We start from the raw sequence: 57,671 nt of genomic DNA on the forward strand, positions 1-57,671 counted from the left end.
AGTGCTCCAGGTAGGCGTCCCCCGGCACGAACAGTTCGAGGTCGTCCCGGGCGAAGGCCGCCGCCGTCATCCAGTTGTAGTAGGGCTGCTCCAGCGGGGTCGGGTTGTACCACAGAACGCGCGTCTCGAAGGCGGCCCGGTCCGGCGGAAGGCGGATCTCGACCCGCCACGGCGTCCGCGCCGGGAGGTCCGTGGCGCCGACGATCGTGCTTACGCTCCCGTCCGCGTTCTCCCGCATGAGATAGTCGACGGGCGTGGCCGTGGCCGGCGTGTGCCCGATGACGCCGAAGTTGAACTCGAGGCCGCCCGAGGTCCACGGCCCGCGCAGCGCGATGTCCCGGAACTTCATCACTTCGTTCCGATAGATGAACTCGTGGCCCGTCTCCTTCACCACGGCCCCCCACACCTTGCCACCCACCTCGGGAAGGACGAAGACCTCGACGAGGTCGTTCTCCATCCTCACGACCTTCCATTCCCGGGGCTCCGACGTCGCCGCGTACCCCTCGAACGTGTGGTAGGGGTAGAGCCGGCGGTCGGTGGCGAGCACCGGCACGGGGTTCGGATCCGAAAACGGGTACGTATCGAGGACGCGCACCTCCTCGGAGATCCGCGCACGCGGTCCGGCGGTATCGCACGAAGCGGCGGCCAGCGCGGCACACGCGGCAGCCGAGGTCAGCGCGGCGACCCGCGAACTCCGCGAAGTCAATCGCGACAAGTGACACCTCCTCCGCTCGTTACGGTAGCGCCGTCGGCGGCGTCGGCGACGAACAGTGCCCGGCGGTCGACCCCTCCGCGGGGGGCGTAGAAACGATCGATCAGTGCTTCGATCACGCTCTTCGCCCGGTTCGCGCGGCAGAGCGCGACCGCGCAGCCGCCGAATCCCGCTCCCGTGAGCCGCGCGCCGGCCGCGCCCGCGTCGAGAGCCACGCCCACGATCTTGTCGAGTGCCTGCGTGCTCACGCTGAAGTCATCGCGCAGGCTTGCGTGCGATGCGTTCATCAACCGGCCGAAGGCGGCCAGGTTCTCGCTGCGAAGCGCGCGCTCGGCCTCGATCACCCGGCGACCCTCCGTGGCCACATGACGAAAGCGCCTCGACAACGTGAGGGGCAAGGATTTCCCGGCCCGGGCCAGGATGGATGCGAACTCGTCCTCGTCGGCTTCCACCACCTCCGGCCAGGATGTCCGGCCAACCCGTTCGAGGGCCTCCGCGCACTGGGCCCGCCGCTCGTTGTACAACCCGCGTACCGCGCCCGCCTTCTCCGCGCGCGTCAACGACGAGGCGACCACCCACCGCCATCCTTCCGGTACCGGCAGCGGCGTCACGCGCAGCGGCCCGAAGTCGATCCGCAGCGCGTGCCCTTCCTTTCCGCAGAGAGACACCGCCTGATCCATGCCGCCGCCCTGCACCCCGACGTAACGCTCGGCGCGGGCGAGGAGCGCCGCGAGTTCCAGCGCCTCCACCTCCGCTTCGTTGGCGTGCAGCAGGGCCAGCGCGGACGCCACTACGAGTGCGGATGAGGACGACAACCCCTCCGCCTCCGGCAGGGTGCCCGTAACCGTGCCGCGGATGCCTCGTTTCAATCCCACACCGTGGTCCAGCAACCCCCTGGCCGCGGCCCTCACATAGTTCGACCAGTGTCCCCGGGGTGCGGATTCGATCGTGCGGTCCAGCCGGAAGGCGAACGAACCGTGGGCGGAGTCGCCTTCGAGTTCGACCGTCGCCTGCCCGGCCGCCTCGAAGTCGAGGTGGACGTGTCGGTCGAGAGCCATCGGCAGCACGGGCAGGCCGTTGTAGTCGATGTGCTCTCCGATCAGGTTGATGCGCCCCGGAGCAGTCGCGATCCCGCCGGGCGGCGCCTGCGGCGGACCGAAGAGTGACGCCTGCGCCGCGCGGAGCGGCTCCGGGCGCACGTGCGGCGTCCAGAGATCGACGGGATACGCGCCGGCCTCGGTCAGTCTTCGGAGCGAGTCGGCGACGCGCTCGCGGTCTTCGGGGAAGGTGACCCCCATCCACCCCGGCCCCACGGGCACGAGGCCGCAGCGCGTCCGTTCGGCGGCGGCCAGATTGCCGACGGCTTCCGACAGGTAGAATTCGTCCTCGATCCCCGGGGACTCCGCGAGGAAGTCTCGGAAGCGCTCCTCGAGCAGGGGCAGGATCACGGGGAAGAATCCCCACAGGCCCATGCACGCCGGACTGTCCGCGTCCACCCGGACTGCCGCGCCCGAGGCGGTGCGCCCGATGACGCCGGGCGGGGTGGCCGGGGATTCCGCGTCGTCGCCCGCCCGCGCCGCGACGCCGTCGAGGCGCAGATCCAGGCCCTCGGTCATGTGGAGTAGTGTGCCGTCGGGCCCCGGTTCGCACAGGCCGCGCGACACGCCACCGTGGGCCGACAGAGTGTCGGCCAGGGGCGAGGTCGCCGCGAAGGCGCGGATGCCCGCGGGCGGAGCCGCGAGCGCGTGCGCCAGGCGCTCGTAGGCGACCCGCCCGTAGAAGTCGTCCGCGTTGCAGACGGCGAACGGGGTCTGGCGGGGCAGAGCGGCTGCCGCGGCCAGCACGGCAAATCCCGTGCCCCAGGGCCGGACGCGACCGGGCGGCGGGAGGGGGACGAGGTCCGCGTCAACGAGACGCTGGCAGGCGAAGGAGAGCGAGAGCCCTGCAGCCCGCAGCGGAGTCAGGCTCGCCTCGAACTCATCCTGTTGACTCTCGCGAACCACGAGCACGAAACGCCCGAACCCCGCGCGCACGGCGTCGTACACGGCATATTCGATCAGCGACGCGCCGCCCGGCCCCACCGGTTCGAGTTGCTTGGCGCGGCCGAACCGCGTGGATCGCCCGGCGGCGAGGATCACCAGCGTCGGCCGCTCCGGCCGGTCGCCCTGTCTCGCCCCGTCGATCGAAACGGCCCCGCTCATCGGGACAACTCGACCGTTCGCGCCTCGCCCGCGATGCGGAGCCCTTCAACGCGCGCCCGGACGGCGCCGTCGACGGCGGCATCCCCGCGAGCGACGAACGCGGGCAGCCGGGAGCCGGTGCGCAATCCGCGCCATGGACAGGTGTCGACGAACTCCTCGATCGCGCCCAGCGCGAACAGCGGCCCCCAACTCTGGAAGCGCCGGCCCCGCCCCCGGCCGCTGCGTGCGTCGAAGTTCTCGCGGCAGAACCCCGTGCGCCGGCGGTCGGCGAGAAACATGAGCGCCCCTTTCCACGCCAGCTCGCTGGCGAATTCGTCGAATCCGTAGCGCCGCAGTCCCTGCAGCACGAGGTAATTCATGGGCGGCCAGATGGAGCCGCGCCAGTACTGCTGGTCGTCGAACGCGGGGTCGTCGCGCGAAATCGTGGGCAGCACCCACTCTCCCCGGAAGCGCGCGGGATCGCGCAGCACGTCCACCATGCGCCGCGCCTGCCGCGCCGACGGCACGCCGGCGATCAGGGGAAGGAAGTTCGATGCCGCTACGCGCGTCGAGTGGCTGCCAGGCAGTTCGTCGAGGTAGAGCCCGGCGGCGTCGGACCACAGCACGCGGTTCATCGCCGCGACGATGCGGCGGCGCTCATCATCCAGCCGAGCCGCCTCCGCCGGGTCGCCGAAGATGCGCGCGATCCGCGACAGGCACTCGAGATCCAGGGCGCGGTAGCTGCACAGATCGACGGCGGACATGGCGAGGACTTCCCGCCCCGGATCCCATTCCACGTCGTCCCACAGCGGGAGGTCGTCCTGGCCCGATTCCCACGCCGCCCGCTGGTGGCCGCTCGCGCCGACTTCCCATTCCGGGAGCCGCCCGCGCTCCGGGACCAGGGCGGTATCCGAACCCCACGCGAACAGTCCGCGCGTGAGCCCCTCGCGGCGGGGGCGCCCGCCCTTGTCGGCCACCCACCAGTCGTTCCACGCGCGGAGTCCCGGCCATGCGGCGGCCAAAGCGTCCGCATCGGGGCAGGCGAGGTGCAGCTTCAGGGCCGCGAACGACCCGACCGGGGGCTGCGAGCGGTCGGGCGTGCCGCCGAGGCGGCTCCTCCAGTTGGGCACGTTCCCGTTCGGGTAGCGCGATTCGAGCCCCGCGAGGAGAGCGTCCCAGGCCAGACGCCCCGACGCGGTGGCGAGCGCGAGGGCGTTGAAAAAGGAATCCCACCCGAAGACCGTCCAGTCGTCGGGATTCGGCGTACTCTCCGTCGGTGTCTCGTCCCTCGGCTTTGGGAAGATCCAGCGGCGGCCGGCCGGTGCGTACAGGCGTCCGGTTTCCGGCTGGAGGAGGACGGTCCACATCAGGTTGTCCGTGACGGCCTCGACGAGTCCTTCCGCGGCCCCCGACCCACGTGGACGGCGGCGGTCCCAGTCGGTGCGCGCGTCGTCGATCCAGCGGTCCAATTCGGGAAGGAGCTGTTGGGCGCGGTCCAGGCTGGCTCCCGGCCGGGACCGCGGCCCCGGCGCGCTCCTCGGCTCCCAGGCGACGACGGCGGCCACGCGTTCCCTCGCCCGAGGCGCGAAGGCGGCAGCGATCTCCGTGCTTCCAAGCCCCGCCCGCCAGCCGTCGGGCCCTTCCTCCCATCGTGTCTTCCATCCCCATGGATCGTCGGCCACCAACTCCACCCGGCCCGGCACCCCCGCCACCGCCCGCAGGGCCACGGCACCCTCGCGGCGCGACCATTCCAGGATGAGCGTACCCTCCACGGGGCGGGAAGCGGGCGAAGGCTCGGCAGCGAGATCGAACTCCATCCGCGCGTAGCATCCATCAGGTGCGTGGGGACCGACGCGGGAGACCATCCAGTACCAGTCCTCCAGGTCCCGGCGCTCTCCGTCGGGGGTGGTGAAGATGAGGCGGAGTCCAACCCCGTCGCCGGGTCCGGCCGCGAACACGAGCCCGGCCCAGCGGCGCGCGTCGAGCGCCCCGACCCGCATCATGCCGGTCCGATCCGCGTGCTCGGTTGGGCGGAGTTCATGGCCTGCCAGTCTATGGCTGGCCGTCCCGAGGGGCGACGGCCGCAAGGACTCGAGGGTTGGCAGGGCGGCCGTCACGCTCGGCGAGTCTCAGCCCGCGCCGGCCTCCGCAGACTGATCGGATTGGCACGGCACGCCGGCCGGCGCCATTATGCGTATATGCGCCAGACGGTCAGCAGGACCGGACGCCACCGACCAGGACGGCAACTACCCGGACCCCGACAGCGCGGCGTCGGAACAGGCGACAACCGCGCAGAGCCGCGATGATCGACGCGCTGATCGGATATACTCCGACGCTTCGCCTCCGCCGCGTCGTTGAGCCGGGCATGGCGGAGGTCTGGATCAAGCTGGAGGGGATGAATCCGGCCGGCTCGATCAAGGACCGGACCGCGCGCGCCATGGTCGACGACGCCGAGACGCAGGGATTGCTCGAGCCCGGCGGCACTATCGTCGAGCCCACCTCCGGCAACACCGGCATCGGCCTCGCCCAGATCGCCGCCTGGCGCGGGTACAGGCTCATCCTCTGCATGCCGTCGTCGATGAGCGCGGAGCGCAAGCGCACTCTCGGTGCGTACGGCGCCGAATTGGTGCTGACCGACCCGGAACGGCGCATGCTGGCCGCGCGCGAGGAAGCCGAACGCATCTCCCGGGAATCCGGCGCCTACTATCCCGACCAGTTTTCCAATCCCGCAAACCCGCGCGTCCACTACCAGACGACCGGACCGGAACTCTGGACCGACATGAAGGGACGCATCGACGTGTTCGTATATGGCTCCGGGACGGGCGGGACCATCAGCGGCACCGGGCGATTCCTCAAGGAACAGGATCCGAACATCCAGGTCGTAGCCGTCGAACCGGCTCGCTCGCCGGTCATCTCGGGCGGTGAACGCGGCCAGCACCAGTTCCAGGGAATGGGACCGGGCTTCATCCCCGAGAATCTGGAGCGCACGATCCTCGACCGCGTAATCACCGTCTACGAGGAGGACGCGTTCCCGCTGGGCCGGCGCCTGGCCCGGGAAGAGGGGCTTTTTCTCGGAATGAGCAGCGGCGGCATCATCTACGCGGCGCTTCAGATCGCACGCGAGATCGGCCCCGGCCACCGGGTCGCCGCCATCTCGCCCGACGACGGCGCCCGCTACCTGAGTACCGTACTGTATTCGCCCGAGGATCCGCCGGAGACCGTGGCCCGCTAGCGAATCCCTTCCAGTTGGATCCCGCGCACGAAGTACCGCTGGGTGAAGAGGAACAGGAGCGCGATGGGCAGGACGGCGGCGACGCCGGCCGCCATCTGGTAGGGCCAGTTGATCTCGTAGGTCGAATGGAAGGCGGCGATCCCCACCTCGACGACCCGCATCTCCATGGAGCGGGTGACGAGGAGCGGCCACAGCAGGTTCTTCCACGCGTCGACGAACGCGAACAGCGCGAGTGTGGCCACGGCGGGCTTCGCGAGGGGCAGGGCGACGCTCCAGAAGATGCGCACGCGTCCGGCCCCGTCCACGCGCGCCGCGTCCTCCAGTTCCCTGGGCACCGTCCGAAAGTACTGTCGCATGAGGAAGATCCCCCACACCGAGACGAGTTCCGTGGAGACGAGCCCCTGGTAGGTGTCGATCCAGCCGAGGGCCTCGATCATGAGGAAGCGGGGGATGAGAACGACGACTGCGGGCACCATCATCGTCGACAGGAAGAGCATGAAGAGCCCGTCCCGCCCGGGAAATTCGAGGCGCGCGAAGGCGTACCCGGCCATGGCCGAGGTCGCGACCTGGCCCGCCGCCACCGCCGTCGCGAACACGAGCGAGTTCAGGAAGTAGCGGCCGAAGGGCTGGACCGTGAGCGCCTCGGGATAGTTCGACCACCGCGGCGACCGAGGCAGGAGGCCCCCGCCGGCGAAGACATCGAGCTGTCCCATGAGGCTCGTCAGGCCCATCCACGCGAAGGGCGCCGCCATGACGAGGCACGCCGCGGCGAGCAGGAGTCCGCGCGCCGTCCGGGGGAGGGTGCGCTCAGGCATGGGTCCGGCGTGTGTCGAGGAAGCGGAAGTGCAGCCAGGTGGCGACGAACACGACCGCGAACAGCATCCAGCTCATCGCCGCCGCGTTGCCGAACTGCAGGAACTCCCACGCCTCGCGGTAGATGTGGTAGACGGCGACGTCCGTGGCGCCCAGCGGGCCGCCTTCCGTCATCACGTAGACGAGTCCGAACACCTGGAAGGAGCCGATGACGGACGTGACGAGCACGAAGAACAGGGTGTGGCGCAGGCCGGGCAGGGTGACGTGGCGGAAGCGTTGCCACGGCCCCGCGCCGTCGACCCGGGCCGCGTCGTACCAGTCGCGCGGGATGGCGGCGAGGCCTGCTTGAAAAATAACCATCTGATAGCCCACGACCATCCAGATGCCGATCATCATCAGGCTGACGAGCGCGGTGTCGGATGACGTGAGCCAGGGGACGGACTCGAGTCCGGCGCGCTCCAGACCGCGGTTCAGTAGTCCGTACCGGTCGCTCAGCAGCCACTTCCACACCACCGCGATCGCCGCCACGCTCGTGATGCCGGGCAGGAAGAGGGCGAGCCGAGCCCAGCGCATGGCGCGGCGCGATCCGCGGGTGAGGAGCGCCAGGGCGAGGGCGATGGCCATCGCGGCGGGCACGTGCAGGGTGAACAGCGCCGTGTTCCCGATCGCCGACCACCATTCGCCGTCCCCGAGCAGCGTCGCGTAGTTGTCGAGTCCGAGGAAGAGCGGCGCGGGGTCGATGAGGCGCCATTCGTGCAGCGAAATCCACAGGGAGAAGAGGAGCGGCCCGAGGGTGAACGCGAGGATGAGGGCTGCGGCGGGGGCGAGGAGGCCCCACGCCGCCAGCGTTCGGCGCAGGGCGCGGGGGCGGGGCGCGAGCTGCGCGAGGTGGAGCGCCAGCGCCACGAGGAGGGCGGCGAGCGCGGCGGCCGCGGCCAGCGCGAGAGCGGGCGAGGCGGTGCGTTCGTACCCGAGGAAGGCGAGGTGGACATCGGCGGTGCGAGCCGCGTGCCAGGTGGCACCGTCCGCTTCCACGGTGTACGGCGCGCCCGCGGGCGTGTCGGCGGGCAGCGCGGCGCCTCGGTCGGGCCGCGCGGCGATCTCCGCCGCGACGGCGGGCGGCATCGTCCACTGCGCGTCCGCAACCCCCAGCGAGCGGTCCTGGGCCCAGGAGAGGTGGGCGACCCGCGCGGCGTGGACCGGATCCGCGCCGGTCGCCATGGCGAGTTCCACGGCCCGCGCGCCCTGAGCTACGGTGGAGGCGCTCAGCGCGCGGAGTTCGCCGTCCGCCCACCTCCCCCCCGCGACCGCCGTCAGGGCGACGCAGCCGATGGATAGGAGCGCGACGCCGGTCGGGTAGCGCGGGACGGTCGATCTGCGGCGGCGTCTCGCGGCCCAGCCGCCGATGAGCGCCATCCCCGCGAGCGCGATGGCCGTGGCGGCACGAGGGAAGGCCGCCCATGGGCCGCCTGTCCGGCGCGGCGCGACCGCGATCCAGGCGGCGGGGTCGAGCGCGCCGGGCTCATAGGCATAGGCCCCGGCCCGGCCGCCTCCGTCGCCCGAGCCGAGGATCGCCGCCCGCTCGCCGAGCAGTCCGGCAACGGCTCGGCCGCCGCCCCCCTCTTCCCACAGCGCGGCCGCCATGCCCGCCTCGGCTCCCGCCGCGTCGACCCGTGCGCCCTCCACCCGCCCGATGGCGACGGCCAGGACCAACCCGAGGCCGCTCACGAGGATGACGGCGGTGAGGGCCGCGAGAACCGACTGCCGGGTCCCGCTTACCATTCGAACTCCGCGTCGATGCGGCGGGCCACGTCCGAGGCGCTCGACGCGAGAGGCTCTCCGCGCACCAGGCGGCGGTCCATGATCTCCACCGCCAGCGCCTCGATGCGGGAGAAGTCGCGCACCCGCGCGCCCCAGGTCATGCGCGCGCCACCCACGAGCGCAATGAACGCGTCCTCGACTCCGGTGCCGTCCGCCGCGGCGATCTCCGCCGCCACATCGATCCGCGACGGAATGGCGAGTCCCGACCGCGCCCGGATGCGCTGCGCCTCGGGCGAGGCGAGGAAACCCGCGAGGTCGATGGCGCGTCGCAGGTTCGCCGCGTTGGGCGGCACGGCCCACCCCGAGGCGTAGAGCACGCTCGTCGCCGCCGTCCGCGAGGGATGGTGCGGAATGGGGACGATGGCCAGGTCCAGCGCGCCCGCCTCCACCAGGTCGCGGAACACGGGGAGCGTCCAGTGGCCCGAGAGGAGGAACGCCTGTCCCCCCGATGCGAAGCGCGCTTCCCGTGCGGGGTCTCCCTGCTGGACGAACTGCGCGCCCGGAGTGAGGCCGTCCTCCGCCAGCGCCGTCAGGAAGCGGTACGCCTCCAGCGCTTCCGGCCCGTCCAGGTACCCTGCCGCGCGGCCCCCGTCGGGCCCGAGGATGTCGCCGCCCGCCGACCACACGAACGGAACCCACTGGTACAGGTTGCGCGGGAAGTCGAACCCGAACACGTCGTTCCGTCCATCCCCGTCGGTGTCCGCCACGACCGCCTCCGCGACGCGCCGGAAGTCCACCCAGGTCCAACCGGCCGGCGGCAGGAGGTGCTCGACGCCCGCGGCGGCGAGCACGCTCCGGTTCGCGTACAGGACCATCGGCGTGAAATCCTTCGGCAGCGCGAACATGGAAGTGCCCCGGCGAAACGCGTCCGCTACCTGCCCGAACACGCTGTCCGGCCGAAAGCCGAGCGCCTCCTGGTATGGCGCGAGGTCCAGCGCCAGCCCGCGCTCCACGAAGGTGGGGATGTCGGGCGAATCCATGAGGTAGACGTCGGGTGGGCGCCCCGCCGCGATCGAGGTCAGCAGCCGCTCCTCGTACCCGTTGGGTGCGGACTCGAGCACGACCCGCACGCCGGGGTGCAGGGCTTCGTAGCGGTCCGCGACCTGCCGCTCGATCTCGAGTTCATGGCCTCCGGCCCAGAGGGTTACGCGCAGGGCGGTGTCGGACCCGTCGGGGGCGCAGGCGGTCGCCGTGGAGACGACGGCGAAGACGACGGCCGGGGCACCGCCGGTGGGAGCGCGAAGGGGCCGGCGCGTGGGCGGCGGCGAGTCCGTCATCGCGAGGCCGGCAGGTTCATGGGCCGCGGCGCGGCCTCCTCGCGGCGGCCGTCCGGACCGAACAGGTGGCTGCGCTCCCATGCGACCGAGACGCTCACGCGGTCGCCGGGGTCGACGCGCAGGGTGGGGGGCGCGCGCGCCACCCAGGCCGCGTCGCCGGGGCCGTCCAGGTGGACGCGCTGCTCGCTCCCCAGCGCCTCGACACGGAGCACGATGGCCCGGAAGCCGGTCGCCCCGCCCGAATCGCGATTCCCGCCGGGCCCGTCGCCATCGCCCTCCCTCGTCCTCGCGACCGCCAGATCCTCCGGCCGCACGCCGAGCGTAGCCCGGTCGACCCCCGACGGCGCCCGGAGCGTGAACGGGCCGCCCGCGAGGCGCCCCGCATCGTCCCGGGCCAGGGCGATCCGGTTGATGGGCGGCGACCCCACGAACCCGGCGACGAACAGGTTGGCCGGCCGACGATAGACCTCCTCCGGCGTGCCCACCTGGTGGAGCCGGCCCCGATCCATGACCGCGACTCGCTGACCCAGCGACAGGGCTTCCACCTGGTCGTGCGTCACGAAGATCATCGTCGTGCCGAGGCGCCGGTGCAGGGCGGCGATCTCGTCACGGGTCCGCAGCCTCAACTCCGCGTCGAGGTTCGAGAGCGGCTCGTCGAAGAGGAACACGCCCGGATCGCGGACCATCGCCCGTCCCAGGGCCACCCGCTGACGCTGTCCCCCGGACAGCTCGCCGGGCCGCCGCGACAGCAGTTCGGCGAGCCCGAGTGCGGCCGCGGCCTCCGCGACGCGCCGCTCGATCCCGGCTCGCGGAGTCCCGCGCACGCGCAAGCCGAAGCCCAGATTCCCGGCCACCGTCATGTGCGGGTAGAGGGCGTAGCTCTGGAACACCATCGCCACGTCGCGGGCCCCCGGTTCGACGTCGTCCACCCGCCGTCCCCCGATCCACACCTCTCCCGCGGTGGGTTCGACGAGGCCGGCGATGAGTCGCAGCAGCGTGCTCTTGCCGCACCCGGACGGGCCGACAAGAACCATCAGCTCCCCGGGCCGGACCTCGAGATCGAGCGACCGCACGGCCACGACCTCGCCATACCGCTTCTCCACGCCGCGCAGTTCGACGCCCTGCGGGGCGCGACTCACGGAGCCCTGCGATGCACGGCTCACGGAGCCCACGGAACGCGCAGCGCCTCGCCGCGAGGCCCTTCCAGCCGCTCCCCGTCCACCGTGGCCGTCACCTGGCCCGGTTCCACGTCCACGCACACGGTGCGCCCCCTCGCGACGACGGGTCCCAGCGACACGCGGGCGGGACCGTTCGGCAGCGGCCGGACCTCGATGCCCGACGCATCCACGTGGAGTCCCGCGAAGCCACGCGCCAGCAGATCGAGGATCCACGAGTGCTGGTAGTCGTCGATGCCGCGGAAGTGGCACGCACGCCCCGTATGCGGGTGGTAGTGTTCGAAGCAGTTGGGGCGCGAGGGATCGCCGTCGGTGAACATCATGCGCGCGAACCGGTGGAGCATGTCCGCCGCCAGCGCGCCGGCCCGCGCGCTCCCGCCGCGCCAGCAACGCAGCAGCCCCTCGATCACATGGCTCGTCGTCATCGGCCAGACCCGTCCGTTCCACGGGCAGTTGCGGCGCTTCCCCCGCCAGATGCCCTCCGCGGAGAATCGCGGATCGTCCACGCTCGACGAAGGCAGCGGGAAGCGCGTGCCGAACGTCCGGGGATCCTCGAGGTGGTCGAGCAGGGCGTTCAGGCGGGCCTCGCCCACCCGGCTGGTGAGCAGCGGATAGAACCCCACCGCCGCCTTCACGCCCGTGCGCTCGCCGGTGCGCCCGTCCACGTCGGTGAACAGCCCGGCCGTCGTCGACCACATGCGTTCGTCGATCGCCTTCCAGCAGCGGTCCGCAAGCCCATGCCACTCAGCTTCGTCCCCCGGCCGCTCCAGGCGGTGCGCCACGGAGGCGAGGGCGCGAAACAACTGGTGCGCGTATACGGTGACGTCGATCCCCTTGAGGCGAAGCCGGGGACGCCACCCCGCCACGTCGGCCTCCCCGTCCACGGCCATGTAGCGCGACATGTATTCCTGTCCCGTCTCGAAGTGGTTCGTGACGGTGAACATGCCCGACGCCTCGGGGTCGCGCTCCGCCGTCAGCCAGCGCGCGTAGCGCGACAGCCCCTCGTAGCAGCGGGCCCGCGCCGCCGCATCCGGGTGCATGTCGTCGACCGCGAGCAGCGCGTCACCCCAGTTCGCGTGGTAGAAGTCGGTGCCCTCGAGACGCTCGGGATAGAGGCGTCCGTGGAAGGAGCCGTCGGGCTTCCGGTTGTCGACGAAGTTCAGGAGCGAGCCCCACGCCTCGCGCCCGCCCTTCCGCCAGCGCATCTCCATCATGTGGCACTGCGCGCTGTAGGCGATCGGCACGTGGAAGTACTCCGGGCCCTCGGCGATCGCGGGATGCCGCACCGGGCCCCATCGACCCTCGATGCGGTTCAGACCGAGGCCGTAGATGCGATAGTCGAAATAGCGGTCGAGATACGGGTCGCCGCTCTCGAAACGCGGGAAATCGCCGAAGAAGGACTCCCACGCGGAAGCCGTCCCGCACGCCGGAGCGGGGCCCCGGGCTTCGTTGTCCCGGAGCCGGAGGGTCAGACGGAACGTCGGAGGCCCGCCGTCGTCGACTCCTTCGAGCGGAAGCGCGACGGCGATCCAGATCCATCCGGGGCGGTGTTCTCCCGGGTCGGAGTTCGCGCTCCCCGGGGCACCGACACCTTCCGCGAAGGGCGAATGTCCCCATTCGGGCGTCCCGCGACCTTCCGATGGGACGACGCGCCGCCAGGCGGGTGGAGCGGAGCCGGCGAGTTCCATGCGCAGGACCAGTTCCTCCCCGCGCCGGTCCGAAACGGTCCGCGTCCAGCCCACCCCGTCCGTCGTAGGCTCCACCCCGTCCGTCGCGTCCGCCGGCTGCGCGGTGAAGCCGACGACATGGCCCTCGAGTTCGGCCGGGATGTGCCACGACGATTCCAGGACTCCGCCCGGCAGCACCTGGCGGCGCTCCTCGAAGATGAGGCCGCGCCCGTCCGACCACGTGGCGACGAGCCACCCGGGTCGCCACCGGCGTGGCGTCGGCTCGCGGCCGCCCGGGCCGCCGGCGCTTCTTCGGAGCGGGTGTTCGGCTCCGTCGGGGCGCACGAGAGCCACCGAGAACGCCGGGCCGACCTCGTGCTGCAGAAGGTGGACCGGATCCCAGAACCCCGGCCGGTGCAGCCACCGCGGGAACGGCGGCGCCCACACCACGCCGTCCAGGCCGCCCAGGAACCACTTGTCGTCGCGCTCCAGCGCCGCGATGCGAGCCCGAGGGGAAGCGGCGGGACGGGAGGAGGGGGCGTTCATCGGAACAGCATCAAACCGCATGCCGCGCCGGTCAACGGCCCGACGCGTCCGGCACCGCCGCGCGACGCCTCTCGGCAGCGGTCTGACACTTCCCGCCGGCCAGGCGCGTAGACGCGCACAGGCCCCCGAAAAACCATGCGTTCAGCGTCTGGAGGAAAGAGATGTCCTGGAATCGTCGCTCTCTCGGCCGCCCCTCGCGGCGGATCGCCCTCGCGGGCGCCCTCTTCTGCGGCCTCACGTCGACGGGTTGCATCTTCGTGGGCGACAGCGAGTCGCGGGACGAAGCGGAGGAAGTGCGGGAAGACCTTCGCGATGCCGCCGACGACATTGCCGCGAGCGTCACCGACGCGGTGGAGGAGATCGGCGAGCACCTGTCCGACTTCGCCGAGGAACTGGGCGGTGAAACGCTGGTCGATCAGCCGATCCACTTCCGCGAGTTCTACGACTTTCTGCCCGAGCGGGCGGGGGGCCTGAGACGGACCTCGCGCGAGGGGGCGACGGGCGGCGCGATGGGGTTCCACATGTCCGTGGCCGAAGCCGAGTACGAGGGGAGGAACGGGGCCGAGGTCGAGGTCTCCATTGCCGACATCGGTGCGATGCCGGTGATCGGGTCGGAGGGCTTCCTGGATTGGCTCGATCTCTCGGTCGACGAGGAGAGCGACCGGGGGTGGGCGCGCACGATCGAGTACGAGGGCTATCCGGCCATGGAGGAGTTCCGTCGCACGAGCGGCGAACGCGGCCGCGCGGAGTTCACCTGGTTCGTCGAGAGTCGCTTCGTCGTCGTGCTGGACGCACGGGACGTGACGATCGACGAACTCCACGAGCTTCGAGACGCGATCGACACCGACGCCCTGTCCGACCTGCGCGACCGCGAAGGGGGCTAGCGGTCCCGGTCGGCGGGGTCGGGGATCCCGCGGCTGACGAGCACCTCCAGGGCGGGATCCACGGCCAGTAGCTCCTCCACCGCCCCGGCCAGTCCGCCGGGCGACGGATCCCGCAGCATCGCGCGCACCTGCCGGGTCGCAGGGTCGCGCGCGATGGCGGCGGCCGCGACGAGGCCGCTCTCGCTGCTCTCCCCATCGAGCGTGAAGGACCCGGCGGGCCCGGAGAGCGTGAGACTCGCCAACTCGCCCGCCCACGCCGACCGGACGGGAACCGAGAAGGCGAAACCCGAGCCTCCGTTCGCGTCGGCGATCCGCCACATGTCGAAACTCAGCGCGAACAGTTCTTCACCCGACGCGTTCCGGCCGCGGATGCGATAGTCGCCGCCGCCCACCGGCGAGGACGACGGAGCGTCGAGAAGGAATGCGGGCTCCAGGTAGGGAACGCCTTCTTCGCTCACGCCGCCCCAGAGGAGCAGCGAGCGGGCATCGCCGCCGGCTGCCGGGCTCGGCCTGGATTCGAGCGGCTCGGTGCGGGTGCGGAAGCGCATCGCGTTGTAGAAGTGATAGTCCCCGATCCAGTGCGGATCGCAGTATCCCATGATGTCGGCCCTGTCCGGCGGAACGAGTTGCCCGCCGTCGCGAAAATCGTATCCCCAGGCACCGATGTGCCCGGTCCCCCCTGGATACCACGGATCGGGGTTGACCGCGCTGCAGGGGGCGTGGCTGAGGCTCATGTTATGCCCGAATTCGTGTGCGACGATGTCGGCTCGATCATGACTGGAGACGCTGGCGAACCCGCCGACGTAGGCCACGCCTCCGCCATCGCTGTTCGTCATCGTGCCCATGTAATGCCCGGTCCCCTCCTCCGACGCACGTATCGCCGCCGTGTAGCCCAGGAGTGCGTTCTGGTTGTTGGTGGATACCATCACGGGCTCGTGCGCCGTGATCGTCATGTCTCCGATCGGGAGAAGCGTATGCGTGTCCCAGAAGAGTTCGTGGTCCGGAGTCAGACTGTTCACGTAGCTCACGATCGAGGCGTCCGGGTCTGACGTCAGCACGAACGGAATCACCGTGAGATTGAACGTGGGCATCGTCCGGACGTCGACGGCGCGCCGGCCTGTGTCGGGAATGCGCCGCGTGAGTCCCAGCGCGGGATCGAGCGTGCCGCCGGGATCCGTCTCGACGACGACCTCGAGCCCGGGCTGCACGACCCGCCCGGGGATCACGACATTCGCGGAGGCGGCGAGATCGCCTTCCTCGATCGCCGTCGGCACGGGATTCGACTGTGCGGGAAGGTCGGCGACATGGATTTCGGCGCCCTGCAGGTAGAACCGGGCCCGGACCGCCGGGAAATCGACGGATGCGCCCCCGGGGGCCGTCAGAAACACGCGCAGGAGCGCGGAATCGCCGGCGACGAGCGGCACGGGAAACTCCGATGACTGTACGGCCTGCGTGAGGACGATCGACGCATCCTGCCCGCACGTGGCGACCCGGTACCTGTAGAGACGCTCCAGCCAGTCCCGGAAGGCGGGTTCGGCGGGCGCGCAGAGCGCCGAGCCTCCCAGGTGAAGTTGGACCAACCCCCGGATCGACGTCAGCTCGACGGGCAGCGGGCCGGACAGCCCGGCATTGTCGGACAGGTTCAGGAAGCGCAGCGCCGCCAGGCGCCCGAACGTCTCCGGCACCGGTCCCTCAAGGTCATTGCGCATGAACAGCAGGACCTCGAGCGCCGTGAGGCCCCCCAGTTCGGGCGGCATCGGTCCCGTGAGATCGTTTTCGCTCAGATCCAGCAGACGCATATCGCTGAGGTTACCCAGCGCGGCCGGGATCGGCCCCTCGAATCCGTTGCGGCTGAGGTCCAGTTGGTCCAGGTAGCTGAAGTCGCCGAGCCACGGCGGGATCTCGCCATCGAAACGGTTGTCGTGAAGGTGTAGCTCCAGGAGGATCGGCAGTCGCCCGAACTCCGCCGGGATGCCCCCCGCGAGTTCGTTTCGTGACAGCGTGAGGGTATGGAGCCGGTCGAGGTCTCCGAGCTCCGGGGGGAGATGTCCGCGGAGCCCGTTGAATTCGAGGTCGAGATCCGTCACCCGGCCGTCGTCGTCCACGCTCACGCCGTACCAAGTGTCGAGCGGCCGGCCCGTCAGCCAGTTGTCGTCGTGGGTCCAGCCTTCGCCGCCCGTCGCTTCGTAGAACGCCTGGAGCACGACGTGGTCCGCCGTCACGAGCTCGGGCACGAGGACCCCGAACTCAAGCCGGCCCTGCAGCGCCCCGGGATCGCGGGCCCGGATCGTGACCCGCGCCTCTCCCGGCGCGACCCCGACGACGATGACGGTGGCGTCCGACAGCGAGACGGAGGCGACGCCGGCATCGGAGGTCTCGGCCGAGAACGTCAGGGCGTCCCCGTCCGGATCCGTGAAATAGGCCCCCGCGTCCACCGTGAGCGTGTCGCCGGCCGCCAGTTCCTGTGGCGGGATCGTGCTCGTCGGCGTTGGCCGGCGGTTGGGAGTTGCCGTTGGCGGCGCCGTGGCTTCGTCGCCGCACGCGGCGGCCGTGAGGATCACGAACGCCAGCAGGCCCGCCGATACGGCCGGCGAGGCTCTTCGCCGCCGGCTCAGGGGGCTCAGCGGCCGGCCCGCGCGGCGCCGGGGCCGCTCATCGGGCGGCCTGCGACAGCTGCCGCTCCAGGTCCTCGATCGCCGACCGCTCCCGGTCGGAGCTCTCGATGATGTGGTCCGCGAGGTACTCGATGTTGTCCACCGGCGCCTCCCCCGCGAGCGACTTGATCCCCACTGTAGCGACCCCTCCGAGCGCCTCCGCGATGTTTCGGGCCTCGGCCACGAACTGCAGCGCGAGCGCCTGGATCGTGCCCTCGGCCTCGGCGATGACGACATCGGCCTTGCCCGACAGCTCCTCGAGGCGCTGCGATTCCTCGATGTCGCGGTTGCAGCGGTCCATGACCGCCAGCCGGGCGTCGCAATCATTATAGAATTTGCGGAGCGCCGCCGCCCGCCCGTCGAGCTTCCGCAGGGCCTCCCCAAGCTTCGCTTCGAGTCGGTCCGCGACCCGGCCCTGAGTCCGCGCGAGTTCGCTCTCCGGTTCGTCGCGAAGACGTTCGCGCCAGTACGCGGCGGAACGCTGCGCCTCATCCGCCGCCCGGGTGAGTTCCGACCGCGCCTGTCCCCACTCCGAGCCCCTTCCCAGCGTCCGCTCGCGGTGCGCCTGGATTCGCTCCCGGAACTCCGTCACCGCGTAGTCGTGTACACGGAGCACCGCCCAGGGCTCGCGCCGCCGGTAGGCGACGATTCCGTCCTCCGCCTCCTTCCGGATCGCGGACCGTTTCTGCCGAGCGGGATGGGCCTTGCCGAGCCCGTTCAGCGCCCAGAGCACGGCCGCGACGCCCAGAACTCCGAACATCCCCGGCCCTCCGCTGACGACGCCCGCGTAGCACGACCCGACGATGACGAGCGGGACGACCCAGTGCGTGACCGACCGGGGGTCCCTGGTCCGCGAACGCGCCAGCTCCGCATCGAGTTCGCGCTCGGCCGCTTTCGCCTCCCGCTCGAAGCAGCGGCGGGCGAGGGCGGCTATTGAAACGTCGGACGCGCTCAAGAGGCGCCGCTCTCGCCGATCAGCTCGTGGCGCGCGGCGGCGTGCGCACGATCACGCCGGGTACGCCGGCCTCGCGCAGGCGGTTGTTGAACTCGGCCACGTCCGTGTCGATGATCTGCTGGAGCGTGCCCAGCCACCCGCCGAGTTCGGCCTCGAGTTCGTCGGCGCGGACCGCCGCCACCGCGTTCGGGCGGTCGTAGGTCGACGCGATGTAGCCGTACAGGTTGGCGATCTCGTTGTCGAGCATGGGCGGGAAGTTGAGCATGTCCTGCCCTGACCGGTTCCTCGTCTGGAAGAGTTCCTCCTCCACGTCCGTGAGCTTCTCCCCCGCGGCGTCCGCCATCTCGGCGAAGTCATCGCCGTAGCCGGCCTCCTCCACGGACTCCGCGATGTCGCCCATCTGCGACCGGATCGACCGCGCCTCGCGCACGGCGTCGTGCGACTGCTGCAGAAGACCGCGCACCCGGACCATCAGGTCGTGCTGCTGCTGCAGGTCCGCGACGGTGACCTGGTCGGCCACCCGCGGGTCGATGTGGACCGCCAGCGGCTGCGTCTGCGTCGCCTCACCAGCCGTCAGACGCACCTCATAGCGCCCGGGGACGGCGGGCACGCGACCCGTGAAGCCCCAGATCCGGGCGCCCTGGACGAGGTCGGGCCCTTCTTCCTGCAGATTCCACACCATTCGGTTCAGGCCCGCGCTCGTCTGCAGGCGGTCGGGCGACCAGCTCGACGCGCGCCCGATCGCCGCCTTCGCCTCATCGTCCCACGAACCGGGATTCGAGGAGTAGACCCGCACGACCTCGCCCCCCGCATCCACGATCTCGAGGTCGATCGTTTCCTCCATCCCCTCGCCGAGCGCGAAGTAGATCGACGCCCCGTTGGGGAAGACGCCCTGCGCGCGCACCGCCTCGCGCGGCGTGTAGAGGTGGACATCGGATGCCAGCGTGGCCGCCGACATCGTCCGCAGCGGCGTCACGTCGTCGAGGATCCAGAACGAGCGGCCCTGCGTCCCCATGACGAGGTCGCCCTCGTGCACGAGCATGTCCGTGATCGGCGTGATCGGCAGGTTCTGCTGGAAGCGCTGCCAGTTGTCGCCGCCATCGAAGCTCACGTAGAGCCCGAACTCGGTGCCCGCGTAGAGGAGCCCCTCCCGCACCGGGTCCTCCCGCACGACGCGCACGAAGTGGCCGGGTTCGATCCCGTTCGCCGAGAGGCGCGTCCAGCTCTCCCCGTAGTCGTCCGTGCGCCACATGTAGGGTGTGACGTCCTGCATCCGGTAGCGGTAGACGGCGACGTGCGCCCGCCCCGGGCCGTGCGCCGAGAGGTCGATCATGTTGACGGTCGAGAACTCCGGCAGGTCGCCCGGCGTCACGTCCATCCAGCTCGCCCCGTCGTCCCGCGACACGTGGATGAGGCCGTCGTCCGAGCCCGCCCACAGGACCCCTGCCTCGTGCGGCGACTCCTCGAAGGCGAAGACCGTCCCGTACATCTCCACCCCGGTGTTGTCCCACGTGATGCGCCCGCCCGCGTGCTCCATCTTCGTCGTGTCGTTGCGCGTGAGGTCGGGGCTGATCGTCTCCCACGAGTATCCGGCGTCCGATGTCCGGTTCACGAACTGGGACGTGTGATAGATGACGTCGGGGTTGTGCGGGGAAATCCGGATCGGCGCGTTCCACTGGAAGCGGTGCTTCATCGTCTTCGGCGCCTGTCCCAGCTGGAGCTGCGGATAGAGGAGCATCTGCCGCACGTCGCCCGTCTCGCGGTCCACTCGGTTGATGCTGCCGCCGTAGCAGCCCGCGTACGTCACGTTGGGGTTCCGCGGGTCGATCGCGATATGGCCGCTCTCGCAGCCCCCGACCGCGGCCCAGTGCTGCGCCTGCTGGACCGCCGGCATCCCGCGGCTAGGCACCATGATCGTGGAGTTGTCCTGCTGCGAGCCGTACACCCGGTAGGGGAACTGGTTGTCGACGAACACCCGGTACATCTCGGCCGTGACCTGGTTGTAGTAGGTGGACCAGCTCTCCGCACCCGTCGTCGTCACCTGGCCGCCGCCGTCGTTCGCCACGACCTGGAAGTCGGGGTTCTCGTAGTTGATCCAGAGGTCGTGCACGTCCCCGTGCGGGACGCCGTAGCTCTGCCACGTCACGCCCCCGTCGACCGACTTGTTGTAGCCCACGTTGAGGGCGTAGACCGTGTTCTCGTCCACCGGGTCCGCGTAGATGTGCGTGTAGTACCACGCCCGCTGCAGGAGTCCGCGGTCGCTGTTCACCCGCCGCCAGGTGTCGCCGCCGTCCTCGGAGCGGTAGACGCCGCCGCGGTCGTCGGACGCCTCGATGAGCACCCACACGCGGTCGGGGTTCGCCCGGGAGACGGTGACGGCGGACTTGCCGACGAGGCCGGTGGGGAGCCCGCCCTCGAGCCGGTCCCACGTGTCCCCGCCATCGGTCGACCGGAAGACGCCGGACTCCTCCGAACCCGACGTCGCGGTCCAGGGCTTCCGCTCGGCCCGCCACGCCGAGGCGAAGACGATGCGCGGATTCGACGGGTTGATCGCGAGGTCCACGGCGCCCGTGGAGTCGGAGATCGCGAGGACGTGGTCCCACGTGTCGCCGCCGTCCGTCGTGCGGAACACACCGCGCTCCGGGTTGGGGCCGAAGGGATCGCCGAGCGCCGCCACAAAAGCGATGTCGGCATCGTGCGGGTGGACCTGGATGTCGCCGATCTGGCCCGAGTTCGGGAGCCCGATGTGGGTCCACGAGTCGCCGCCGTTGGTGCTGCGGTAGAGGCCGATTCCCTTCGAGATGTTGCCGCGGATGCAGGACGAGCCCGTGCCCACGTAGATGACGTTCGCGTCGCTGTCCGCCACGTCGATCGACCCGATGGCCCCCGTCCCGATGTAGCCGTCGGAGATGTTGCGCCAGTTGAGGCCGGCGTCGTCCGTGCGCCACACGCCGCCGCCGGTCGCGCCCATGAAGTAGGTGAGCGGCTGCTCGGTGATCCCCGCCACGGCGGTGCTGCGGCCTCCCCGGGGCGGCCCGATCGAGCGGAAACCGAGACCCGCCACGTCGGCGGAGTCGAAGACCACCGCCTCCTGGGCTGCGAGCGCCGAGGGCGCGACGGCGAGGTCCGCCGCGACGAAGACGGCTGCGGCGAGGGTGAACGTGGTCGGCGTGAGGATGGCCAGCTTGCGCATGGGGCTCTCGCTCCTGTTACGGCGGCACGTGATCCGGTTGTGGTCGCGCTGACCGACGGCCGGTGCCGGTCGGGACACGCGGGAGCGCCAACCTAGATTATCCAAGGGTGCCGCGACAATCACGGCGGAGGGCAAAACCGGATCACAGCCTCAGGCGCCGCTCCCGGCTTCGGTGAAGAAGTCGCGCAGGCGGCGGGTCACGAGGGCGTCCTCGCCTTCGCGGAGGAGGCGGGTGCGGACCGTCATCAGGTAGGCGAGGCGGGGCTCCCCGGCCATGAGTCCGGCTTTGGCCTCGTCGGTCGTGAGGGGGATGATCTCGGGGTTCCAGGTCAGTTCCACGTCCTCGTAGCCCGCCGTGTTCGTCACGACCTCTGCGGTGAGGCCGGGGACGTCGGCGAGGCCGGCGGCGATGCGACGGGCCGTGCCGGACCAGCCCGCGACCCACGACTCGACATCGCGGGCCACGTAGCGGTCCAGGGCGACCAGGAGACCGACGATCTCCTCCTTCCCGACCTTCATGCCCCGGCCGATGCCATCGTTCGGCGAGGCGTTCAGACGGGCCGCTTCGACGAGGTCCGCCCGCCCGGCGAGGATGCCGGACGACTGCGGGCCGCCGATCCCCTTTCCGCCGCTGATCACGATCAGATCGGCGCCCGCCTCGACGAACTCCACGAGACCCACCCCGGTCGGGAGGTCCGATGCCATGTCCACCAGTACCGGGACGCCCTCCGCGCGCCCGATCTCGATCTGCTCGCGGACGGCCATGACCTCGGGTCCCGGGGCCGGCGCCCAGTCCACGGGGGCCGGCGGTGCGAACATCGTCTGGCGTTCCGCCGTCGCGAGGGCGGCGATCATCGCCGTTCGCTCCGAGAGCGCGGCGCGGAAGTCGTCACGCGTCTCCGCCTCGACGATCGTCATCCCCGCGTCCCGGTACGCCCGGTCGTAGCCGAACCGGTGCGGCGTCTGGATCAGACACTGCCGCCTGGGCCACGTGGGGAGGGGAAGGGCGTGGACCCGCTCCGGATCCGTGCCCGTCAGGCAGCCCGCCGCCCCCAGCACCATGGCCGAGAACCCGCCCGCCGTGACGAGCGCGGCCTCCGTCCCGAGCCGCTCGGCGATCCGCGCCCCCGCCGCCTCGAGCAACTCGTTCATGTCGACGAAGAACTCGTTCGCCTCGGCCATCGCCGCGATGACCTCGGCGTCCATCCGCCCGCCACCCAGCCGGGAGACGTGCTCGTGCGCCGGCAGGTGCGGCCGGACGCCCAGAAGGCGGGTATAGATGTTGTCGCGGTAGCGGGCTTCGAGTGCGTCCGGATCGGTCGGCCACCCCTCCGCGCCCACGCCCTGCCCGCCATCACCCGTCCCCGTCCCGCACCCCGAGAGGCTGATCGTGAGACCCGCCGCCCCCGCTCCCGACCGGATCACGAACCCCCGCCGATCGACCGTCACGATCCCGAGGTGGCGAGCCGCGCCGGTTCGAGCATCAGAGTTGCTTCACTTCTTCGGTGATTCGGGCCAGGGCGTCGGAGGCGTCGCCGAAGAACATGCGGTTGTTCCGCAGGTAAAAGAGCGGGTTGTCGATCCCCGCGTAGCCCACCGAGAGCGAGCGCTTGATAACTATGCACGTCTTCGCGCGGTCCGTCTCGATGATCGGCATGCCCCCGATCGGGCTCGACGGTTCGTCGCGCGCGAGCGGGTTCACGACGTCGTTCGCTCCCACGACCACGGCGACGTCGATGTTCTCCATGTCGGGGTTCACGTCCTCGGGCTCGCAGAGCTGCTCGTACGGCACGTTCGCCTCGGCGAGCAGGACGTTCATGTGGCCGGGCATCCGCCCCGCCACCGGGTGGACGCAATAGCGCACGGAGACGCCGCGCTCCGTCAGCAGGTCCGCCAGTTCGCGCACCCGGTGCTGTGCCTGCGCCACCGCGAGGCCGTAGCCGGGGACGAAGATGACCTGCGACGCGTAGCCGAGAACCATGGCGGAGTCCTCGGCTTCGATCGGCGTCGCCACCCGGTCGCCGTCCGCCGCTCGCCCCGCCGACGCCGCCGTCGTCCCGAAGGCGCTGAACAGGACGTTCGCCAGCGAGCGGTTCATCGCGCGGCACATGATGCCGGTGAGGATGAGTCCGGAGGCGCCCACCAGCGCGCCGGAGATGATGAGTGCGTTGTTCTCGAGCACGAACCCGGCCGACGCCGCCGCGAGCCCGGAGTAGGAGTTGAGCAGCGCCACCACGACCGGCATGTCCGCGCCCCCGATCGGGATCACGAACAGGACGCCGAGGATGAGGGCGGCCGCGATGAGACCCCAGTAGAAGACGAGGTTCGACTCGAAGCCGACGAGGTAGACCGCCAGGACCACGGCGAAGCCCAGGAGGATGCCGGCGGAGAACTTCACGAGCGGGTTCGAGATCGCGTTGCCGGTCACGAACCCCTGCAGCTTCCCGAACGCGATCATGCTGCCGGAGAAGGTGACGGCGCCGATCAGCGTCCCGGCCATGATCGACACCCCGGAGTCGACGGCGAGCATCTCCGCGCCCCCCGCGACGCGCAGGTACTCCCCGACCGCGACGAGACCGGACGCGGCCCCGCCGAAGCCGTTGAAGACCGCGACCATCTCCGGCATGGCGGTCATCTTCACCGTCCGGGCCATGACCGCGCCGATCAGGCCGCCGACGGCGACGCCGACGATGATCCACGTGTAGTCCAGACCGCTCTCGAGCAGCGTCGCGATCACCGCGAGCAGCATGCCGAGCGCGGCGAGCCGGTTGCCGCCCGCCGCCGTATCCGGATGGCTGAGCCGCTTGATCCCGAGGATGAAAAGGACGGCGGACGCCAGGTAGGCGAGCGGGATGACCGTCGAGAATCCTGACATTTCCATCGCTCAGCTCGCGTCCTTGCTCTTGAACATCTGGAGCATGCGGTCGGTGACGAGAAAGCCGCCGACGACGTTGATCGTGGCGAGGATCAGCGCCGCCAGCCCGATCCAACGCATGAGGTGCGCGTCTCCGGCGCGTCCGATCACAAGCAGCGCGCCCACGATCGAGATCCCCGAGATCGCGTTCGATCCCGACATGAGCGGCGTGTGCAGCGTGGGCGGCACTTTCGTGATGAGTTCGAAGCCCACGAACATCGCGAGCACGAACACATACAGTCCGATCAGGAGCGTTCCTTCCATCGGCCAGGCCTCGTCGTTGAGTTTCGCCCGGGGTCGACCGCCCCGGGCTCCGTCGTCAGGTGCGCGTCAGGCGCCGAACCGGACCTCTCCCGCGTGCGTCACGCAGCAGGGTCCGATCACATCGTCCTCCAGGTCCACCGCGACCCCGTCCTCCCCGAACATCGGCTTCACGAGCGCGGAGAGGTTGCGGCCGAGCAACTGGCTCGCGTGGTAGGGAAGCGAGCCCGGCACGTTGAGCGGGGCGTGGATCGTCACGCCGCGCTCAACGACCGTCTCCCCGGGCGCCGACAGCGAGCAGTTGCCGCCGGCCTCGCCCGCGAGATCGACGATCACCGAGCCCTCCTTCATCCGGTCCACCACGTCGTCGGTGATCAGCACGGGCGCGCGGCGTCCCGGCACCAGCGCCGTCGTGATGACGACGTCCGCCCGCGCGACGTGCTGCGCGAGCAGTTCCCGCTGCCGCGCCTGCTCCGCCTCCTCGAGTTCCTTTGCGTAGCCCCCCTCCGTCTCGGCGTCGTCCGCCGCGCCCTCGTCGAGGTCCACGAACTTTGCACCGAGGCTCTCGACCTCTTCGCGCACGGCGGCGCGGATGTCGTAACCCCACGTGTCCGCGCCGAGCCGGCGGGCCGTCGCGATCGCCTGCAGCCCCGCGACCCCCGCCCCCAGCACGAGCACCCGCGCCGGGGAGAGCGTCCCCGCCGCCGTCATGAGGAGGGGAAAGATGCGCCCGAGCGAGTTCGCTCCGAGGAGGACGGCCTTGTACCCCGCCAGATTGCTCTGGGACGAGAGGGCGTCCATCGACTGCGCGCGCGTGATCCTCGGCACCAGTTCCAGCGACAGCGCCGTGACTCCGCCCGCGGCGAGGCGCTCGATCAGCGCCGCGTTCTCGTGCGGGCGCAGGAGGCACGCGAGGACCGTCCCCTCCCGGAGTCCGTCCGCTTCGGCCTCCGACGGCGGGGCGACCTTGAATACGACGTCGGCCTCGCCCAGAAGCCGGCCCGCATCGGGGACGATCTCCACGCCCACGTCCTCGTAGGCCGCATCCGGGAAGCCGGCCGCCCGTCCCGCTCCCGCTTCGACGGCGATCGAAACGTCATCCGAGAGCAGACGCTTCGCCCCGTCCGGCGTGAGGGCGACCCGCGACTCCCCGGCGGCGGTCTCCCGCGGGACACAGATTCGAACGCTCAAGGGCGACTCCCATTATCCACGGTGTTGATCCACGGTCCTGCTGCGTATGCGGCGGCGCCGCGAATCTTGACCGCACGACCGCCGTGCGCAACGCACCGCGCCCCCGAGTGTGGCGCCGCGTACTTCCACGACACCGCACCGGATTGCGCCGCCGCCCCGGCGAGTGCCTATTCCCGGAAAGTCCCAGCCCCAGGAGGACCGCATGTTTCGCCGTTCGTTCGCCGCTCCGGCGGTGCTCATCCCCGCCCTTTCGATCGCCGCCGCCCCCGACGTCGCCGCTCAGGACGCGGTCGCGCTCGCCATCGCGCCCATCCCCACGGAAGCGGAGCAGGCGACCGCGAAGGTCCTCCAGAAGCAGGGAGACGAGTGGGTGACGCTGCGCGAGGGCGCCGGACCGTTCATCTGCATCGCCGACGACCCCGCCGTCGACGGTTTCCACTCCGCCTGCTACCACGAGTCGCTCGAGATGTACATGGCGCGCGGCCGCGAACTCACCGCGCAGGGCGTCACGGGGCGGGAGAACGTCGAGATGCGGATGTCCGAGATCAAGGCGGGCACGCTGCAGATGCCGAGTTACGCCTTCCTGCACGCGATCTACGCCGCCGAGGGGTGGTCCGGGGATCTGGAGGCGGTCCAGCGGCACCAGGCCGTCATCTACACGCCATTCGCGACGGCCGAAGACCTGGGCCTCCCGACGAGGGCGACGCGGGGCGCATGGCTGATGGGGGCCGGCACGGCGAACGCGCACGTCATGATCACGCCCTGACCGGCCTCCACCCACACCGCACGGCGAACCGCAGGCCATGGCCGAGATCACACGACACCAGTTGAGCGCCCTTCTCCTCAGCGCGCTCCGCGACAGGGGACTGGGCGCGCGCGACCTCTTCGAGGGGCGCCAGGAGCCGCTCTCTTGGTTCTTCCGCGTCGTCGCCTACGACCAGTCCGAACTCGACATCCTCGAGTCCGGCGCGCTCGACACCCTCCACGCCCCGTCCGCGATGGTCGAACTCGTGATCGACGAGATGGCGCTCGGACTCGCCAACATCGGGACCGAGGGGCTCGGCACCTACCTCGCTCCGCCGGAAGACCCGATTCCCGGCCGCGACGGGCTCGAACTCGGTCCCGAGGTGATGCTCGGGTACGTCCACATCGACGTGGCCCCTCCCGCCCTCTGGCTGGACGAGCGGGAGTCGAACCCCACGCGTAACGACGCGCTCGCGTCCCGGCTCTCCAAGGTCGCGCAGGAGGTGGGGGCCGTCTCGGACACCGTCGAGGTGCATATCGAGGGCGCCCTCGACCCGGACGGCGGGTGGACCGATCCGAAGGAGAACGTCCGCCCCGCCGGCGTGGCGGTCCACTTCACCTTCGACATCCCGCTCGCCGGCACGGGGAAACGGGAACTCGCGGCCGTCTTCGCGCGCGCCGCCGACGGGGCCCGCGACGCGGTGGAGGGGATGCGGTCCGTCTTCCGCGGAGACCACGAATAGCCGCCCGCGGCAAACCCCGCTTCCGCGTTCTTCCCGCCGCAGCCCTCGCCGCCGGCCTCTTCGCCGCCTGCGACGCCTCCGCCCCGCCCCCCTCGATCGACTGGATCGAGGGGAACGGAACCCGCGTGCGCCTCCTCTCCTTCGAGGGCGAGCCCGAGGGCGGTTTCACCCCGCTGTCGGCGCGGAGGACGGGCATCGAGGCGGTCCCCACCGTCTCCCGCGAGGCCCGGCTCGCGAACCGAACGCTCATCCACGGCGTCGGCATAGCGCTCGGGGACGTGGACGGGGACGGCTGGGTCGACCTCTACCTCTGCATGCTCGACCGGCCGAACGTCCTCTACCGCAACCTCGGAGGCTGGCGCTTCGAGGACGTGACGGAGCGCTCCAGGGCCGGCCTCGGGGACCGGCTGTCGCGGGGCGCCGTGCTCGCGGATGCGGAGGGCGACGGCGACCTGGACCTCTTCGTGGCCGTACACGGGGGGACGAACGCCCTCCTCCTGAACGACGGGAGCGGCGTGTTCGAGGAGGTCGAGGCGGGGTTCGAGGGGGAATGGGGGAGCAGCACGCTCGCGCTCGCCGACATCGACGGGGACGAGGACCTCGACGCGTACTTCGCGAACTACAAGACCGTCCAGGGGGACGACCTTTTCAGCCCCGAGGAGCGAAGGCCGCGCGAGATCGCCGAGCGCGTCGGCGACGAGTTCGTGCTCCGCCCCCCCTTCGACGAGCACTACCGGCTCGAACTCCAGGGCGAGAGCGTGCTGCGCTTCGAACTCGCGGACCCCGACGAGCTCTACCTGAACGATGGATCCGGGGGCTTCGCGCCGGTCGACCTCGCGGGCGGGATCTTCCGGGAGGCGGGTGGCGAGCCGGTCTCCGCCGTCCCCCGGGACTGGGGGCTCGTCGCAAGGTTCTTCGACGCGGATGACGACGGGGACGCGGACCTCTTCGTAGCCAACGATCTGGGCAGCCGGGACGGGTTCTGGCTCAACGAGGGGGGCACGTTCACCGCCGCGTCGGGACTTGCCTTCCGCACCGAGAGCACCTCCTCGATGGGGGTCGACTTCTCGGATATCGATGGAGACGGCGACACGGACTTCGTGACGACGGAGATGCTCTCGCCCGATCCCGTGAGGCGGCGGGAGCAGGTCGCCCTCGCCGTGCCCGGGTGGACGCCCCCCGGCGGGCACGCGACGCGGATCTCCGTCGACCGGAACACCCTCCAGCTCAACCGGGGCGACGGTACGTGGGCCGAGACGGCGCGGGCCGCGGGGCTCGACGCGTCGGAGTGGACCTGGGGCGCGATGTTCCTCGACGTCGATCTCGATGGCTACGAGGACCTGCTCGTCACGAACGGGCACGCGTGGGACCCGCTGGACGGAGACACGCAGGAGGCGCTGCGGACCCGCCGCATCCAGGTGGACTGGCGCGAGGAACTCGGGGTGTTTCCGCCGCTCCGGCTGCGGAACCTCGCCTTCCGCAACCTCGGTGACGGCGCCTTCGCCGACATGACCCGGAGCTGGGGGTACGGGGCGGAGCCGGACGTGAGTCACGGGATCGCGGCGGCGGACTTCGACCGCGACGGCGATCGGGACGTCGTGATCACGCGGCTGGACGAACCGCCCCTCGTCCTGCGCAACGACGCCGGGCGGGCGCGGATCGCCGTGCGCGTAATCGGGGAGGGCGGCAACACGCAGGCGATCGGGGCGCGCGTCGTGCTCGCCGGCGCGTCGCCGGAGCAGACGCGGCAGGTGACCGCGGGCGGCATGTATCTCTCCGGCTCGGATCCCGGGCTCACCTTCGCCATGGGCGACGCCGAGGCCGCCGAAGCGAGGATCGTCTGGCCCTCGGGGCGGAGCCGGAACGTCCGCGTGGTCGCGAACCGCGCCTACGAGGTGTGGCCGCCGCCCGACGGCACGGCGGCGGAGGGCGGCGATGCGGGGGCGGGGAGCGGCGGGCTGCTCTTCGCGGCGGCGGAGACGGTCGGTCGGCACGGCGAGTCCGCCTTCGATGAACTCGCCCGGCAGCCGCTCGTGCCGCTTGAGCTGTCCCGGAGCGGCCCGGGCGTGGCGTGGGTGGATGCGGACGCGGACGGCGATCCGGACCTGCTCGTTGGGGCGGGGGCGGGAGGCCGCGCCCAGCTCGCCGTCAACGAAGCCGGGCGGCTGGCGGACCCCGTGCCCATCGGCGCCCCCGCCGCCGGCGACCACACGTCCATCATCGGGCTTCCCGCGGCCGGCCGCCCGGTCATCGTCGCGGGCGTCAGCTCCTGGGAAGCCCGCTCGCCCGCCGACCTCGACGCGATTCCGCCCCTCGCCCGCCTCGATCCGGGCCCCGCGCCGGCTCTCCCGCCGAGCCGCCACGCGACGGGGCCCCTGGCGGCCGCCGATGTCGACGGAGACGGCGACCTCGACCTCTTCGCCGGCGCCCGCGCGACCCCCGGCGCCTACCCCCTGCCCGCCGACTCGCGGCTGCTCCTCGCCGATGGCGGCGACTGGGTCGTCGACGCGGAGGCCGCCGAGGCACTGCGGCAGATCGGCCTCGTCTCGGGGGCCGTGTTCTCCGACGTGGATGGCGATGGCGATCCCGACCTCCTCCTTGCGCTGGAATGGGGCCCCCTGCGGCTCCTGGAGAACGACGGGGGGCGCTTCACCGACGCGACGGACGCCTGGGGCCTCGGCGCGCACACCGGCCGCTGGAACGGGATCGCGACGGGTGATTTCAATGCGGATGGCCGCCCGGACCTCGCGGTGACGGCGTGGGGAACGAACACCGGGCGCTTCGCGAGCGCAGAGCGGCCGGTCGGCGTCGTCGCCTCGGACTTCGACGGGAACGGGCTCGTCGACCTCATCGAGTTCGAGACCGGGGCGGACGGCGTCCGGCGGCCCGCGCGCGACTTTCTCACGCTCGGCACGACGCTCCCCTTCCTGCGGCGCGCGGCCCCGACGTTCGAGGCTTTCGCCCGAAGTTCCGTTGACGACCTCCTCGGAACGGGACGCACGGGGCTCTACCGGACGAGCGCCGCGACGCTGCTCCACACCGTCTTCCTCAACGCCGGCGGGCGGTTCGAGCCGCGTCCTCTGCCGGCGGCCGCCCAACGCGCCCCCGCCTTCGGCGTCGCGGTGGCGGACTTCGACCGGGACGGCCGCGAGGACCTCTTCCTGGCGCAGAACCATTTCGCGATGCCGGAGGGCCTCGGGCGCCACGACGCGGGACGCGGAGCCGTGCTGCTCGGCGACGGCGCGGGCGGGTTCAGCGCCCTCGACGCGGCGCGGAGCGGGGTCGCGGTGTACGGGGACGCCCGCGCGGCCGCCGTGGCCGACCTCGATGCGGACGGGCGCTGGGACCTGGCCGTCGGGCAGAACGGAGCCGAGACCGTCATCTTCCGGGGACGGGGTGGGGTGCCCGGCCTGCGGGTCCGGCTGTCCGCCGGCGCATGGCTGCGCCCGAGGTACGCCGATGGGAGCGAGGGTCCCGCCCGGGAGATCCAGTTCGGGAGCGGGTATTGGTCCTTCAACGGGCCCGTGCAGGTGCTGGGGCGCGCGGCGGACATCCGCGCCCTGACGGTCCGCTGGTCCGACGGCGCCGAGGAGACGTTCCCGGTGGAGACCGGGGCGAGGGAGGTTACGCTGAGACGAGGCGAAGGCTCGTGAACGCCCGCGACGCAGTCGCCCGCCCGCGTCCGCAGGCTCGGGCGCGGGCGGGGGGCCGACCGCGGGCCCGGCACACGGCGGCGGCGCTGCTCGCCATCGCGGTGACAGCAGGCTGCGGAGAACGCGCCGGCGATGCCGCCGAGTCCCCCGGTTCCGCCAATCCCACAGCCGGGACGCGCGAGATGGCGGCCCGCCTGCTCGCGCTGGCCGATTCGGCGGATCCGCTGCTCGACGAGCAACTTAACACCGCGCGCCTCCGCTACCTCACGAACCTGCCGCCGTCGGCGGATGGCGCGGAGATGCTCGTCCGCGCCGCGAACGCCGCGCGGGAACTCCTGAACGCGGGACACACGCAGCCCGCGCTCGAACAGTTCATCTTCGTCGACCAGACGCTGGAAGGGATTCCCGCCGAGCCCTTCCCCGGCTTCCGCCGCTCCATCGAGGAACTCATCGGGATCGCCTTCCTCCGCCTCGGCGCGGAACTCGCATGCCCCGCCTCGGGACCCGCCGCGGGCACCGTCGAGCCGGCCCTCGAGCGCTCCCCGTGCTGGCCCGCCGTCCCCCCGACCGCCGCCGCTCGCTCGACCGCCCCCGCTCCCGCCTCCGATTCGGCGCGCGCGGCCCTCAACGCGGCGGTCGGCTGGCACCGGTCGCTCCTGCAGCTCCGCCCCGACGACCTGCGCGCGCGCTGGGTGCTGAACCTCGCCGCCATGGCCGCCGGGGCGTGGCCCGACAGCGTCCCGCCCGAGTACAGGATCGAGGGGACCGCCGTGGGCGGGGCCGGAGTGTTCCCCCGCTTCGAGGACGTGGCCGCGCGGGCGGGTCTGGACGCCGTCTCCCTCTCCGGCGGCGCGATCGCCGACGACCTCGGCGGCGACGGCCTGCCGGACGTGATGACCTCCTCCCGCGGCCTCCTGCACCAGCTCCGCTACTTCGAGAGCGACGGCGTGGGCGGCTTCGTCGACCGTACGGCCGAGGCCGGCCTCGAGGGCCTCCTCGGCGGGCTCAACCTCGCCCACGCCGACTACGACAACGACGGCGACGCGGACGTCTTCGTCCTCCGGGGCGGCTGGCTCGTCCAGCCCCTCCCCAACTCCCTCCTGCGCAACGACGGCGGCGTCTTCTCCGACGTGACGCGGGAGGCCGGACTCTATTCCGAGCACCCGACCCAGACCGGCGCGTGGGCCGACTACGACGGCGACGGATGGCTCGACCTCTTCATCGGCAACGAGTCGAGGGACAGCCTGACGCACCGCAGCGAACTCTACCGGAACCGCGGCGACGGCACCTTCGAGGAGGTGGCCGCGGAGGTCGGAATCGAGGTCTCGGACTTCGTGAAGGGCGTGACCTGGGGGGACTACGACAACGACGGCCGCCCGGACCTCTATCTCTCGGTTCTCCACGCCTCCAACCGCCTCTACCGGAACCTGGGCCCGGACCCCTCCGGAGGCTGGGCCTTCGAGGACGTGACCGTGGCGGCCGGCGTCGGCGAACCGCTGGCGAGCTTCCCGACCTGGTTCTGGGATTTCGACAACGACGGGTGGCTCGACATCTACGTCGCGGGCTACGCCGCGCAGACCGCCGATCTCGTGCGCGAGATGACCGGCGAACCGCACTCCGCCGAACTCCCCCGCCTCTACCGCAACCGGGGGGACGGCACCTTCGCCGACGTCACGGCCGCGCAGGGTCTCGACCGGATCATGTACGCGATGGGATCGAACTACGGCGATCTCGACGGCGACGGCCGGCTCGACTTCCTCGTCGGCACGGGCGATCCTGACCTCCGGCAGCTGATGCCGAACCGGATGTTCCGCAACCTCGGCGACCGCTTCGAGGAGATTACCGGCGCGGGCGGGTTCGGGAGCCTGCACAAGGGGCACGGCGTCTCGTTCGTGGACATCGACAACGACGGCGACACCGACGTCCACATCCAGCTCGGGGGCGCGAACGAGGGGGACCTCTCGCCGAACGCCCTGTACGAGAACCCGGGGTTCGACCACCGCTGGATCGCGCTCACGCTGGTCGGCGAGCAGGCGAACCGGCCGGGCATCGGCGCCCGCATCGCGGTGACCGTCGAGGGGCCGGACGGGACGAGACAGATCCACCGGCGTGCCGGCACGGGCGGGAGCTTCGGCTCGAACCCGCTCCGCCAGGAGATCGGGCTGGGCAGGGCGACCCGGATCGAGTCCGTCGAGATCCGCTGGCCGGGTTCGGGCACCGTCGACCGGCTCACCGGCCTCGCCCTCGACCGCGCCTACCGGGTCCGAGAGGGGACCGGGGTCGCCGAACCGCTGGAGAGACCGCGGGTCCGCCTCGGCGGCGGCTGAACTTCAGCGGCGCGTAACCGGTGCCGCAATGGACGAGTCGGCGGAGTGCGAAGGGGTCATCCTCGTGCGGTGCGTGATGGGGACAAGGCTACTGCGGCGGGCTGTCGCCGCCTTTCAGGATGAGGAGCGTGTCGATCGCCGACGAGAAGGTGCCGAAGTCGGCGGCGCCCCGGAGGGCCACGCTGTCGCCGAGGATGAAATAGGGCGTGCTCGAGATCCCGGCCTGTGTGACGCTCGTGTAGTCGCGGAGCACGAGTGGGGCGAGCGTGCTGTTGCGGACGCAGGAGCCGAATGACTCGACGTCGATGTCGAGTTCTCCCGCGTACTCGACGAACAGGGCATAGGGATCGGCCGCGCCGCTCCACTCGTCCTGGCGCTCGAACAGGAGGTCGTGCATGGGCCAGAACTTGCCCACGGCCCCCGCGCAGTACGCCGCCTCGGTGGACACGAAGGCCTCGGGATGGCCGGGATTCGCATAGGCGATCCACAGGTAGCTGACCAAGCCCGCCTGGATGTAGGCGCTGTCGATCTTCGCGAGCGTCTGCACGTGGAACTGCCGGCAGTAGGGGCACTGGAAGTCGGAGATCTCCACCACCCTGACGGGCGCTCCCTCTTCTCCCTTGATGCGGCTGCGGTCGGCGCGCTCGCGGGCCACCTGGGCATTGGGCGGCACGATGGAGCGCTCCTGCATGTCCCCGGCTTCGGCCTCCGCGGCACAGCCTGCGGAGAGGACGATGCCGGAATAGAGGCCGGCAACGGACAGGAAGGGTCCGAAACGGAATCTGGCGTTCAACCCGGTTCTCCCGGTGAAAGGTCGGCGGCGGCCCGATGGAGCGCATCGAGCGCGTCGTCCAGGTGGCGCTCCTCCGTGTGAACGCTCCCGACGGATAACCGTACAGTATAACGTCCGTCCAGTTCCGTGTGCGAGAGAAACGAGCGTCCCCCCGCGTTGACCCGGGACATGATCTCGCGGTTCAGCCGCGCCTCGCCCGCTTGGTCGCCCTCCAGCGGGGCGCGGAAGCAGATGGTGCTGAAGGAGACGGGCGCGGCGAGTTCGAAGGCGCCGCCCTCGACGAGCCGGGCCGCGGCGGCTTCGGCCATCGCGATGTGCCGGCGCATCGTCTCCGCCAGGCCGTCCGTCCCCGCGCACCGGAAGAGCACCCACAGCTTGAGCCCGCGGAAGCGGCGGCCGAGCGCGAGGCCGATGTCCATGAGGTCCGTTTCGTCGTCCTCCGATTCGAGGTAGGTCGGCGTGAGCGCGAGCGAGGCGCGGAAGGGGGCGACGTCGCGGTACAGGAGCACGGAGCAGTCGAGCGAGGTCCCGAGCCACTTGTGGGGATTGAGGACGATGGAGTCCGCCACGTCCCACCCGCGGAAGAGGGGCCGCTGCTCCGGGATCATCGCCGCGGGTCCCGCATAGGCGGCGTCCACGTGCAGCCAGACCCCGTGCCGTTCGGCGATCGCGGCGAGGGCGGGAACGGGGTCGACGCTCGCCGTGGAGGTCGTGCCGATGGTCGCGCACACCATGGCCGGCCGGATTCCGCTTGCGAGGTCGTCGGCGATGGCCGCCTCGAGCGCGTCCGGGCGCATGCGGAAGTCGCCGTCCGTCTCGATGCGGCGGACGGAGCGGCGGCCGAGTCCGGCGGCGATGGCGGATTTCTCCACCGAGGAGTGGGACTGCCTGGAGGTGTAGACGGCGAGTGCGGGGCCTCCCGGGAGCCCCTCGTCCCGCACGCCGTCGCCCGCGCGCTCCCGGGCCGCGAGCAGCGCGGTGAAGGTGGAGGTCGACGCGGTGTCGAAGATGAGGCCGGAGAAGGTGTCGGGGAGTCCGACGGCTTGCCGCAGCCAGTCGACGGCGGTCCGCTCGACCTCGGTCGCGGCGGGAGAGGTCCGCCACAACATTGCGTTCACGCCGACGGCGGCGACGAGGAGTTCCGCCACGATGCTCGGCGCCCGCGTGGAACTCGAGAAATAGGCGAGGAAACCCGGATGATTCCAGTGCGTGAGACCGGAGACGATGTGCTCGTCGAAGTCGGCGAGCACGCGCTCGAAGGGTTCCGGGGTGCGCGGCGGCGACTTCGCGAGGGCGCGGCGGACGTCGCCCGGCTGGACGTCGGGGAGGACGGGCCGCCCCTCGACGCGCTTCCGGTAGTCGACGGTCCACTCCGCCGCGCGCCCGAGCGCCTCGCGCAGGGTGTCCCCGCTCCAGTCCCGGTGCGGTCGATCGATGGGGTCCGGCATGCAAGCTCCTGACTCTCTGGAGTCGTTGTGGCTGCTGTTGGCGGATCTCCGCGTCGCGATCGACGAGGAGATCGAGGCGGTCGCGGCCGACCTCTCACGCCGCCGTCTGGACCGGCCGATCCCGGCGCTCTCCGGACGCCTGCGGGGAGAGGCGGGGACCGGCCACCGCTACACCTTCCAGATCGCGGGGGGAACATACGACATCCGCGCGGACGACCGCGTGCGCATCCACGCCGGCGGGCGGGAGGCGCTCGGGACGGTCCACCGTTTCGACCGCACGCTCGGGCTCCTGCAGGCCGTGAGCCCGGAGTGGCTCGGCGAGCGCCTCGACGGCGGCGAACTCGAGTTCGATCCCACGTGGCTCCTTCGCGAACTCTCGGCGCGGCTGGCCGAGGTCGGCCAAGACCCGGAGGACTTCTTCCCGGACACCGTGCTCGGGGCCTTCGGCCGGCTGCCTCCGCGCCTCGGCCGGGAGTCCGCGCGCCTCGACTCGTCCGCCGACCTCAACGAACCGCAGCGCGAAGCCCTGGAACGGGTGTTGGGAAGCAGCGCCCAACTCGTCTGGGGTCCGCCGGGGACCGGCAAGTCCCGCCTCGTGGCGCGCGCGGCGCTGGAACTCGCGCTCCGCGGACGGGTGCTCGTCGCGGCGACGACGAACGGCGCCGTGGACGAGATCGCGCGCCGCCTCGCTTCGGTGGCCGACCCGGTCATGCTCGACCGCGACCGGATCATCCGCGTGGGGTTCGATCTCGGGGCTGCGCCGGATACGCGCATCGACCTGGGGGCGGTGCTCGCGCGTCGGATCGAGGGGGGTGCCGGCGGGGTGGACCGCACGCTCGCGGAGCACGAGGGGCGGCTGGGGGCCCGCCCGCCGAACGGGGGGCGCGTCGAGGCTCCGGTCCTGAGTCCCTACGCCCGCGCCGGACGCCTGCTCGCGCTCGCGCGCACGCAGAATGATGCGGAGTCCGCCCGCAGCCTGGGCCGCGCCCTGCTCGAGATCGCCCGCCAGGCGGAACGCGCCCTGGAGGAGGCGGATATCGTCCTCACGACCTTCGCCAGGCTCTCGATCCGGGAGGAACTCCGCGAACTGAGGTTCGAATCCCTCCTCATCGACGAGGCGAGCACGGCGCCGCTCCCGTATGTGGCGCTCGCGGCTTCCAGGGTCGCGGGCCCCGTGATCGCCGTCGGCGACTTCCAGCAGCTTCCCCCCGTCGTGTCGAGCACGGCCCCGGCGGCGGCGCGCTGGCTGCGGACGGACCTGTTCAGGGAAGCCGGCGTCGTGGAAGACGCGCAGCCGTCGCTGCCGTCCCCCAACGACGGGCTGTGCGCGATGCTCGATCTCCAGTACCGGATGGCGCCCGACATCCGCGAACTGGTGAGCGAGTTCTTCTACGGCGGACGGCTCAGGGACGCGCCGGAGATCGCCGAGCGCCAAGGGGAGCAGGCCGCCCACGCCTCTTCCGGCACGGCTTCCGCCGCCGGCGCTGCCACCGCTGTGACGGTCCTCGACACGAGCGGGCTCGATCCGAGGGTCGAACGCGTGGACGGCTCGCGGCGGAACCGCACTCACGCCGAGGCTGTGGCGGACTTCGTGGGCGCGGCGGCCCGCGACGGGACCGACGACATCGCCGTAGTCTCGCCCTATCGCGCCCAGACCCGACACCTGAGCGATCTCGTCCGGCGTCGGCTCGGCCGCGCTGCGCCCGCCAATCTCGAGGTGAGCACGATCCACCGCTTCCAGGGGAGGGAGAAGCGCCTCGTGATCATCGACACGGTGGACGCGCCCCCCGGCCGCAGCTGGTTCCTCGACGAGCGCCGGAACCGGGACTTCCCCCGGCTGCTCAACGTCGCCCTTTCGCGGGCGCGCGAGCGTCTGGTCATCGTCGCGACCGTTGCCGGCCTGCGGCGGACGCTCCCTCGTGAAGCCCTCCTGAACCGTCTCCTCGCCCAGGTCGAGCAGTCCGGCACCCGCATCGACGCCGCCCCCGCCGATCTCTGGCACGGCCGCTGACCCGGGGACGCGGGCCAAAATCCGATTTTCACTCGCGAATCGTTACGGGAAATGGCCATCCGGTCAATAGATTTTTGAAAAAAATACGACTCGTGACCATTCGAGGTTGACGACCCAAAAAAATCTTTTTAGAATCAGAGCGTGCTAAGGGAGGCGGCACCGACCGACCGGAGGTCGAGGCCGATGACCGCACCGCGAGTTGCCCGACGCGAGATCGCGAAACCGGGGCGGAAGTCCCGGGCCGGAGGGAGCGGAGTTCCGGCGACGGAACGAAGCGACCGAAGGAAGAGGGGTCGAGCGCAGCTGGTTGGGCAGACGGTACCAGGCTCGCGGCGAGGTTCTGGAAGACCGCGCAAGCTACCAGGACCCGGCGGTAGTTGGCCGTAAACAAGCTTCCTTGCTCAGCCCCTGACACCTTCGGGTGGCCAGGGGCTGAGTACATCTACCCCGGTTCACGTTCTGGCCACCGCCGCTCCTTCCCGAAGTGCCCGCCGTTCACTCCTTTTTCCACGCGGTCGGCTCGTGATTTTTTTCAAAAAAACGATGTTCAAATCATGTCCATATTCTGTCCAAAAACCGTGGATTTTCGGGCGCGAGGGAGAGCGCGCGGCGCCGGGAGTCGCTCGGGAGCCACCGCTGTCGCATCTTCTCGTGGTTCACCGCCTTTAGCGTGCTGTGGAAAACCGGCCTGCCGCGGACGGCCGGGGTTGAGGACGGGACGACGCAATTGCGAGTCGTGATTCAGCGAGTCAGCGAGGCCCGCGTGAGGGTCGGAGGCGAGGTCGTTGGGGCAATCGGCCTCGGACTCGTCGTGCTGGTGGGTTTCGCGGCGGACGACACCGAGGCGCAGATGACGTGGATGGCGGACAAGCTCCGGGGCCTGCGGGTGTTCGCGGACGAAAAGGGCCGCATGAACCGCTCCGCCCATGACGTCGGCGGGGCGCTCCTCATCGTGTCCCAGTTCACGCTGTACGGCGACGCGTCGCGAGGCCGGCGTCCCTCCTTCACCGGCGCGGCGCGACCGGAGGCCGCGAGCGCGCTTTACGACCGCTTCGTCGAGCTGTGCCGGGCGCGCGGCGAGGTTGCGGAGGGGGAATTCGGGGCGATGATGGAAGTGGAGCTGACGAACGACGGTCCGGTGACCCTCCTGCTGGAGCGGTGAGGTTGCGTCCGCTGCGGATCGGGGTCATCGGCTCGGGGGAGGCGGCGCCGGCGGAGGCGGGCCTGGCTCACGCCGTGGGAGCGGCCCTCGCCCGCGCAGGGGCCATCGTCGTCTGCGGCGGGATGGGCGGCGTCATGCGGGCGGCGGCGGACGGCGCTTCGTCGGAAGGCGGGACCGTGGTGGGGATTCTGCCAGGTTCGGACGCGGGCGCCGCGGCCCCCGGCGTCACGATCCCGATCCCGACCGGGCTGGGCGAGGCGCGCAACGTCATCGTCGTACGGGCCTCGGAAGCGGTGGTCGCGATCGCCGGTGAGTGGGGCACCCTCAGCGAGGCGGCCTTCTGCCGGAAGTTCGGCGTGCCGGTGATCGGGCTCGCGACATCGCTGCCGGAGGGTGTCGTCGACGAGACGGCCGGGGATGCGGCGGATGCGGCGGCGCGGGCCCTCGAACTCGCGGAAGCCGAGCGGGAGCGGCGTCAGCGGAGGGAGGTAAACGGGTGACCGGATTCGTCCTCTTCGGCGGCATCCTCGTCGTGCTCCTCGTCACGATCATCTGGGCCGCGATCCGGTCCGGCGAAGACACGGGCGCCTCGCTGGACCCCGCGGAGCGCCGGGACGCTGCCATTGAGGCGCTGCGGGACCTCGAACTGGAGTACCGGACCGGCAAGCTCCGCGAAGACGAGTACCGCTCCACGCGCGCCCGCCTCGAGCGGGCGGCCATCGACGCCCGTGACGCCGCCGCCCAGGGCCCGGTGAGCGATCCGGCCCCAACGCCCGCGAAAGCCCCGGCATCCCCCCGCCCATGCCCCGAATGCGCCGCCCCCCTGACTGGCGACGAAGCCTTCTGCCCCACCTGCGGATTCGACCTCCAAGACTGAGTTTCCAGCGTCTCTCTTCGGCCGGGGTCGCAGGTCTCGGCCGTCAGCCACAGCCTCAAGCGGGCCCGCCGACCGCTAGCTATATTATGTAGTGTCGGCCACTTGGCGATTGTCCGACACCGTCGGTCGCGCAACGCGCAGGGTCTCCGATGAGGGAGTGATGATCCCGTCCCGGATCATCGCGGGTGTACACGTTGGGATGAGCAGGCGGTTCCGAATCAGGAGGTTTGTCGTCGTGATCAGCGTAGACACGGTTGCCGTGATCCTCACCGTCGCCCTCGCGGTCGGCGGAGCCTACGTCGGGCTTTCCCGGAACCTGGCGCAGCTCGGGGAACGGCTGGCGAGGGTCGAAGGGATCATCGAGGGCTGGCTGAACCCGCCGCCGAAAACGACCGGTGACGGCTCCTAGGAACGACGGCGCCCCCGCGCCGCGGCTGCTGCCAGGAAACGTCACAGTAGACCGGCTCATCCTCTGACGCGCAGGCTCGCGCGAGCGGCACCCGATCCGCGCTCTTGAAGCCCCGTTGAGATGTCGTTCCATCCTGGTTTTGGAAGGCCGGATTTCGCGGTTGGAGCAAAACCGAAGAAATTGCGAAAGGTCATCCGGCGTGGTATCGTCAATTTCCGTCGCGGCGGGTGACCGACATCCCCGGCATCGGCCCTGCGGACCCTTCGGAATCGGGAGAGCGTGAAATGGGTGTGGAGATGGATCGGGAACAGAAGAAGGCGTTGTCCGTGGCCCTCAACCAGATCGAACGGGCCCACGGCAAGGGAGCCATCATGCGGCTCGGAACCGAAGGAGCGCGGGTGCGGATCCCGGCGATTTCGACGGGGGCGATCAACCTGGACCACAGTACCGGGATCGGCGGCATCCCGAGGTCTCGCGTCACGGAGATCTTCGGTCCGGAGTCCTCGGGCAAGACCACCCTCACCCTGCACGTCATCGCGAACGCGCAGAAGGATGGAGGCGTGGCGGCGTTCATCGACGCCGAGCACGCGCTCGACGTGGGGTACGCGCAGAAGCTGGGCGTCGATGTCGAAAACCTGCTGGTGTCGCAGCCCGATACGGGCGAGCAGGCGCTCGAGATCGCCGAGGTCCTCGTCCGTTCCGGCGCGCTCGACGTCATCGTGGTGGATTCCGTCGCCGCGCTCGTGCCGCGAGCCGAGATCGAAGGAGAGATGGGCGACTCGCACGTCGGCCTTCAGGCGCGGCTGATGTCGCAGGCCCTCCGCAAGCTCACGGGTGCGATCGGGCGCTCGAACACCGCGGTCATCTTCACGAACCAGATTCGCGAGAAGATCGGCGTCATGTACGGGAACCCCGAGACCACGACGGGCGGCCGGGCGCTGAAGTTCTACTCCTCGCTCCGGCTCGACATCCGCCGGATCGCCTCCATCAAGGAAGGGAACAACCTCGTCGGCAGCCGGACGCGCGTGAAGATCGTCAAGAACAAGTGCGCGCCTCCGTTCAAGCAGGCCGAGTTCGACATCATGTTCAACCAGGGCGTGAGCCGGGAAGGTCTGCTCGTGGACATGGGCGAGAGCATCGGCATCGTGAGTCGCGCGGGCGCCTGGTACTCGTACGGCGGAGACGTCCGGCTCGGACAGGGGCGCGAGAACTCGAAGACTTTCCTGCGCGAAAATCCGGACATCGCCGAAGAGATCGAGGCCCGGATCCGCGAAGAACTCGGGATGACGATCCCCGAGTCGGACACGGCCGACGCCGCGGCGGGAGCGGGTGCGGAAAAGGAAGGGTCGAAGAACTCCCGGCCGCCCTCGACGCAGGCCGCCCGGAGCTGAATAGCGAGATCACCGGCCTCGTCCCGGTCAAACGCCGTTCCGGCTGGACCGAAGTCCAGTTGGACGGCGTTTTCCTCTGCCGGCTTCCGGACGAGGAGGTCCACAGACTTCGGCTCGATGTCGGGCTCCGGCTCGGGTCCGCGGAACTTGAGGCGGTCCAGGCCGCGGGCGGACGCGCCGAAGCGATGTCGGTCGGGCTGCGCTACCTTTCCGTGCGCCCGAGGAGTCGCCGGGAAGTGGAACGCCGGCTGCGGCGGGACCGGATCGACCCGGCGGCGATTCAACACGCACTGGAACGTCTCGCGGCGCTGGGGTATCTCGACGACGCGCAGTTCGCTGCCAGCTTCGCGCGGGACCGTATCCGGCTCCGGCCCTGTGGAACCCGTCGCATGCAGTCCGACCTTCTCTCCCGGGGTGTCTCGCGGGAGGATGCGAATCGCGGCATCCGCGAAGCGATGGCGGAGGAGGGCGCGACGGACGAGGAGTTGCTCCAGCGCGTCGCGACGGCCCGGGCGCGGAGGCTGACGGGGGCGGACCCGGCAAAGGCGCGACGACGGCTGTTCGACTACCTGGCCAGACGCGGGTTCGCCGCGGGCAGCATCCGCGCCTGGATCGAGGTCAACTGGCAGGCTGAGGATACAGGATGAAGGCGGACGAACTCCGACGGAGTTTCATCTCCTGCTTCGAGCGGCAGGGGCACAAGCATCTGCCCAGCGGCCCGCTCGTCCCGGCGGATGACCCGACCCTCATGTTCACGAACGCCGGGATGGTGCAGTTCAAGGGCATCTTCACCGGGGAGACGGAGCGCCCGAGCCCTCCGCGCGCCGTCACGTCGCAGAAATGCCTCCGCGTGAGCGGCAAGCACAACGATCTCGAGGAAGTGGGGCGGACCGCGCGCCACCACACCTTCTTCGAGATGCTCGGGAACTTCTCCTTCGGCGACTACTTCAAGCGCGATGCGATCGACTTCGCCTGGGAGTGGGTGACCGGCGATCTCGGCCTGGAGCCCGACCGCCTGTGGGCCACGGTCCACCACGACGACGACGACGCGTTCAAGCTCTGGCTGAAGCGGACCTCGATCCCGGAGTCGCGGATCCGGCGCATGGGGGACAAGGACAACTTCTGGCAGATGGGCGACACGGGTCCGTGCGGTCCCTGTTCGGAACTGCACTACGACCTGCGGACGGACCGCGACGACCGCATCACTGACGCGCAGTTCGAGGCAGCGGGCGAGGCGGACGCGATCATCGAGTTCTGGAATCTGGTCTTCATGCAGTTCGACCGCGCGCCGGACGGCACGGACACGCCGCTCCCCGCGCCCTCGATCGACACGGGCGCCGGACTCGAGCGCATCGCGGCGCTGCTGCAGGGCGTGGGAACGAACTACCACACGGACCTCTTCCTCCCGATCATCGAAGCGGCGGAGGAGGGGCTCGGGATCGAGTATTCGCGGGCGCCGGAAGACTGGGAGGAGGGTGTCGCCTTCCGCGTCCTCGCGGATCACGCCCGGGCCGTCGCGTTCCTGCTCGCCGACGGCGTCTTCCCCTCGAACGAGAAGCGGGGATACGTGCTGCGGCGGATCCTGCGCCGGGCGGTCAGGCACTACTGGCTGCTCGGCCGGCGCGACCCGCTCCTGCACGATCTCGTCGGCGTCGTGGCGGATCGCATGTCGGCCACCTTCCCCGAACTTGAGGCGCGGCGCGAGCACCTGCTCTCCACGACGCGGGCGGAGGAGGAACTCTTCCTCTCCACGATCGAGGGCGGCATGCGCGAGATCGACCGCGCGATGCCGGAGGGAGGCTCGGGCACCGTCGCCGGCGATGTCGCCTTCAAGCTCAAGGACACATACGGCATCCCCGAGGACCTCACCGGCCTCATCGCCCGCGAACGCGGCTACGACGTCGACTGGAGGGGCTTCAACGAGGCGCTGGAGGCGCAGCGCACTCGTTCGCGCAGCGTCGTGGAGTTGAAGGGCGGTGTCACCGCCGGCGCGGGATTCGGGGGCGATCTCACGGTCATCCCGTCCAGCGGGGACGCGAAACAGGAGTTCGTGGGCTACTCGGACCTCGAAATCGAAACCGACTGCCGGCGCTGGTCGGGCGACGGGCAGCACGCGTTCCTGCTGGAGCGGAATCCCTTCTACCCGGAGAGCGGGGGGCAGGTCTCCGATACCGGGCGCGTCGTCGGGGACGGCTGGGCGGTCGACATCTCCACGGTTTTGGACGCGGATGGGCGGACCGTTGTCGCCGGGTCGCTGGCCGAAGGCTCGCTTCTCGAGGCCGACAGCGTGGTCGAGGACTACGTGTCCGCGCAGGTAGATCCGTCGCGGCGCGAGACGGAGCGGAATCACACGGCGACGCACCTCTTGCACGCCGCGCTCCGCAACCGGCTGGGCGAGCACGTGCAGCAGGCCGGATCGCTCGTGGCTCCGGACCGGCTGCGCTTCGATTTTAGCCACCGGGGTCCGCTGACCCCGGAGGAACGGGCGGACATCGAAGCGGACGTGACGGAGGCGATCCTCGGAAACCACGACGTCGACGCGTCTGAGCGGGGCTACGACGAGGCGATCGCGGCCGGGGCGATGGCCCTGTTCGGCGAGAAGTACGGGGACATCGTGCGCGTGATCGAGGTTCCGGGGCTCAGCCTGGAGCTGTGCGGCGGCACGCATGTCCGCACGACGGGACAGATCGGGACGTTCCGGATCGTGTCCGAGACGGGCGTCGCGGCGGGGATCCGGCGCGTCGAAGCGGTGACGGGGCAGGGGGCCTACCGGCGCGAACTCGAGCGGGATCGGCTCCTGACGGAGCTTGCGGTGCGGCTGCGCTGCCAGCCGGCGGATCTGGCGGCCCGCATGGACCGGCTCCTCGAAGAACGCGACGCCCTCGCCGAAGAGGTTCGGGGGCGGAGAGGGGACGCGGCGGAGCAACAGTTGGAGACGCTGCTCGCCGGCACCGGTGCGACGGGTGCAGCGGACGCGAACGGGGCCCGCTTCGTGTCGGGGCGCCTGGAGGTGCCGGCGGGCACGGACCTCGGGGTGCTCGGCGACCGCCTGCGCGGCGGGATGGGATCGGGCGCCGCCGTCGTTCACGTCGTGTTCCCGGACGAAGACCGGCACGCGTTCATCTCGGTCGTCTCGGACGACCTCATCCGACTCGGCGTGAAGGCGGGCGACCTCGTCCGCGTCTCGAGCCGGGCGACGGGTTCCGGCGGCGGCGGCGGCGCGCGCTTCGCGCAGGGCGGCGTGGGCGATCCGTCGCGGACGGAAGACGGGCTTGGAGCGGCGAGGGCCTGGGCCTCCGAGCGGGTTCCCGCCCTGGCCGGTGGCTGACGTGCCGGCCGACAGCGGCGCCCTCACGCTCGAGACGTGGCTCGCGCGGCGGCTCGAGAGCGCGCCGCGGGAGCTGGCGGAAGCGGTGTGGCCGCTGGTTCGGGCGCGTCTGGCGGAGGGCGAAGATGGGCTTGTCCAAGCGTCACTCGACGCGCTGGCGGCGGCGACCGAGGGCGAGGCCACCCGCGCCGAGGCGGTGACCCTGCTCGCCGCAGACGCAATTCTCACCTACGCGCTCGAAGCCTCCGCGGATCCGGCCCTGGGAGGGAGCGCCGCGCAGGCAAGCGAACTCGCTGCGAGGATCGGTCCGGGTGGGCTGATCGGCGAACGATTCAATGAAGAAAACCAGGAGGAGATGACGGAATGACATTCACGGTGCCGGGGTTGCCCGGTCTCGCGGGCAAGCGCGTGCTCGTCACCGGAGGTTCGCGCGGCATCGGACGCGCCGCCGTGCGGTGCCTCGCGGCGTCGGGCGCGTCCGTCGGCGTCGCCTACCACCGAGCGGAGGCCGAGGGGCGGAGCGCGGTCGAAGAGGCGTATTCGCTCGCCCCGGACGGGCGCCACTGGTGCGCCGGTGCGGACCTGGCCGACCCCGCGGAGTGTCGGCCGCTGTTCGAGCGCGCCGACGCCGAGTTCGGCGGACTCGATGGGTTCGTGGGCAACGCCGGCATCTGGAACGTTGACGCGCGGCCCCTCGAGTCGCTTGAGGCGGACGAGTGGCGACGGATGATCGAGACGAACCTCACGTCGATCTACGCGAGCACGCGGGAAGCGGCGCTGCGCCTGCAGGCGGGTGGGAGAATCGTCCTCGTCTCCTCGACGGCGTCGCAGCGGGGAGAGGCGGAGCACAGCCACTACGCCGCGTCGAAGGGCGCGATCAACGCCTTCTGCAAGTCGGTGGCGACCGAACTCGGTCCGAGGTCGATCAACGTGAACGCCGTCGCCCCCGGCTGGGTCGACACGGACATGTCTTCGCCGGCGCTCCAGGGAGAGGCCGGGCAGGCCGCGCTGGCCCTCATTCCGCTCGGGCGGGTCGCCACGGCTGAGGACATCGCCGGGCCCATCTGCTTCCTCCTCTCCGACGCGGCCCGGCACATCACGGGAGAGATCCTCAACGTGAACGGCGGCAGCGTGCTGTGCGGCTGAGAATGCCGTGAGCGCGATCGATCCGGGCCGATTCTCCCCGTCGCCCGGGTTCTCCCGCACCGCGGAACGGCTCGAAGCCGCGGGTTTCGAGGCTTGGGCCGTGGGCGGTGCGATCCGCGACGCCTACGTCCGTCAGATCGGCCGGGTGCCCGAGCTGCCCGAGCCGGATGACTGGGAGGACCTCACGACGGACGCGCGGCCGGAGGACGTCATGCGCCTCTTTCCGAGGACCGTGCCGGTCGGCGTGTCGCACGGGACCGTGAAGGTGCTCGACGGGGACGACGGCTACGAGGTGACGACCTTCCGGCGCGATGTCGAGACGGATGGCCGCCACGCGCGGGTGGCCTTCGCCGACTCCATCGGGGAGGACCTGAGCCGCCGGGACTTCACAGCGAACGCGATCGCCTGGCGGCCCGCCTCCGGCGAGGTGCGCGACGACTGGGACGGCGCGGAGGACATCGAGGACGGGATCCTGCGCGCCGTGGGAGAACCCGAGGCGCGCTTCCGCGAGGACTACCTGCGCGTCCTGCGCGGCTTCCGGTTCGCGGGGCGCTTCGAGTGGGCGATCGAGGCCCGCACGGACGAGGCGATGCGGGAGGCCGTGGACGGCCTGTCCGGGCTGTCGGCCGAGCGCGTGCGCGAAGAGCTGCTCAAGGTCATGGCAGATCCGAAGCCCTCGGCCGCCCTGGAGCTGTACGCGGACTGCGGGGCGCTGGGCCACTGGTACCCGGAGTTCGTGGGGCTGGCGGCCCCCGGCGACGCGTGGAAGTCTGCGCTCGGCGCCGTCGATGCGGCCCCGGCGCACGCCGCGAACGTACGCCTCGCGAGTCTGCTCGTATCCGCGTCGGAAACGCCCGAGGGGCGGGCCGAAGCCGCCGAGTCGCTCCTCTCACGCCTGAAGTTCTCCAACGCGGACCGCCGCTACATCGCGCGGCTTGCCAAGCTGTACCTCCCCTTCGTGGGCGCATTGGACTCCGCGGCGGAGCACCGTCGCTGGCTCGCATCGGTCGGCGACGCCTGGGAGGACCTGTTCGAACTACACTTCGCCGTCGCTCGCGCCGCGGGAGAGACGCGGGCGGAGCGTTACCTGGAGGCGACCCGGGAGCGCGTCCGGGAGGAGCGCGAGGGAGATCCGGCCCTCGACCTGGCAGGTCTCGCGGTAAAGGGAGACGACCTCCTCGCGCTCGGCATGTCGCCGGGCCCGATCGTTCGGATGCTGCTCGAAGAGTTGCTCGAACAGGTCATTGAGGACCCCAGCCGCAACGAGCGAGAGTTGCTGCTCGAAGAGGCCCGCCGGCTGATCGAGATCGGCTCGCTCGCCGAGGCGTCGCGCCCCCCCGACGCGCACGCCGCCGGCAACGGGCTGCCCGACGCCGATGACGGACGCCGATGACAGACGAGCCGAGCCTGTTCCCCGAGGCGGAACCGCGCGAGGCGGAACCGCACGCCGCGCCGGCGGACGCCGGTGGGCCGGGGGCCGCCCGGTCCCGGGACGCGGGCCTGGCCGACTCGCCGCTCGCCGCCCGCATGCGCCCGCGCACGCTGGCGGAGTTCGTTGGACAGCCGAAGCTCGTCGGCGAGAGCCGGCCCCTGCGCCAGCTCATCGAGAGCGGGCGCGTCCCGAGCCTCATCTTCTGGGGTCCGCCCGGCACGGGTAAGACCACCCTCGCCGGGCTGCTCGCCAGCCGGATGGAGGCCACGTTCATCCCCTTCTCCGCCGTGACCGATGGGATCCCCCGCGTCCGCCGCGTCCTGGAGGAAGCGAAGGCGCGCCGCGCCGCGACCGGCCGGGGCACCGTCCTCTTCGTCGATGAGATCCACCGCTTCAACCGGGCGCAGCAGGATGCCCTCCTCCCGCACGTCGAGCGCGGCGCCATCACCCTCATCGGGGCCACGACGGAGAACCCCAGCTTCGAGGTCGTCGGCCCGCTCCTCTCCCGCACGCGGGTCTTCGTCCTCGAACCGCTGGCGCCGGAAGACGTCGCGGAGATCTGCGCCCGCGCGCTGCGCGACCGGGAGCGTGGACTCGGAGACGCGGGCCTCTCCATCGACGAGGACGCCCTGGCCCGGCTCGGGACCGAATCGGACGGGGACGCCCGCCGCGCCCTGAACGCCCTCGAGACGGCGGCGGACCTGGCCGGCGTGGACGGTGTCCCCGCGGTCTCCGAGGATCACGTGGCGGCGGCGCTCCAGAAACGGTTCGCGCGGTACGACAAGTCGGGCGAGGAGCACTTCAACCTCATCTCCGCCCTGCACAAGGCCGTGCGCGGCTCGGACGCGGACGCCGCGCTCTACTGGCTCGCGCGGATGCTCGACGGCGGCGAGGATCCCATGTACCTCGCCCGCCGCATCGTGCGCATGGCCGCCGAGGACATTGGACTCGCGGATCCCGGCGCGCTGGCGGTCACGATCGCGGCGCGGGACGCGTACCACTTTCTCGGCAGCCCCGAGGGAGATCTGGCGCTGGCCCAGGCGGTCACGTACCTGGCCATCGCCCCGAAATCGAACGCGGTCTACCAGGCCTTCGGCGGTGCCGCCCGCGCGGCGCGCGAAACGCCGGCCGAGCCCGTCCCGTTCCATATCCGGAACGCGCCCACGCGGCTCATGAAGGAACTCGGATACGGATCGGGGTATCGCTACGATCACAACGAGGAAGACGGCGTGGCCGCCCAGTCCTACCTTCCCGAGTCGCTGCGCGGACGCCGCTGGTACGATCCGGTCGAGCGCGGCTGGGAGGTGAACGCGAGGCGCCGGCTCGAAGCGATTCGCGGCAGCCGGGCGCGGGCCGCGGCGGAAGCGCGTCCCGGGGGAGAGGCGGGAACCGGGACGGACACCGAGACGATGGAGGAGCATCGATCGACAGAGTGACGTCGGACCGGGTGGCGGAACGCGCGATTCTCGTGGGCGCGCCGCCCCTCGATATGCCCCAGGAGACGGTGGACGAACACCTCGAGGAACTCGCCCGCCTCGCGGGCACGGCGGGAGCCGATGTCCGGGGCGCGGTCGTCCAGCGCCTGCGCAAGCCGAACGCCTCGACCTTCATCGGCAAGGGGAAGGTCGAACGCCTGGGGCGGACGCTCCGGGAGCACGACGCGACGCTCGCCATCTTCGACGAGGAACTCACGCCCGCCCAGGGCGCGAATCTCGAAGCGGCGCTCGGCGTGCGCGCGCTCGACCGGACCGAACTCATCCTCGACATCTTCGCGCTCCGGGCCAGGACCTCGGAGGCGAAGCTCCAGGTCGAACTCGCCCAGCTCCAGTACCTGCGGACGCGGTTGAAGCGGATGTGGACCCACCTCTCGCGGGAGGGCGGCGGCATCGGCGCGCGTGGGCCCGGAGAGCAGCAGATTGAGACGGACCGCCGGCTCATCGACCGGCGCCTCGCCCGTCTGCGGCGCAAGCTCGACCACATTGCCCGGGCGCGCGTCACGCAGCGCCGGGCGCGAAGCGAGCAGTTCACCGTGGCGCTCACGGGTTATACGAACGCGGGTAAATCCTCCATCCTGCGCGCGCTCTCGGGCTCGGACGTCTTCGTGGAGGACCGGCTGTTCGCGACGGTGGACTCGGCGACCCGGGTTTGCGATCTCGAAGGTCCGGGTCCGATCCTCCTCACGGACACGGTGGGGTTCATCCGGAAGCTGCCGCATCATCTCGTGGCGTCGTTCCGGGCGACGATGGAGGAACTCGCCGAGGCCGACCTCCTGCTGCACGTGATCGACGCCTCGTCGCCGAGCCGGGATGAGCAGCGCGAGGCCGTGGAGGGGGTGCTGGCGGCGGCCGGCGTCGCGGACCGCCCGGTGATCGAGGTCTTCAACAAGGTCGACCGGCTCACGCACGAGGAGGAGCGGGCGCTGCGCGAGCGGGCCGCGGCGGGCGGGCGGCCTCACGTCCTGACTTCGATCATGGAACAGGATGGGCTGAAGCCGCTGCAGGAGGCTCTTCAGGCCGCGATGCGGGCCCGCCTCGAGACGGTACGGGTGAGCCTGCCCGCCGGGGACGGTGCGCGGCTCGCCGAGGCGTATCGGGAGGGGGAGGTGCTGGAGCGCGCGTACGAAGCCGGGTGCGTGGTCATCGTGGCCCGCGTGCCCGCCGGGGTGGCCGGCCGCTGGCGCGAGAGCGGCCTGGCCGTGGAGCGGGCCGACGCCGCCTGACGCGGCGGCCGGTCGAGTCGAAAACGGGAGCACATCATGGCGAACAGCAGCTTCTCGCATCTGGTCGACTGCCGGCTCTGCGTGAACATCGATCACGTGGCGACGGTCCGGCAGGCGCGCGGCACGGACGAACCCGACCCGGTGCGGGCCGCCGTGCTCGCCGAACTGGGCGGAGCGAACGGGATCACCGTGCACCTCCGCGAGGACCGCCGGCACATCCAGGACCGCGACGTGGAACTGCTGCTGCAGACCGTCCGCACGTTCGTGAACCTCGAACTCGCGGCCGAGGAGGAGGTGCTTGCCCTCGCCGAACGGTGGCGGCCGGCCCAGGCCACGCTCGTCCCCGAGAAGAGGGAGGAACTCACGACGGAGGGCGGACTGGACCTGTCCGCCGATCCGGCCCGCATCGCCGCCGCCGTGGCGCGGCTGCAGGGCGCCGGGATCCGCACGTCGCTCTTCATTGACCCCGACCCCGCGGCCGTCGACGGCTCGGCCGAGGCGGGCGCCGCCGCGATCGAACTCCACACCGGCGAGTACGCCAACGCCCCGGACCAGGCGAACGCCGATCGCGAACTCGCGCGGCTGGAGGATGCCGCGGCCCGGGCCGAGGCCGCCGGCCTCGGCGTGCACGCCGGACACGGGCTCACCTATGAGAACGTGCAGCCGGTGGCGGCGATCGCCGAGTGCGAGGAACTGAACATCGGCCACTCGATCGTGAGCCGCTCGGTGCTCGTGGGGCTGGAGCGCGCGGTGCTCGAGATGTCGGAACTCGTGCGCGAGGCGCGCGGGTGAGAGGCCGTCTCACAGTCCTCATCGGCGTCCTCGTCTCCGTCGCGCTCCTCGTCTGGGCGCTGCGGGACGTCTCGGCCGCCGAACTCCTGAGGCACCTGGGCGAGGCGAACGTCTGGCTCCTGATCGCCGCGACGGTCGTCGCCACGCTCACCTTCAACCTCCGGGCGATCCGGTGGGATATCCTCCTCCGCGCCTCGAACGGACACCTGCCGTTCGGTTCGCGCTACGCGGCCGTGTGCATCGGCTTTATGGCGAACAACGTCCTGCCCGGCCGGCTCGGAGAGTTCGCCCGCGCCTACTCGCTGTCGCGGATCACCCCCGTGCCCCTGAGCGCCGCGCTCGCCTCGCTCGTCGTGGAGCGCCTGCTCGACGCGATCGTGCTCATGGTGTTTCTCGTCCCCGCCTTCTTCATCGTCGGGGTCGACGAAGCCGCTTCCGGGACGCTGCGGGACCTGTTCACAGTGGGCGTCATCCTCGTCTCCGCGAGCCTGCTTGCGCTCGCGCTGCTCGTCCGCTCTCCGGATCGCTTCCTCCGGCTCGCGGCCACATGGTTCCACCGGGTCGCGCCCGACCGCGTCGCCGACCGGGTCATGGACGTGCTTTCCGCGTTCGTGGACGGCCTCGGGGCGCTGCGCCACGCGCACGTCTTCGCCCGCGCGATGCTGTGGTCGTTCGCCGTGTGGGCCTGGAACGCCTTCTCGTTCTTCCTCGGCTTCCTCGCCTTCGGGATCCTCACGCCCGGGTTCCTCGGCGCGCTCGTCCTCCAGACGACGATCAGCTTCGCCGTCGCGATCCCGTCGACGCCGGGGTTCTTCGGACCGTTCGAGACCGCGGCCCGCGTCGCGCTCGAACTCCACCACATCGAGCCCGCGAGAATCATCAGCTTCGCCGCGGGATACCACATCCTCACCTTCCTGCCGATCACGGTGCTGGGGATCTGGTACATGCGACGCCTGGGGATCAGCCGGAAGGAATTCGGGCGGGGCAAGCCGCCGGCCCCGGAGCCCTCGCCCCCGGAGACCTCGGCGTGACGAGGGCTGGAGAGGCGGCGGGCGCCGGAGAGATCGGGACGGCCGAGGCGCACGCGAAGGTCAACCTGCGCCTGCGCGTGTTCGCCCGCGACGAAACGGGCTTTCACGGCGTCGAGACCGTGCTCGCGCGCACGAGCCTCTCCGACACCGTGACGCTCTCGGAGTCCGACACCCGCGAAGCCCGCCCGAAAGGAGCCGCGTCGAGGGGGGCCGGACGGGGCGTCACCCTCTCCGTCGATGGACCGCTGGCGGACGGCGTACCCGACGGCTCCGACAACCTGTGCTGGCAGGCCGCCGCGGCGTTTCTCGACCGTGCCTTCCGGAGACGGGCGCGGCCCGCCGTGCACATCCACCTCACGAAACGCATCCCGATGGGGAGCGGACTCGGGGGCGGAAGCGCGGACGCGGGCGCGACACTCCGCCTCCTCGCGGACCGCTGGCCCCGCCTGGAGACGCGGGAACTCATCGACATCGCCGGCGAGATCGGCAGCGACGTGCCCTTCGCCCTTCTCGACGTCCCGATGGCGCTGGGCTGGGAGCGCGGCCGCCGGCTGCTCCCGCTCCGACCGCCGCGGCCCCGTCCCGCGCTGCTGGTCTGCGGCGGCATCCACGTTTCCACGCCGGAGGCGTACGGCTGGCTCGGGAGGACGGAGGCGGACGCCGGAGGCGCCTCGGTGTTTCCCGGCGCGACGCGGCTGGCGGAGTGGGAATCGCTCGAGCGCCTGGCCCGGAACGACCTCGAGGCGCCCGTCCTCGCCAGGCACCCCGAACTGTCGGAACTCCTCGATCAACTTCGGTCGTGCGACCCGGCGGTGGCCGCACTGACGGGATCGGGCTCGGCGCTGTTCGCGATCTTCCGCGACGAGACGGAACGCGCCCGCGCCCGCCGCGCGCTGGCCGCCCGCGGGGGTGCCGACGGCCTCCGAATTCTGGACGTCACACTCCCCGTCTGAGCCCCATCGGGGGCCAATTCCGAGGCCAATCCGAGGCCAATCCGAGGCCAACCCGAGGCCTGTCCGAGGCCCATCCGGGGCGTCGGCGCGGTTTGACGCCGCTGGCCGGATCGCGCCATCTTCGGCGCCTCTGGCCCCTCGTCTAATGGCAAGACACCGGCCTTTGGAGCCGATGATCCAGGTTCGACCCCTGGGGGGCCAATCCCATGCCTGATACCCGTTCCCGCCCCGCCGGCCGGGCAAACCGACTCGCGCAGGAGAAGAGTCCCTACCTTCTCCAGCACGCCTTCAATCCCGTGGACTGGGTTCCGTGGGGCGAGGAGGCCTTCGCGCGCGCCCGGGCCGAGGACCGTCCGATCTTCCTCTCCATCGGCTACGCGACCTGCCACTGGTGTCACGTCATGGAGCGCGAGTCCTTCGAGGACGAGGACGTGGCGGCGCTCCTCAACCGCGACTTCGTGTCGATCAAGGTGGACCGGGAGGAACGTCCCGACATCGACGGCGTCTACATGACGGCATGCCAGCTCATGACGGGGCAGGGGGGATGGCCTCTCACGATCGTGATGACGCCGGACAAGCAGCCCTTCTTCGCCGGAACCTATTTCCCGCGCGAGAGCATGGCCGGGCGGGCGGGGATGCTGGAACTGCTGCCCCGGCTCGCGGAGCTGTGGCGGGAGCGGCGTGAGGATGTCGAGGCGGCGGGGGCCTCGGCGCTGGCGGCCATCCGGGAGGTCGAGGTCCGCGGGCTGGGTTCCGGGGCGGGCGCGCTCGACGAAGAGGCGCTCCGCCGCGGTTTCGGCGAGCTGCGGGCCCGGTTCGACCCCCACCAGGGAGGGTTCTCCCGGGCCCCGAAGTTTCCGGCGCCGCACCAGCTCCTCTTCCTCCTGCGCTGGAGCGACCGCACCGGCGACAGGCGCGGCGTGGAGATGGTGGAGAAGACGCTCGTCTCCATGAGGCGGGGAGGCGTCTTCGACCACGTCGGGTACGGATTCCACCGCTACTCGACGGACGCCCGCTGGCTCGTCCCGCACTTCGAGAAGATGCTGTACGACCAGGCGCTGCTCGCCATGGCCTACACGGAGCTGTGGCAGATGACGGGCGACGACGCGCACCGGACGGTGGCCCGCGAGATCTACGAATACGTGGCGCGCGACCTCACGGACGCGGAGGGCGGCTTCTATTCCGCAGAAGACGCGGACAGCGAGGGGCGCGAAGGGGCGTTCTACGTGTGGACGCGGGATGAGTTCGACGAGGTGCTGTCGGCGGCGCTGGGGGAGGACGTGGCCGGCCTTGCGCGGCGCGCCTTCCGGATCGAGGCGCGCGGCAACTTCGCGGACGAGGCGTCGGGGCTCCGGACCGGCGAGAACATCCTGCACGCCGGTGAGACGCCCGCCGAGATCGCGGCGGCACTCGGGGAGGACGCCGACTACGTCGAGAAACGCCTGGAGGAGGCGCGCCGCGTCCTGTTCGAGAAGCGAACGACGCGGGAGCGCCCGCTGCTCGACGACAAGATTCTGACGGACTGGAACGGGCTCATGATCGCGGCGCTGGCGCGGAGCGGCCTCGCCTTCGGCGACGAATCGCTCGTCGGGGCGGCGGCGCGGGCGGCGGACTTCGTCCTCGGGCGGCTGCGCGACGGGGAGGGGCAGTTGCTGCACCGCTACCGGGACGGGGAATCGGCCATCTCCGCGGGCGCGGCAGACCACGCCTGCCTGATCTGGGGGCTGATCGAACTGTACGGGGCGACGTTCGACCCGCGCTGGCTTCGGGCGGCGCGCGATCTGCTGGACCCGCTCCTGGAGCGCTTCTGGGACCCCGACCGGCACGGCGTGTTCAACGTGGACGCGACGCAGACCGACGTGCCCGTCCGGCAGAAGGAGTTGTATGACGGGGCCACGCCCTCGGCCAACGCGACGACGTGGTACGTGCTCCTCCGGCTCGGGCGGCTCACGGGCGACCTCGAACTCCTGGACCGGGCGGAGGCGCTGCGCGGGGCGCTCGCCGGTCCCGTCGGCGGCGCGCCCTCCGCCCACACGATGTCGCTCGTCGCGCTCGATCTCGCCCTGGGCCCGGCGCAGGAAGTCGTAGTGACGGGAGACCCCGGCGACCCCGGCACGCGGCGCATGCTCGCCGCGCTCGCCGACCGCTACGGGCCCCGCACGGCCGTCCTCTTCAAGCCGGCGGGCACCCCGCCGGCGTCCGGCGGGCCGGTGGCGGAAGCGCTCGCGGAGATCGCGCCCTTCAGCGCCCCGCACGATCTCCTGGACGGGAAGGCGACGGCGTACGTTTGCACCGGCTTCGCGTGCCGGCGTCCCACGACCGACGTCGCGGAGATTCTGGAGCAACTCGCCGGATCGCCCCAGGACAACTGACCGCCCCAACGCAACCGACCACCCCGGGACAGACACTGGAGTTCGAGGCATGGGCCTGGACCAGACGATCTACGGAAACACGCTGTCGGCCTGGCTGATCGCCGCCGGCATCTACGCCGTCACGACCCTCGCGCTGTGGCTGCTCGAACGCTACGCGCTGCGGGCGTTCGCGCGCTTCGCGAGCCAGACCCGGACCTCGCTCGACGATCTCGTCGCGGATGTGCTCGGCGAGACGAAGTTCGGCCTCATCCTTTTCGTCGGGCTATTCGCCGCCTCGCTCGTCCTCGAACTCGATCCGGTCGTCGCGCTCGTGATTCGCCGCGCCGCGGTCATCGCCGTCGTCGTCCAGGGCGGGATCTGGGCGAACGCCGCGATCGCCTTCTGGGTGCGGCGGTTCGTGGATGCCACGGCGGGCGAGGACGCGGAGGCCGTGACCATGGTCGGCGCGCTCTCCTTCGTCGGCCGGCTCGCCGTGTGGTCCGTCGCGCTCCTCCTCATTCTCGACAACCTCGGGGTCGAAGTCGCGGCCCTCCTCGCGGGCCTGGGAATCGGAGGCATCGCCGTCGCCCTCGCGGCGCAGAACGTCCTCGGAGACCTGCTCGCATCGCTCTCCATCATCCTCGACAAACCCTTCGTCATCGGCGACTTCCTCGTCATTGGCGACTTCCAGGGGTCGGTGGAGCACATCGGCCTCAAGACGACCCGGCTGCGGAGTCTGGGGGGCGAGCAACTCATCCTCGGAAACAGCGACGTGATCAACACCCGGATCCGGAACCTCGGGCGCATGGCGGACCGGCGCGGGGCGCTGAAGATCGGCGTGACGTACGACACGCCGCGCGAGCTCCTCACGCAGATCCCCGGCTGGATCGAGGAGATCGTCGAGGCCCAGGAGGAGACCCGCTTCGACCGCTGCCACCTCTCGGGCTTCGCGGACTCCGCGATCGAGTTCGACACCATCTTCTACATGACCGTCCCCGAGTACGACCGCTTCATGGACGCGAAGCAGGCAGTGCTGCTCGCGCTTCACGAGCGGTTCGACCGGCACGGCGTCGAAATCGCCTACCCGACGCAGGTCGTCTACACGATCCCGGCGGCGCCGGCGGCTCGTTGACAGGAACCCGCGTGAACCGATAGTCTGGGCGGCTGTCGCCGTGGGGTCCGTCCCTGTGGCACACGGGTTCGGGACCCACACAGTTTTCTCTCCATTCCGGTACGGTTTCTGCGTGCGGTATGCGCGCCGAAGCGACGAGCGCCGGAACCAGACCAGCGAGCCAGTCGACACGCATGGACACCACGGACTTCTCGTTCCATACGAGTCCGATCATGCTGCTTTCGGGTACGGCGAATCCCGCCCTCGCGCAGGGCATCGCCGACGTGCTCGGAGAGCGGCTGTGCGACGTCACGATCAAGCGGTTCGCCGACGGCGAGATCTTCGTGCGCATCGACGAGAACGTCCGCGGACGCGACGTCTTCCTCATCCAGCCCACGAACCCGCCCGCGGAGAACGTGCTCGAACTCCTCATCCTCATCGACGCGGCGAAGCGCGCCTCGGCGGCGAGGGTCACGGCCGTCGTCCCGTACTACGGGTACGGCCGCTCCGACCGGAAGGATCAGCCGCGCGTGTCGATCGCGGCGAAGCTGCTCGCGAACCTGATGACGGCCGCGGGGGCGGACCGGGTTCTCTCGATCGACTTCCACCAGCACCAGATCCAGGGCTTCTTCGACATCCCGGTGGACCACCTGTATGCGGCTCCGGTCTTCCGGCGCTACTACGAGATGAAGAAGCTGGACAACCTGGTCGTCGTCGCGACGGATGTGAGCGCGGCGAAGATGGCGCGCGGCTACGCCCGCCGTCTCGGTGGAGACCTCGCGATCATCGACAAGCGGCGTCCGGCGCCGAACGAGGCGGAGGTCTCGAACATCGTGGGCGAGGTCGAGGGGAAGCACTGCATCGTGCCCGACGACATGATCGACACGGCGGGGACGATGGTGTCGGCCATCGAGGTGCTCAAGGAGCGCGGCGCGCTGGACGTCTACGTCCTCGCCACGCACCCCCTCTTCTCCGGTCCGGCGCTCGAGCGCCTCGGGTCGGCCGATGTGAAGGAGATCACGGTGACGGACACCGTGCCGCTCGCTCCGGGAGTGCAGGACGCGCTCCCCAACCTGACCGTGCTTTCCGTGGCGAGCCTGCTCGCGCAGGCCATCGAGAGCACGCACACGAACAGTTCCGTGAGCATGTTGTTCAAGTAGGAGACAAGATGACGAACGAATCCGTCAGACTGACGGCGCGGGCGCGGACGACGTCCGGAAAGGGCGCCGCGAGGCAGCTTCGCCGGAGCGGCGAGTTGCCCGCCGTCGTGTACGGGCGCCGCGATGAGACCGAGTCGCTGGCGCTGGACACGCATGAGCTTACGCGCCTTCTGAGCCGGATCCATGCGGCCACGACGGTGATCGACCTCGAGATCGACGGCAGCAAGCCGCGCCCGGTCCTGATCCGCGAGATCCAGCGACACCCGTATCGACCCCAGCTTCTGCACGTGGACTTCTTCGAGATTCGCGCGGACGTGAAGATCCGCGTGCAGGTGCCGGTCCACCTCGTGGAGACGCCAGCCGGCGTTGAGATGGGCGGCATGTTGCAGTTCCTCCGGCACGAACTCGAAGTCGAGTGTCTGCCGAACGAGATCCCATCCGGATTCGAAGTCGACGTCTCGGCCCTCGAAATCGGCGACTCGCTTCACGTCTCGGACGTGGATGCGGGCGGGGTCGCGATCCTCGAAGATGAGGCGGTCACGATCTGCACGGTCGTGCCGCCGGCCCTTGAGGAAGAAGAGGAAGTGGACGAGGAACTGGACGAGGAAGTGGAAG

General features: G+C 70.9%; 43 protein-coding genes and 1 tRNA gene (1 of these 44 running past the window's edge). 27 read left to right on the forward strand and 17 right to left on the reverse strand.

Annotated elements, in window-relative coordinates; all coding sequences use genetic code 11:
• The 3 genes from RN729_RS06965 to RN729_RS06975 form a co-directional block, all read right to left on the reverse strand.
• Positions 1-715, reverse strand: a 715-nt coding sequence (locus tag RN729_RS06965) for a DUF5107 domain-containing protein (RefSeq protein WP_310783072.1), incomplete at its 3' end; no start/stop codon positions are given.
• Positions 703-2,913, reverse strand: coding sequence for a galactokinase (gene galK / locus RN729_RS06970; RefSeq protein ID WP_310783074.1), 2,211 nt, complete (start codon positions 2,911-2,913; stop codon positions 703-705). The genes RN729_RS06965 and galK, both read right to left, overlap by 13 nt.
• Entirely contained in the window at positions 2,910-4,895 is a 1,986-nt protein-coding gene (locus RN729_RS06975; RefSeq protein WP_310783076.1) for a trehalase family glycosidase, read from the reverse strand. Before RN729_RS06975 ends, galK begins: the two co-directional genes overlap by 4 nt.
• Positions 4,896-5,194: 299 nt before the next feature.
• On the opposite strand from RN729_RS06975, the gene cysK reads away from it, so the two are divergent.
• Positions 5,195-6,124 (forward strand): cysteine synthase A, encoded by a 930-nt coding sequence (gene cysK / locus RN729_RS06980; protein ID WP_310783078.1) that lies wholly within the window; start codon positions 5,195-5,197, stop codon positions 6,122-6,124.
• Here the strand turns inward: cysK and RN729_RS06985 are convergent.
• From RN729_RS06985 to RN729_RS07005, 5 genes are read right to left on the reverse strand one after another with little or no spacing between them, the layout of a single operon-like run.
• Positions 6,121-6,939: a carbohydrate ABC transporter permease gene (locus RN729_RS06985; protein WP_310783080.1), complete on the reverse strand. Its 819-nt coding sequence runs from the start codon at positions 6,937-6,939 to the stop codon at positions 6,121-6,123. The genes cysK and RN729_RS06985 overlap by 4 nt on opposite strands.
• Positions 6,932-8,719, reverse strand: coding sequence for an ABC transporter permease subunit (locus RN729_RS06990; protein WP_310783082.1), 1,788 nt, complete (start codon positions 8,717-8,719; stop codon positions 6,932-6,934). Before RN729_RS06990 ends, RN729_RS06985 begins: the two co-directional genes overlap by 8 nt.
• Complete coding sequence (locus tag RN729_RS06995; protein WP_310783084.1) at positions 8,713-10,035, reverse strand: sugar ABC transporter substrate-binding protein; 1,323 nt, start codon at positions 10,033-10,035, stop codon at positions 8,713-8,715. The genes RN729_RS06990 and RN729_RS06995 overlap by 7 nt, the downstream gene beginning before the upstream one ends.
• Positions 10,032-11,174, reverse strand: a complete 1,143-nt coding sequence (locus RN729_RS07000) for an ABC transporter ATP-binding protein (RefSeq protein WP_310783086.1) — start codon at positions 11,172-11,174, stop codon at positions 10,032-10,034. The genes RN729_RS06995 and RN729_RS07000 overlap by 4 nt, the downstream gene beginning before the upstream one ends.
• Positions 11,175-11,194: 20 nt before the next feature.
• Complete coding sequence (locus tag RN729_RS07005; protein ID WP_310783088.1) at positions 11,195-13,423, reverse strand: hypothetical protein; 2,229 nt, start codon at positions 13,421-13,423, stop codon at positions 11,195-11,197.
• Between the two features lie 161 nt (positions 13,424-13,584).
• On the opposite strand from RN729_RS07005, the gene RN729_RS07010 reads away from it, so the two are divergent.
• Positions 13,585-14,307: a hypothetical protein gene (locus RN729_RS07010; protein WP_310783090.1), complete on the forward strand. Its 723-nt coding sequence runs from the start codon at positions 13,585-13,587 to the stop codon at positions 14,305-14,307.
• Here RN729_RS07010 and RN729_RS07015 read toward each other — a convergent pair.
• From RN729_RS07015 to RN729_RS07045, 7 genes are all read right to left on the reverse strand, one after another.
• Positions 14,304-16,868, reverse strand: coding sequence for a hypothetical protein (locus RN729_RS07015; protein ID WP_310783092.1), 2,565 nt, complete (start codon positions 16,866-16,868; stop codon positions 14,304-14,306). The two genes, RN729_RS07010 and RN729_RS07015, sit on opposite strands and share 4 nt — an antisense overlap.
• 91 nt (positions 16,869-16,959) lie before the next feature.
• A complete protein-coding gene (locus RN729_RS07020; protein ID WP_310783095.1) occupies positions 16,960-17,916 on the reverse strand; it encodes a hypothetical protein in 957 nt (318 codons plus the stop codon).
• Between the two features lie 19 nt (positions 17,917-17,935).
• On the reverse strand, positions 17,936-21,109 hold the full coding sequence (locus tag RN729_RS07025) for a hypothetical protein (protein WP_310783098.1): 3,174 nt from the start codon (positions 21,107-21,109) through the stop codon (positions 17,936-17,938).
• A 150-nt stretch (positions 21,110-21,259) separates the two neighbouring features.
• Complete coding sequence (locus RN729_RS07030) at positions 21,260-22,534, reverse strand: hypothetical protein (protein WP_310783100.1); 1,275 nt, start codon at positions 22,532-22,534, stop codon at positions 21,260-21,262.
• 58 nt (positions 22,535-22,592) lie between these two features.
• Positions 22,593-23,984 (reverse strand): NAD(P)(+) transhydrogenase (Re/Si-specific) subunit beta, encoded by a 1,392-nt coding sequence (locus RN729_RS07035; protein ID WP_343218906.1) that lies wholly within the window; start codon positions 23,982-23,984, stop codon positions 22,593-22,595.
• 9 nt (positions 23,985-23,993) lie between these two features.
• On the reverse strand, positions 23,994-24,287 hold the full coding sequence (locus RN729_RS07040) for an NAD(P) transhydrogenase subunit alpha (protein ID WP_310783104.1): 294 nt from the start codon (positions 24,285-24,287) through the stop codon (positions 23,994-23,996).
• A gap of 66 nt (positions 24,288-24,353) precedes the next feature.
• Positions 24,354-25,475 (reverse strand): Re/Si-specific NAD(P)(+) transhydrogenase subunit alpha, encoded by a 1,122-nt coding sequence (locus RN729_RS07045; RefSeq protein ID WP_310783106.1) that lies wholly within the window; start codon positions 25,473-25,475, stop codon positions 24,354-24,356.
• Positions 25,476-25,677: 202 nt separating this feature from the next.
• Here RN729_RS07045 and RN729_RS07050 point away from each other — a divergent pair, with 202 nt between their 5' ends.
• The 4 genes from RN729_RS07050 (at position 25,678) to RN729_RS07065 (ending at position 32,942) form a co-directional block, all read left to right on the forward strand.
• Complete coding sequence (locus tag RN729_RS07050) at positions 25,678-26,241, forward strand: hypothetical protein (protein ID WP_310783108.1); 564 nt, start codon at positions 25,678-25,680, stop codon at positions 26,239-26,241.
• Positions 26,242-26,278: 37 nt separating this feature from the next.
• Positions 26,279-26,962: a hypothetical protein gene (locus tag RN729_RS07055; protein ID WP_310783110.1), complete on the forward strand. Its 684-nt coding sequence runs from the start codon at positions 26,279-26,281 to the stop codon at positions 26,960-26,962.
• Between the two features lie 125 nt (positions 26,963-27,087).
• Positions 27,088-30,615, forward strand: a complete 3,528-nt coding sequence (locus RN729_RS07060; protein WP_310783112.1) for a VCBS repeat-containing protein — start codon at positions 27,088-27,090, stop codon at positions 30,613-30,615.
• Positions 30,612-32,942, forward strand: coding sequence for an FG-GAP-like repeat-containing protein (locus tag RN729_RS07065; RefSeq protein ID WP_310783114.1), 2,331 nt, complete (start codon positions 30,612-30,614; stop codon positions 32,940-32,942). Before RN729_RS07060 ends, RN729_RS07065 begins: the two co-directional genes overlap by 4 nt.
• 88 nt (positions 32,943-33,030) lie before the next feature.
• Here RN729_RS07065 and RN729_RS07070 read toward each other — a convergent pair whose 3' ends face one another.
• Both RN729_RS07070 and RN729_RS07075 read right to left on the reverse strand, forming a co-directional pair.
• Complete coding sequence (locus tag RN729_RS07070) at positions 33,031-33,735, reverse strand: thioredoxin domain-containing protein (RefSeq protein ID WP_310783116.1); 705 nt, start codon at positions 33,733-33,735, stop codon at positions 33,031-33,033.
• A complete protein-coding gene (locus RN729_RS07075; protein ID WP_310783118.1) occupies positions 33,732-35,183 on the reverse strand; it encodes an aminotransferase class I/II-fold pyridoxal phosphate-dependent enzyme in 1,452 nt (483 codons plus the stop codon). Before RN729_RS07075 ends, RN729_RS07070 begins: the two co-directional genes overlap by 4 nt.
• Here RN729_RS07075 and RN729_RS07080 point away from each other — a divergent pair.
• The 21 genes from RN729_RS07080 to RN729_RS07180 all read left to right on the forward strand — a co-directional run.
• Complete coding sequence (locus tag RN729_RS07080; protein ID WP_310783120.1) at positions 35,182-37,194, forward strand: AAA domain-containing protein; 2,013 nt, start codon at positions 35,182-35,184, stop codon at positions 37,192-37,194. The genes RN729_RS07075 and RN729_RS07080 overlap by 2 nt on opposite strands.
• 727 nt (positions 37,195-37,921) lie before the next feature.
• Positions 37,922-38,356 carry a D-aminoacyl-tRNA deacylase gene (gene dtd / locus RN729_RS07085; protein ID WP_343218905.1) on the forward strand — a complete coding sequence of 145 codons (435 nt, stop codon included), beginning with the start codon at positions 37,922-37,924 and terminating at the stop codon, positions 38,354-38,356.
• Between the two features lie 2 nt (positions 38,357-38,358).
• On the forward strand, positions 38,359-38,856 hold the full coding sequence (locus tag RN729_RS07090) for a TIGR00725 family protein (RefSeq protein ID WP_310783124.1): 498 nt from the start codon (positions 38,359-38,361) through the stop codon (positions 38,854-38,856).
• Complete coding sequence (locus RN729_RS07095) at positions 38,853-39,233, forward strand: hypothetical protein (protein ID WP_310783126.1); 381 nt, start codon at positions 38,853-38,855, stop codon at positions 39,231-39,233. Before RN729_RS07090 ends, RN729_RS07095 begins: the two co-directional genes overlap by 4 nt.
• A gap of 160 nt (positions 39,234-39,393) precedes the next feature.
• Positions 39,394-39,642 (forward strand): hypothetical protein, encoded by a 249-nt coding sequence (locus RN729_RS07100; RefSeq protein WP_310783128.1) that lies wholly within the window; start codon positions 39,394-39,396, stop codon positions 39,640-39,642.
• 284 nt (positions 39,643-39,926) lie between these two features.
• The gene (gene recA / locus RN729_RS07105; protein ID WP_310783130.1) at positions 39,927-41,033 is read left to right on the forward strand and encodes a recombinase RecA; all 1,107 of its coding nucleotides are present in this window, start codon (positions 39,927-39,929) and stop codon (positions 41,031-41,033) included.
• 59 nt (positions 41,034-41,092) lie between these two features.
• Positions 41,093-41,680: a regulatory protein RecX gene (locus RN729_RS07110; RefSeq protein WP_310783132.1), complete on the forward strand. Its 588-nt coding sequence runs from the start codon at positions 41,093-41,095 to the stop codon at positions 41,678-41,680.
• Entirely contained in the window at positions 41,677-44,361 is a 2,685-nt protein-coding gene (alaS, locus tag RN729_RS07115; protein ID WP_310783134.1) for an alanine--tRNA ligase, read from the forward strand. The genes RN729_RS07110 and alaS overlap by 4 nt, the downstream gene beginning before the upstream one ends.
• A 1-nt stretch (position 44,362) precedes the next feature.
• Entirely contained in the window at positions 44,363-44,728 is a 366-nt protein-coding gene (locus RN729_RS07120; protein ID WP_310783135.1) for a hypothetical protein, read from the forward strand.
• Complete coding sequence (locus RN729_RS07125) at positions 44,725-45,507, forward strand: SDR family NAD(P)-dependent oxidoreductase (RefSeq protein WP_310783137.1); 783 nt, start codon at positions 44,725-44,727, stop codon at positions 45,505-45,507. The genes RN729_RS07120 and RN729_RS07125 overlap by 4 nt, the downstream gene beginning before the upstream one ends.
• Positions 45,508-45,514: 7 nt before the next feature.
• A complete protein-coding gene (locus RN729_RS07130; RefSeq protein ID WP_310783138.1) occupies positions 45,515-46,900 on the forward strand; it encodes a hypothetical protein in 1,386 nt (461 codons plus the stop codon).
• Complete coding sequence (locus RN729_RS07135; protein ID WP_310783140.1) at positions 46,897-48,375, forward strand: replication-associated recombination protein A; 1,479 nt, start codon at positions 46,897-46,899, stop codon at positions 48,373-48,375. Before RN729_RS07130 ends, RN729_RS07135 begins: the two co-directional genes overlap by 4 nt.
• Positions 48,372-49,658, forward strand: a complete 1,287-nt coding sequence (gene hflX, locus RN729_RS07140; protein WP_310783141.1) for a GTPase HflX — start codon at positions 48,372-48,374, stop codon at positions 49,656-49,658. The genes RN729_RS07135 and hflX overlap by 4 nt, the downstream gene beginning before the upstream one ends.
• 36 nt (positions 49,659-49,694) lie before the next feature.
• Positions 49,695-50,450, forward strand: a complete 756-nt coding sequence (locus RN729_RS07145; RefSeq protein WP_310783143.1) for a pyridoxine 5'-phosphate synthase — start codon at positions 49,695-49,697, stop codon at positions 50,448-50,450.
• Positions 50,447-51,481, forward strand: coding sequence for a lysylphosphatidylglycerol synthase transmembrane domain-containing protein (locus RN729_RS07150; RefSeq protein ID WP_310783145.1), 1,035 nt, complete (start codon positions 50,447-50,449; stop codon positions 51,479-51,481). Before RN729_RS07145 ends, RN729_RS07150 begins: the two co-directional genes overlap by 4 nt.
• Positions 51,478-52,434 carry a hypothetical protein gene (locus RN729_RS07155; RefSeq protein WP_310783147.1) on the forward strand — a complete coding sequence of 319 codons (957 nt, stop codon included), beginning with the start codon at positions 51,478-51,480 and terminating at the stop codon, positions 52,432-52,434. The genes RN729_RS07150 and RN729_RS07155 overlap by 4 nt, the downstream gene beginning before the upstream one ends.
• A 131-nt stretch (positions 52,435-52,565) precedes the next feature.
• Positions 52,566-52,636 (forward strand) — tRNA-Gln (locus RN729_RS07160).
• 4 nt (positions 52,637-52,640) lie between these two features.
• On the forward strand, positions 52,641-54,806 hold the full coding sequence (locus RN729_RS07165) for a thioredoxin domain-containing protein (RefSeq protein WP_310783149.1): 2,166 nt from the start codon (positions 52,641-52,643) through the stop codon (positions 54,804-54,806).
• A gap of 49 nt (positions 54,807-54,855) precedes the next feature.
• On the forward strand, positions 54,856-55,917 hold the full coding sequence (locus RN729_RS07170) for a mechanosensitive ion channel family protein (protein ID WP_310783151.1): 1,062 nt from the start codon (positions 54,856-54,858) through the stop codon (positions 55,915-55,917).
• Between the two features lie 173 nt (positions 55,918-56,090).
• Positions 56,091-57,056 (forward strand): ribose-phosphate pyrophosphokinase, encoded by a 966-nt coding sequence (locus RN729_RS07175; RefSeq protein ID WP_310783153.1) that lies wholly within the window; start codon positions 56,091-56,093, stop codon positions 57,054-57,056.
• Between the two features lie 8 nt (positions 57,057-57,064).
• A protein-coding gene (locus RN729_RS07180) for a 50S ribosomal protein L25/general stress protein Ctc (protein ID WP_310783155.1) crosses the window boundary here: on the forward strand, positions 57,065-57,671 show its 5' portion. The gene runs 50 nt beyond the window's last position; 607 of the gene's 657 nt are visible here — the first part of the coding sequence; it begins with the start codon at positions 57,065-57,067; its stop codon lies beyond the right edge, outside the window.

It is taken from the genome of Candidatus Palauibacter polyketidifaciens (genome assembly GCF_947581785.1).
GTDB classification, from domain to species: domain Bacteria; phylum Gemmatimonadota; class Gemmatimonadetes; order Palauibacterales; family Palauibacteraceae; genus Palauibacter; species Palauibacter polyketidifaciens.

Bases quoted from the DNA above. Each gene is read 5' to 3' on its own strand.
- RN729_RS06985 (WP_310783080.1), bottom strand. From the start codon at position 6,939: ATGCCTGAGCGCACCCTCCCCCGGACGGCGCGCGGACTCCTGCTCGCC.
- RN729_RS06975 (WP_310783076.1), bottom strand. From the start codon at position 4,895: ATGATGCGGGTCGGGGCGCTCGACGCGCGCCGCTGGGCCGGGCTCGTG.
- alaS (WP_310783134.1), top strand. From the start codon at position 41,677: ATGAAGGCGGACGAACTCCGACGGAGTTTCATCTCCTGCTTCGAGCGG.
- RN729_RS07075 (WP_310783118.1), bottom strand. From the start codon at position 35,183: ATGCCGGACCCCATCGATCGACCGCACCGGGACTGGAGCGGGGACACC.
- RN729_RS07025 (WP_310783098.1), bottom strand. From the start codon at position 21,109: ATGCGCAAGCTGGCCATCCTCACGCCGACCACGTTCACCCTCGCCGCA.
- RN729_RS07005 (WP_310783088.1), bottom strand. From the start codon at position 13,423: ATGAACGCCCCCTCCTCCCGTCCCGCCGCTTCCCCTCGGGCTCGCATC.
- RN729_RS07050 (WP_310783108.1), top strand. From the start codon at position 25,678: ATGTTTCGCCGTTCGTTCGCCGCTCCGGCGGTGCTCATCCCCGCCCTT.
- RN729_RS07040 (WP_310783104.1), bottom strand. From the start codon at position 24,287: ATGGAAGGAACGCTCCTGATCGGACTGTATGTGTTCGTGCTCGCGATG.
- RN729_RS07145 (WP_310783143.1), top strand. From the start codon at position 49,695: ATGGCGAACAGCAGCTTCTCGCATCTGGTCGACTGCCGGCTCTGCGTG.
- RN729_RS07165 (WP_310783149.1), top strand. From the start codon at position 52,641: ATGCCTGATACCCGTTCCCGCCCCGCCGGCCGGGCAAACCGACTCGCG.
- RN729_RS07010 (WP_310783090.1), top strand. From the start codon at position 13,585: ATGTCCTGGAATCGTCGCTCTCTCGGCCGCCCCTCGCGGCGGATCGCC.
- RN729_RS07100 (WP_310783128.1), top strand. From the start codon at position 39,394: ATGATCCCGTCCCGGATCATCGCGGGTGTACACGTTGGGATGAGCAGG.
- RN729_RS06995 (WP_310783084.1), bottom strand. From the start codon at position 10,035: ATGACGGACTCGCCGCCGCCCACGCGCCGGCCCCTTCGCGCTCCCACC.
- RN729_RS07170 (WP_310783151.1), top strand. From the start codon at position 54,856: ATGGGCCTGGACCAGACGATCTACGGAAACACGCTGTCGGCCTGGCTG.
- cysK (WP_310783078.1), top strand. From the start codon at position 5,195: ATGATCGACGCGCTGATCGGATATACTCCGACGCTTCGCCTCCGCCGC.
- RN729_RS07175 (WP_310783153.1), top strand. From the start codon at position 56,091: ATGGACACCACGGACTTCTCGTTCCATACGAGTCCGATCATGCTGCTT.
- RN729_RS06990 (WP_310783082.1), bottom strand. From the start codon at position 8,719: ATGGTAAGCGGGACCCGGCAGTCGGTTCTCGCGGCCCTCACCGCCGTC.
- RN729_RS07135 (WP_310783140.1), top strand. From the start codon at position 46,897: ATGACAGACGAGCCGAGCCTGTTCCCCGAGGCGGAACCGCGCGAGGCG.
- recA (WP_310783130.1), top strand. From the start codon at position 39,927: ATGGGTGTGGAGATGGATCGGGAACAGAAGAAGGCGTTGTCCGTGGCC.
- RN729_RS07125 (WP_310783137.1), top strand. From the start codon at position 44,725: ATGACATTCACGGTGCCGGGGTTGCCCGGTCTCGCGGGCAAGCGCGTG.
- RN729_RS07080 (WP_310783120.1), top strand. From the start codon at position 35,182: ATGCAAGCTCCTGACTCTCTGGAGTCGTTGTGGCTGCTGTTGGCGGAT.
- RN729_RS07035 (WP_343218906.1), bottom strand. From the start codon at position 23,984: ATGTCAGGATTCTCGACGGTCATCCCGCTCGCCTACCTGGCGTCCGCC.
- galK (WP_310783074.1), bottom strand. From the start codon at position 2,913: ATGAGCGGGGCCGTTTCGATCGACGGGGCGAGACAGGGCGACCGGCCG.
- RN729_RS07055 (WP_310783110.1), top strand. From the start codon at position 26,279: ATGGCCGAGATCACACGACACCAGTTGAGCGCCCTTCTCCTCAGCGCG.